Consider the following 48,936-nt stretch of genomic DNA (forward strand, 5'->3'; position numbering starts at 1 on the left):
TAAATTTTGAGCAACAAATTGAAAGAGCTTTTTGCTTAAGTTAACGCTAATGCCTATAGGGAGGAAACGAATTTATTCTCTTGTCATTCAATGGGTTGAGTGTTGTGTATTGTTGATTTATAATGTCTTTCGATGGAAATAACGATTTTCAAGAAAGTTGAAGTTTTATTTAAGAAGCCTTAAGTCTTTCTGAAGATGAATGTACCCAATGAAAGCCCTTTGTTTTCTGTAATACCTATGTAATATGGCTTTACCAATAAGGACATAATGGATCCTTTGCCAATGTCTCTACCTTATTTTACCTTTGTGGTTTAAATCAAAAACATCATTAAATTTGTAAGATTAGGCTTCCTTTTACGATCCAATAAATCCATGACAGATAAAACAAAATTCATACCCAAAACGCTGCAATCTCCGCAAAAATGGAGGATGCAAAGAAGTCAATTCTTGAGAGTCCTTCTGGCCGGAGCTGTGGCTACTCAGATTCCATGGTGGATGGCCTGTAGCTCTGGTAAGAATCAAACCGCTGACTATAGCCTAAACGAAGAGCAGCAAAGTATATTAGTTTTAGTGCAAAATTTTCTTTTCCCTGCTGATGGAAATGGACCAGGAGCCGTGGATTTTAAAGCCGAAAAATATATGCAATGGGTTTTAAGTGATGAGAACATGGACCCAATAGAAAAAAAATACTTCATCAATGGATTAGCATGGGTGGAGGAGACTGCCCAAGAAGAGAAAGGGCTATCATTTTTAGAATTATCAGAAATGGAGAGAGAAGAAATTTTAGAGTTGATTAGTAAAGAAGTTTGGGGAGAGTCTTGGTATTCCATGAATCTGAACTTTATATTTGAAGCACTTTTATCCGATCCTATTTATGGTGCTAATATGGATAAGCAAAGCTGGAATTGGCTGGAGCATAATCCAGGACATCCTCGCCCCATTGAAGAAATGAAATATGGAAACTTCCTCAATTACGTCAATCAAGAAAACAAAAGCTAATGCCAAAAGAGAAGAAATACGATGTTTGTATTATAGGAAGTGGCGCTGGAGCTGGACCTGTGGCCTACGAGCTGGCTTTAGCGGGCCATCAAGTTCTGATTTTGGAGAAAGGCCCATGGATTAAAACCAAAGACTTTAGCAAAGATGAAATAGTAAGCAGCAGAAGAAGTGTCTATACACCCAAGCTCAAGGATGAGCCCCAAGTTATTGAGAAACAAAACTCAGATGGGGAATGGATAGCACGCTCCAACTATGAAACAGGCCAAGATATGTGGAATGGAAACTGTGTGGGCGGTTCCTCCAATTTCATGAGCGGATATTTCAATAGATTAAAACCCAATGACTTTCAGTTATTATCTAAATATGGCGAAATAGAAGGGGCCAATATTGTTGACTGGCCTTTGAAATATGAAGACCTAGAAGCTTATTATGCCAAAGTGGAGCAAATTATTGGTATTTCAGGAAAAGTGATTCCCCATCCAATGGCAGAACCTCGTTCTACTACTGACTTCCCTTATCCTCCTTTAGCGGAAAATGTAGCTGCCAAATGGGTAGATCAAGCTGCTTTGAAACTCGATTATAAATCACTCGTCCTTCCAAGAGCTATATTAAGTCGCCCCCAGAGCGATAGAAACCCATGCTATTATTCGGGATATTGCGGAAGCTATGGTTGTAGTAGCGATGCCAAAGGCAGTTCAAGAGCTGCTCTTTTAAATAAGGCATTAAAGTCAGGAAACTTGGATGTCATTCCCAATGCCAAGGTTTTTAATTTGGAGGAAGAGCATCAAAAAGTAGTGGTGGCACATTATTATGATATTGCAGGTCAGGCGAAAAAAGCGACTGCCAAAATATTTGTAGTGGCTGCTCAAGCCATTGAAACTTCCCGCCTTTTATTGATGAGTAAAAGCCCTAATTTCCCCAATGGATTGGCTAATAATTCAGGGCAAGTGGGGAGAAATCTAATATTTTCTGGAGGAGGTTCCGGAAGTGGAGAGTTTTATAGAGAAGATTTAGACGAGGCGAGCTGGAATCAGTTAAAGGCTTTTGGCGTATTTGTAAATAGAACAATCCATCAATGGTATGAAATAGAGGAAGAGCCTTTTGCAAAACCCGTAAAAGGAGGGAGCATTGACTTTTTAATGGAGCATAATAATGGAATCACCAGAGCCATACATCAGAAATGGGATAATGAAGGAAACCTGGTTTATGGCAGCAAGCTCAAAGAAAAGCTCAAGCATTATTTCACCGAATTGAGGAGTCTAAACTTTGAAGTTTTTGTGGATTGGTTACCCACCGACGATTGCTATGTGAAATTATCGGAAGAGGTAACCGATAAGTGGGGAGATCCGGTAGCCCACATTAGAATATATAGCCATGAAAGAGATGTGAAAGTAGGGCAAGTATTGGCAAAAAAAGCCGAGCATTTGTTAGCAGAAATGGGGGCCAGAAATATCAGTTCGAATATTAGTGGTGCTCCTCCTCCAAATTTGGTGGCTGGGGGCTGTAGATTTGGAGAAGATCCCAAAGAATCGGTGCTCAATCCCCATTGCCAAGCCCATGATGTAAGCAACTTATTTGTTACCGATGGCAGCTGGATGCCCACCGGTGGCAGTGTTACTCACACTTGGACCATCTATGCCAATTCGTTTCGTGTGGCTGATATTATTAGGGGAAAGCTTGGAGAATAGTTAAAAATCTATTCATGTAATTTGGTTTTTAGTGTTCTTTATTTTAACTAATAAATAGCTGTACCACAAAGGTGCACAAAGCCTACCTGCCGTCAGCCAGGGGTTTCGCAAAGTTCCACAAAGCAAAAAACATATTTCAGTTCTACATTCAGCTAAAAACTTAGGAGGTTTTAATTTTAGTATAGGATTTGAGTAACAGACTTCCTTAAAAGTTTATAATGGATTAACAGAGCGATCCTCATAAAATATTACCTTTGCGATCTAATGAATCACGAAGACAGCAAAAAATACACACAGCTAAAGAAAAATCTTAGCCCATCAAAAATCATGATTCCCATCGTTCTGGGATTGGGTATGGTGGCTTGGCTGATGTATAATGAAATCAATCCCGAAACCTTTAGCTTTTTTCAATGGACAGCAGCGGCTGGTTTTTGGCTATTCATTAGCTTTTTGATGATGGCCATACGTGATATTGCCTATATGTGGCGTATTCGCATACTCACTCATCAAAAAATCACCTGGAGAAATACCTTTGATGTGATTATGCTTTGGGAATTTAGCTCTGCCGTAAGCCCAAGCGTGGTAGGTGGAACAGGACCAGCCATTTACTTTCTCTATAAAGAAGGCTTGAATTTGGGAAAAAGCACGGCGGTAGTTTTAACGGCTATTTTCCTCGACGAGCTCTTTTTCATCATTATGGTGCCCCTGATGATTTTATTCTTTGGAAATATGGCTTTCCCACAGGAAGGCTTGTCGTTTCTGGGGAATTTAGTGATCTACTTTTGGATAGGATATGGGATTATTTTTATTTATACCCTCCTCCTTCTTTATGCTTTATTTATTAATCCTCATACCATAAAAAAACTGCTTTCCTGGGTTTTTCTATTGCCATTTTTAAAACGATGGAGATTAAAAGTTCGTAAACTTTCCAATCAATTAGTGATTACTTCTGAAGAATTTAAAGGCAAAAGTTTTAGCTTTTGGTTGAAGAGTTTTACCGCTACTTTTATTAGTTGGACAGCCAGATATTGGGTGGTGAATTTCCTTTTTATGGCTTTCTTTTTTAGCCATTTGGGGCTCGTTGACCATTTTCTCATCTATGCCCGTCAACTCACCATGTGGATTATTCTATTGATTAGCCCAACTCCTGGAGGCAGTGGTATTGCAGAATTTGTCTTCAAGGATTTCTTAGGCGATATCATCCCCAATTTAGAATGGGCCGTTCCTTTGGCTTTGCTTTGGAGGGTGATCAGTTATTATCCTTATTTATTAATTGGGGCTATTGTGTTGCCTCGCTGGCTCAGAAAAGTATTCTTTAAGAAGTGATTGTCATATAAGGCCGATTTTTTCGTTACGCTCTTACTGAAAACAAACATTTGCAAAAGCAAACTTTTTGTTATTCAGCAATCACAAGCCTCAAACTTGACCTTACCTGTCTAATCACCCAAAATAATTAGATGTCATATAGGAATTTGTAAAATTACCCCGAGTTTCAACTCGGGGTAATAAAACTTCTCGTTTTTTTTAAGTCGGCCAGAGGTTTATCCTTCGAAGCTTTTGCTTTCCCATATCATTCTTTAAAAGAAGGCTGAAGGCCTTCAATATGAATAGCCATGGGCATCGCCCATGGTTATGAATGTGAAATATATTATTGGTCGGCTAGAAGATCTTTTTGGTAACAATCTCTTATTGCCGACCAATAAAGGGATTAACATTAGCCTAAACAGCTCCTTTTGATTTCATTTATTTGCTTTGATCCATCCTTTTAAAAATTCAACAGGATATTGAATAGAATATATTAAATTTGAACAGTAAATCCCATCTTTAATTCAGGTATTTGGATGCGTAAATAAATTGGAATAAATTTGCAAGGCAAATGACACAGAAAATTCTTTCCATATTTTTAGTTGTGGCCTTTATGTCCTACCAATCTTATCATACATTGGTATATATCAACTATTATGTGAATTACGATTATTTTGTGAATGTGCTCTGCGAGAATAAAGACAATCCAGAGAAGCCAGCTTGTAATGGAAAATGCCACTTGAATAAGCAACTAGACCAGCAAAAACCTGCGCAAGAGGAGCATCCTTTTTCGAAAACAGTGGCTCCAATATTCTATCCTGAGATTATCGCTATTTTGTTGCAAGGAGAAAATCAAAGCTTTGAACATATCAATGGAGGAAGTCATCATTGTTTGTCCCCTCCCCAAATTGCTCAGCCTTTTTTAGATAATATCTTCCATCCCCCCAAAATGCTAGTTTAATTTTCTTGAACATACAGTTTTAATAAAATAATCTCAATAGAATGCATAGCTACCCTAAAAGTCCTTTGTGGAACTTTGAGTGATCTTTGTGTCTTTTGTGATATGGCTTATTTAGTTATTGCACAAAGAAGGCTCAAAGAAGTACCAAGATTCACAAAGAAAAGTGAACTATACCTTCCTATTATTGACTTTAAGAATGCCTCATTGGGATTATATCTCATTCAAAACAAATCAAAAATTAAATGAACAAAATCAAATACATTTTGGGTATCTCCATCATTTTGCTTGGCATGAATAACTATGCCCAACAAGTGGATACCACATTAAATATTTCTGGACTTGAAGTTTTTGGCAACAGCCTAGGCACCGATGAAGAAATCAAGATCACAGAAAACAACAGAAGCAAAGAAGATGTGGGGAAAATCATCAAACAAAGCCCCAATATCAGCCTCATCAAAAGAGGAAACTATGCTACCGACCCCGTCATTAGAGGATTCAAAGCCGACCAATTACAGCTTTTGAGCAATGGTTTTATGCAAACCAATCCTGCCTGTCCCAATAGAATGGATGCCCCCACTTCTCATATCAACTTGGAGGACTTAGAATCCATTGAAATCATAAAAGGTCCTTATAGTGTGAGGTATGGAATGAATACCGGAGGCATCCTCAATTTTAAATCCAAAGACCCAAGGGCAACAGATTCTTTTCAAGTACATGGTTATGCAGGATGGTTCTATCATACCAATGGAGAAAGTACTGATGGTCAAGCCAGAGTTCAAATTTCGGATAAAAAATATCTGCTCAAAGTTTATGGTGGACTTAAAGACTTCGGAAATTATAAAAGTGGAGACGGAACAGAAATCCTTTCCAGCTTTAAGCATTCCGATTATAGTGCGCAAGCCGCTTGGTTTATCAATCCTAAAAACCAGATTATCTTAGATTGGAAACAATCCTTTGCCAAAGATGTGCTTTTTGCTGGATTGCCCATGGATGGCGATTTTGACAATTCCAGTACGGGTGCACTGCGTTATCTCTATAAAGATGCAACAAAGAAAATCTATAGAGCCGAGTTTAAGGTTTTTGGGAATATGATAGACCATCAGATGAGTAATCACCGACGTCCTAATCTAAAAATTGTGGATGCCGTTTCTGCATTGCAATCACAAACCTATGGTGCACGTGGTGAATTATCCTATCGTATTTCGGAAAATCATCATCTTTTGTTTGGTGCCGATTATAAGTTAATTGGCAAACAAGGGGATAGAGAAAGAATAGTCTTCGAGAATCCTTGTACCGGAATGGTCATGGATCCACCAAAAACATTCACCGATGCCATTTGGCAAGACAGTAAGCAGAGCGATTTGGGTGTTTTTGTAGAATCTAATTGGCAGATTTCTGATGTATGGCAATGGAAGGCAGGAGCTAGATTCGATATGGTCTCATCCGATATTCAAGAGCCAGCACCAGATTTTGAAGCCCTCTATCCTGATTTAGGCAAAAAAGACGATGTGGCTTTTATGCTCAACAGTAGATTGAATTATAAACTCTCAGAGGGGATGTTTCTAGAATGGTCTATAGGTTTGGGACAAAGAGCCCCAGAACTGATAGAAAGATACCTCAACCATTTAACCGTGGGCATGGATGCTTATGAATATGTGGGGAATCCGAATTTGGAGATGGAGCAGAACTTCCAAAACGATTTGAAATTCAAGCTCAATAAGCAGAAATTCTCATTGGAGGCGGGAGTGTTTTATGCCTTGGTAAAGAATTATATCCAAGCCAATTTAGACACCACCTTAAGCAAAAAGTTTATGCCTTGCATGGAGCCTAAGTTTGCCAAGCGTTACGAAAATGTGGAGGATGCTAGATTATATGGATTCGAGGCAGCATTGAAATATACCTTCTGGAAAAACTTGAATGTTTATGGAACGGGGTCTTATACCATTGGTGAAAACGTGACTATGGATGAGCCTTTGGCAGAGATTCCTCCCATGGAGTTTAATTTAGGTTTAAATTATGAAAGCAAACGCTGGGGCGCCACTTTTAACTTCCGCTTTGTGATGGAGCAAGACCGAGTTTCTTTGAGTTTTAACGAGAGTAAATCCGATGCTTTTCAGGTATTCGATTTATCGGCCCGCTATCATATAGGAAGAGGTTTAAATGTGACCATGAACATAGAGAATATCTTCGATGAAAACTATGTGGAGCATTTAAGCCGAGCATACAAAAACCAAATACCAGGCACTAATATGGTGTATTATGAGCCCGGTAGGAACTTTATATTGGGGCTGAGTTTTAAATTCTAGCTTTAATTTGTATCAGGAAAAGCCCGATAACTCTTTTTTTTGTTATTGGGTTTTTTTGTGGGAAACAACCTTATTCTTATGAGTAAATATTATTCAAAGCGAAGAATATTTTATCTTATTTAAAACATTATGGGAAACAAAGCAGCTAAAAATATTTTAAATGTTTAATCCATATTTCTTTACTTTTTCTAAAGAATTATTAACAATTTGTAATCTTCTTAAATCAATAGATTCATGTTTTTTCAGTTTTAAGATAACTGTCTTAATTACGCTGACTTCTTGAAAGCTTAACTTTCCAGTCTGTTCACCAAGAGCAATAATTCTATTCCAAGTACTAGAATCGATTAGTTTTAGTCTATTATATATGGTTGAGGGCATGCTGAGATCTGCTTCTTCAAATCTGCTAAGAGCTTTGACCTTGTCAAAATCCACATTGTTTTTAACTAGGACATCTATTATGATTCCACCTCTTTTTATTTCAAAATCCGTGAAATTACCATTCGTTTTAATTTTTTTTCTAATAGTAGTTATGTAATTATGTTGTATTTCTGATAAATAATCAGTCCTCAACATAAAAATACAAAGTCCGTCCCAAAAACGTAAACCTAGAGAAGTAATTTTCTCTAGTGTATTATATCTTTCACTTTCAGCAACATCATCCACGATAGTTTCATATCTAGATTTATAATCTGCTTCTGTAATTAAGTATTTATTGACAACATTTAAATCTAAAGGATAATTTATTTTTTCCTTTAATAATGTCCAGTTTTTCTCACTCTTTGCAGCTTCACTTATTAGTGCTACATCTAATCCAGTGAAAAAGTGATAAACAAAAATAAGTAGTTTTTTTAACTCTACCTGAAGTTCTGTTGCAACATTTTGATTGTCCCATATTGAACCTAGATTTAATTTATTGTCAGTAATATGGTGGAAATAGGATAAGGTGTAAGCTACTGTGTGTGATTTAATATTAGTATCTCCAATTGGATCACTATTCTTTCTGCCAAATAGCTTATCTGTTGCTCGAAATAAAATGGCATTAGCTACAATATCAATCCAAAATATACGATTAGCTTTATTCTTCTTAAATTTTTTCTCTATTTCGCGAAGGAAAATAGTATAATTCTTTTGTGAGCCTTTTGATACATGAAAAGGTTTCAACTCCCATAAGTTTATATACTTTGCTACATCTGATTTTATTATAATCTGATTCTTAGGATACTTTAATTTAAAAGCATTCTGTTTACTAACGGTTGGCTCTTTATTTAAAGCTTCTTTATATTGACCTTTTACACGTTCGAAAAACCATACTGTCTGCTTATTTCTGTCATTAAGATCTATTGCGAAAGTAGTTCTGGAAAGCTCTTCAAGCCTTTGTAATAATGGGTTATTAGAAGTCAAATCTAGTTCAGAAACTTTATTCTGACTATTGGCATATCGTGATATAAATGGGACAGTTTCATCTTTTTTTATTTCATCCTTAATTACAGTAAGTTTCATTTGAACAAAAACCTCGGAGATATTAGCCTCTTTATATTTTTTTGCAGTATGAAATAGTGAAGCTGTTGTTTGGCCACCATTTACAATTTGAAAATCTTTTACCGAAGTAATAACTAATTGGCCTTTATCTGTAATTTTGGTCTTTACAGCTTGAGCTGTTGTAGCAAGACCATTATTGTATGGCAAAAACATATGCGGATTGAAGCGTATTGTATCTCTTATTCCCTGATTAACTTTCCCCGTTTGTTGTAAAAATGCTCTAACATTACTTTCAAGAAGTCTTACTCCATAATTTCTATATAATACTGAAAGGACAGTCCCTGGTACAATTGCAAGGTAACACTCATATAGGTCGTTTTTAGAAGGCATTTCTAAACAAGGTATTGTTTCGCCCAGAGTTTCCTCGAAATCTATCTCTATTGGCTCTCTATTTCCTGAAGAAAGTGATAACCTATGAAGTCTCTCAATGTCCCAAATCTTAAAATTAATCAAGACTTCCTCCATGTTTATTAATTTAAAATCTGAAGGAGGATCATACGGAATATCTCCATTTGACAACACAAAAACATTAATTCTGATTATTTTCTTTCTTTCCTTGGTCAGTAAAGAAGCTAACCCATATGCTTCAATGGATGGCTCGATATCATCTAAGAATCCTTTTAAAGCTGCGTTAATAAAACCCGAAGACCACTTTATTAGTTTCTCGAATTCAGCTTTAGTTATTTTATAAAACTCATTTGTGTCTTTATACGAAGAGATAAATATATCAATGTTCTCATAACCTTCCTCTAAGGCATAACCATTAATTTTAAACTGTATGTTTTCAAACTTGTTTTCTTTGATGTAATGACATAATCTCACTCCTTCAGTTTCTCCAGCATCAGCTAAAATATCCATTACGTATTCAGTAAACTTGTTTTCCTTAGAATCGCCGTTATCATCAGAATAGACTAATGATTGTACCTCATGAAATAGGTTTTGAATAAATAAATCTAATTCGAAATCTATATTATTATTCTGCATTATATTATTTCTTTAGTAATCTCATTAATATCTACTTCAAAATCCACACAGGCAATAGGAGAAATCTCATAAGACACTTTGGAAATTGCTTGATTAATTATTTCGGAAGTAATTCTAGGGAAATTATCAGTAACTTTATAATATAGTTCCCTTGAAATAGAATATCCGATTTTATCATATTCTGACTCTGTTTCCAGAGAAATCCCAAGAATTTCCAATTTAAGATTGAACTCTCGCTTCAAATTAACAAATAGGTTAAGTATATTTCTTATTTCTGTTATGATATTAAAAAGGGTATTTTCCCCGTTAGGATATTCGTTTAACTTATAGAATGAAATAAACAATATTTTCAGCTCGTCAATATCTAATTGAAATTCATTTGCTATTTTAATGCTGGGCGTATTTGCAATAGAAGTTTTAACTTCCACGGCGATTCCATTGAAATAAAAATCTTGATTAGCCCCATCGGGAGCTTGCCAAGCATTAATAATTTTATCTTTATTAATCCCGTCTAGCTCAAGCAGAAGCTTTAAAAAATATAATTCTCCATATAGGCCTCTTTGTTGCTGTGAACTTAATAATCCATTTGTAAATTTCCCGAATAGTTTTCTCCAATAATTGATACGATTTGAAATGATTAATAGAGCATCTTCAGAATTTTTCACATCTGCGAGACTCTGAATAATATCTTCTATAAACATAACAAACACATCAGCTAACTCTTCTTCTAAGAGAATTAGGACAAGCTCCTTTTGGTGTTCATTTATTTGCAGAACCTGCACCTCAACACCTATAAAACGCTTTAAATAATTTGGATGTACTTTTACTTGTGGGTCTATCTCTAAAGTGAATATTTTAGCTTTAGATACAGACACTGTTCCAATACAGCATTTCAAGTACTTGATATCTTCTACCCTATGTCTTATAACTTCATTTTTAAATGAAGCTGCCTGACTATTCCATATTTCTTTAATTCTACTCATCTGTGTCTATATCATCATCGGATTGTGTATCTTCAAAACTAGAACTATAAGGACGTGCTGCATATTCCACTTTTTCCTCATTTTTAATTTCAGGAAAGACTAAACCCCATCCAACTAATGGAATACCATCTTCAAGCTTTGTATCAACCGTCCAATCAAGAGGATAAATAACTAATAATGATTTTCCTACTTTAGCTCTTATTTTCTTGACCTCCGATTCTTTTGGGTTCTTGTTATTCATTTCCAAGTCTAATCTTCTATGAGTAGGATCGAAAATGTTATTTTTTGATAAGGTAAAATAAGAATCACCACCGATTTTAGTATTTGTTCTTTTGGATAAACCTGCTACAACAGAGCCATTTAAATACTTGAATTCATATGAATTTTCACTTTCAGAATTTATAATAAGAGCAATAGTCCAATCTAATAATAAACCTTTACTATTTTGTTTTTGTATATATCGATTTAGCAATTCTGTACGGATATTTGGTTGATTAGTGGAAAACCCCTCAAGAAAACTCATGACTTTTTCAGGCGCTACATTTTCCCAATTTAATCCATTCAGCTTCTTTGATAAAGTATATCTTTTCTTGGGATTTTCTAAACGAACCAGTAAACTATTCAAAACATTTAAATTATTCTTTACAATTTTCTCGTTCTTTATTAATTGATACGTCTGTGTTATTTTACCAGAAAAACCTACTAGAATCTTTTGGTGCTCTCGCATCTTTCCTGCAGCTGTAATGTTTAATATTCCTGGATGAGTTCTTATTTTTAATCTATAATCAACCGGCTGTTTATTGCTAGCTGCCATTTCATCGAAATCGGCTCGCATTTCCTCCGTAGCCAGCGTTATATGCCTATACCAATTTATGAGTTGATTTGTAGTGAATAGTCGACATAAGTCAATATAACCAGGTCTGTACCCAAACCAACGTCCCATTTGCATTAAAGAATCATATAGACGAGATGCTCTTAAATAATAACTCACAGATAAGCCTTCCAATGTAATGCCTCTTGCAAGACGATTTCCACCAACGGCTATAACAGACATCCCATTCTTATAATCATCGTACTTAATATCTTCAATATTATGGTATTCTAGTAATCTTGTATTTTTTGTACCGTGAACAGAGCGAACTTCGATTTTTGAAACAGCATCGTTTAACACTAATATTATTTCATCCCAAGAATGCTGTTTGATTTTATGGTCTGTATATGCGATATTATCTTTTACGTTATCAGTTGTTGGAATAAAGTCATTTTCAAATAGATCTTTCAATTCATTTATCAAATTCCCTTGCCCTGATCTTATCTGAAGTTTATAATCTCGCATAATTTCATTTACAAGCCATGCAACGCGGTCAATCCAAGCAACATATAGTGCCACATGAATAAGCATAGAATTATGTTTGTTTTCCTGCCCTCTTAAGCGTCTTATTGCACAGGTAAGAATAAATGATTTGAGCGCTTCTTTTAAACTTGATGGTACATCGTCTGGCAAATCTCCTTTATTCTTCGAGTTCAGTTTTAAAGGGAAATAGGGCTCTTGATCTTCTGCGGTTCTAATTATATCCAATCCTTCAAAATCTTCACCAGTATCGCTATTCTCATAACCAAAGACCTGTACTGCACCAACATAATTTGAAGGTGGTGGAATATTTACAATAAAATCACGTGGAAATAAGTCTTCACCTATCTTCATCCGAATATCTTTAACTATAGTTTCTAGAGTATCGCTCCAAGAGGAGGGAATAAAGATATTTGCATAAGGAGTGGCTGTATATCCAATAAATGTATTTTGATTAAAAAGATTTAATAAAGTACGAATTAGTCTATTTATTGTTTTAATATCCAATTCTGATCCTGAATTAACGGAAGCATTGTCTGCTTCATCATCAATTAGGAGCAAAGGCACATCAAATATTCTATTGTCGCCTTTCTCATCCGTTGTAGCAAATTGATGAAGCCATAAAATAAGATTTTCAAGAATGCTTTTGTTTTTTTTAATAACCAAAACAGTTGGGCTTTTCCCTCCAATAGGAACACTTATTCTGCTAGCAATATTCCTATTAAAATCCCCTTTTGCATCCGATGAAGTATATGAATAGATCTCGGTTTCTGCTTTAATATAACCAACACCAGTTTTTATATTTCGCTGTTTTAAGATAAAGTCAGAACTATTTCGTCCAATAAAACCTTCATCAATTCGACTTTGTGTCTGTGCTCTTAAACTATTATGAATACCAGCAATGACAATAATCAACTTATATCCAGCATCAGTAGCTTTATTTATTAATCCCGTGTAATTTGCTGTTTTTCCTGATTGAACATTCCCCACAACCATTCCTCTTCGATCCCACCTACCTTTTACTTTAGGATTAACACATTTATCTAGAATCTTATCTGTAATATCATCAAGTGAACCCATCGGAAACGATGCATCTTTTTGATTCATATATATCTTATACCTATTCCATAATTCAGGATTTATTTTTGATTTTTCATCATAAAGCCAAGGAAGAACATCTTCTGCAACTAATAAAGTTGCCTCTTTTGAGTAAATATCAAAATCAGCTTCCAATTGTGAGATCAATTCTTCTTTATCAAGACTATCAAAACCAGGCATTAGAAAAATATTTTCAACTTCAATCGCTATAGTTGCATTTACAATATCCTTCTTCTTATATTTTTGGAGTAGAACATGGGCAATATTTCTCGCACTTTCAAAATGACTCATATTATTTTAAGATTTCAATTAGTTGAGGAAATTCATTAAAAGGTTCAATATTCAAAATTTGTTTAATTGCAATATCTTTACTAATTCCAGATATTTTAAGAGATGAAAACATCATTTGAGCCAATTGAGCAGTTCCGGTATCTAGCTCCTTGGTTACATTTCTTAATTCAATGCTCTCGGGATTCTCACTGTAATTCTGAATAATCGATTCCACAGGAGTTGTATTTCCAATTAATTTAAGCAGCGATTTTAATTCTTTAGGCTCTATTTTTTGAGCGTTAAGAATTTTCGAAACGATGGGATGCTCTTCATTAATGTAATAATTTATTGCACCATCTCTATGCTTTGACGCTTTCCAAATTGATTGAAAACTGAAACTTGTTATTGAATCATCAAGCATTAATTGATTACCACGAAACCTATAAATATTAGCTGCATTAGACCTCGTGAGCTTACCTAGTCGGACTAAATCTTTCCTGATTATGATTGATGGTGTAGCTGTAGCTTTTTTTATATCTATTTTCCAATCATGATCAAGTTTATTGGGGATATCTATTAAAATCCTAGCATTCTTATAATGTTCATTTTTGGTGAATAAGCCTAGCCAATCACCATAAAGCAGGAGTCTTTCATTTCTATAAATATAGAAACCCTGCAATTTATACCAGTCTTCAGTCTTGGCTAAAATTCTTTCTTCAGCAGTAATTTTTGAAATATGGGGTAACACATAACATTTCACATGAACATTTCCATCATCCAAAAGTTCATCAGAAACTAATTGTCCACCATCCTCCTCTTTCATAAATGGATCCCAAGGTAAAACGAGTGATTCATTTATCCATAACTTGAATTTTCTTTTTTCAAGAAAACGATGAAATACAATACTTAAATGACTCTCAACTAGAGCAAGTTCTTCTAGAAAAACAATTCTAGCGGCTTCATTTTCTTTATGAGAATTACCTATTAGTCGATCAAGTTTTTCCCAAATAACACAAGTTCCACTCTTTTGACTAGATAATCTTTCGAAATATTGCTCGTTAGATATATAATCAAGTAATGACCATTTTCCAGTTTTATTAACAAAGTCTAAATCCCAAGCTCTTTTTATTGTATTAAAACCATTTTTTTTTGAGGCAACTGTCAGGTTTTTACATTGGGAAAATGAAGATGTTTTCAAACCTAGGCCAAAGCGACCAAGATCATTGGCATCTCTTTCATCATTAGGATCTTTACTTCCGGGAGTCATTGCATTAACTAATGTCTGAACATCCATACCTTCCCCATCATCACAAATGGTTAACCAAGATTCAGCTCCATTCCATTCATAGTTTATCCATATATTTTGAGACTTAGCTGAAATACTGTTGTCAATAATATCCGCAATAGCGGTTTGAAGATTATACCCAAAAGCACGAAACGTATTAATCATAGCCCCTGCTTTGGGTGGAGTTTCTTCTGAGATATATTCAGTAAAATCTAACATAATTTGATTTTAAGAAAACGTATTTTATTTGATCTTTTTAAGTATACTAATTACAATGTCCCCAATCTGTTTGGCCAAAAAAGGAGGCACTGCATTTCCAACCTGATGATATTGATGTGTTCTTGCACCACAGAAATAATAATTATCAGGAAATGATTGAATTCGTGCTGCTTCACGTACTGTTAAGCTTCTGCATTGTAATGGATCATAATGAATGAAATAGTGTCCATCTTTTGATATATGACTGGTTATAGTTGTTGCAGGAAATTCTGGGCGTTGTGTACGAAAACGGTCTGCAAATTTTCCACCTTTAGCACTTTTATGCTCTGGTAATAACCACTCTGGATAATCTCTTAATTTGGGGAAGTCACCATTCTTTTGCAAATAAATAGAAGAAAAAAGATATCTAGCCAAATCTTCCTTCAAATGCGTGCGTGATTCATGATTTAATATTCCAGTTAATCTTGGATCTTTATACCAATCCTTTAAAGGGTTTTCTTTCTCTGCATCCTTGAATTCTAGAAAATTTAACCCTTCGCTACTTGGCGATTGTTCCTTTTTATTTAATTTGATGTCTTTAAATTCTTCAGCAAGTTTTGCTCTATAAAAGGAAACGGAATCTTCCCAGTTTTCTTGATTATTAATAATTTTTTTATAAATATGCTTGCCGTTTTCTTTGGAACCAATAATTTCTCTTCCAATTCCGCTTCTTATTTTGGGTAAGCTCCCGATTACATTCTTTAGCAAAACGAGTTCGGATTTCTCGAGTGTTTTGATATTTGAAGCATCAATATCCTGTCTAATGCCTAAAAATATTACACGATGTCTTTTTTGAGGAACACCAAATTTTTCAGTTTTAATTAGGAAGGCTCTGTCGTCTTTATATTCCGGAAATCCATTTTCATCAAATGAATCAGGCTCTTTTACAAAAGAAAATACTTTGTATGTCGGAGAATCTAGGTTTTCAAATACAGATCCTGGGTTTTTAAGATCATTCTTCATCCAAGTAAAGACTTTCTCTCCATCTACTTTTGCTGATAATAATCCTTTTACATTTTCCATCACAAAGATTGCAGGGTGATGTTTGGCTATTATTCTTAGATACTCTTTATATAGAAATACTCTATGATCTTTTTTATTGACATTATCTTTTAATTGATTCCTTGACCTTCCAACAAGTGAAAATGCTTGACAAGGGGGGCCTCCGATTAAAACCCAATCTTTTTTAGGTGATAAACAGGCTGAAATTCGTCTGTCTATTTCTTCGTGTGCTTTTTTAATCTGTTGATCATTATATCCCTCTTCATGAGGTAATTCAAATTTCCAAGCTTCATTTTCAGCATTCTGCCATTCTTTTTGATTCTTTTCAATCAAAGATTCAAAGAGTTCTTCTTTTTTCTTTGAGTCGTTTTCTTTGATGTAATCATAGTATAATTCAGGAACGTCTTGTGGTTTAAATTGTCTGTAAAAGCTTCTTAGGCGTAAAGTTTTATGTGCATGGTAATCTTTCTCAATTGATAGTTTTATACTAAAGACTCTTTCATTTTTTTTATTATAAATTGATGAAAAGCCCTCGCCTAAGCCACCCGGACCTGCAAAAAGATCTATAACTGGAAATGCATATTTGTCAGGTTGATCCGTTACTTTCTTTGTCATTTAGTAGTAATTAAAAAATTAGTTAGTTGCAAATACTTGTTATGTTCTTCACCAAGGATACTTACAATAGTAGGATTGAGGAAGCCGTTAATTTATTTAGTTCAATTTTTCGATCAATGCGAAGCCCAAAGCTAAGAAAAAAACCATTAACCAATATATCAATTCGTATAATTAGGTAAATCTCATAAGCTTTGATTCAATCTACCCCCTCCAAAATCCTAATCAAATCATCATTCACTGGCTTTGCCTTGGTGTTTTAATGCTAAAAAAATTTGTTGCTTATTTATATCAAAATGTTACTTAGTTTGTGTTATGTGTTGATATACTGATTGATATGTTCTTGTTTTTTATGTTGCTTAATCAATTTTCGGTGTTGCTTAAATCAATTTTACTTGTGACTACTTCTATTTCGTATCCCAACCCTCGTATTGCTAATTCTTTTAACTCATCTTTTAATACATGGGGATTTCATTGTTCACATAAAACACATTTAGACCCATCATATCTGTCCAGATTTTTAATATAATTGAACAAATACCAAAAAACCAATCAAAAATGAACACAATCTATCCATGTGTCCATTTATTTCAATTTATTGGACAAATGCCTTTTAGGGTGATATCTTGATGTCTTAAGTTTTTCATGTAATTTTGAGTGTTAATATTCTGCCATGAAGAGATTCTTATTTATTCTGTTGATTTTGTGTTCTATTGCTGGGCTGGCTCAAGTGGACTCCTCCAATTATAAGATGAATATAGAGCAACTGAAAAGATATACAGAATTATCGCAAGATGAGCATTTTAATTTAGAGGAGCGTAAACTATTTGCCCATAAAGCCTATCAGCTTTCTAGAGATTTAAACCTGCCCATACCGGGTGTCAAAGCACAAATTAGCTATGGCTATATTTTGGCTCAATCTGGATATTATGCTAAGGCATTCGAGGTGTTTTTAGATGCCAATGCCATATCAGATTCCTTGGGCTATCATTCCACTGAAGACTGGCGAAGAAAAGCCTATTTGCTCAATGTAGAAGGCATACTCTATAAAGAACTCGGCATTTATAATAAATCTTTAAAAGCCTATTATCAGTCCTTAAGTATTAGCGATTCAGTAGATTGGAAAGTAGGGCAGTCCACTGCATTGAATAATATTAGTAATCTCTATTTTATTCAAGGAAACTTAGATCAAGCCATACAACTTCAACATAAAGCCCTTCAAATTGCTCAATTGGCCAATGACCTTGGTAAAAAATATGATGCCTATTTTAATTTGATGGTGATGTATGCGGATTTGACTCCTCTGGATTCCGCATTTCTATATGCCGAAAAATGTAAAGTAATATTACCCAAGCTGCAAAGTCAGTATCAAAACTGCTTTTTATATGAGGAATATGCTGGTTTGTTTTATAAATCGGGCGATAGGGAGCAAGCTCAATATTATTATGCTAAAGGATTAGAGATTGCGGTAGATCATCAATTTGAAGAGCTTCAGTTGAAATGTAACGAAGGACTTGGGAATATTGCTAAGGATCGGCTTTCTTTTGATTTAGCCATTTCCTATTTGACCAAGGCATTGGTTCTGAGCGATTCTATTTCTGTTCCCAAATTAAAGGTAGAGGTATTATTTGAATTGGCTGATTTGTATGAGCAAGAGAATAAGCTGAATGAGGCCTATTTTTATTTAAAAGAAGCCCATAGTATTCAGGATTCTATTAATGAGACCTGGAAATCCATACAGCAAAGTGAGGTTCATCAGATTTATTTACTAGAATGGCAAGAACAAGAAAATAGACTGCTCGAAAATAATCTAGCTTTAGCCCAGCTTAAATTAAATCAGAGGAATCTGATGTTGATAGGTTCTGTGATAAGCCTGATTGTTCTGCTGTGGTTGCTAACCATCCTCTATAGAAAAAGAGGTTTTGAAAAGAAAATGAGTCAACAAGTGAATGAGCAAAACCAAACCATACAAGAGCAGCAGGACCTTATACATCAGCAAAACGAGAAGCAATTGAAACTGGAGCTAAATGCTAAATCTCGTCAACTGGCTACCTATTCGCTATCTTCTATAAAACATGTGCAGGCCACCGAAGAAATCATTAGCCGTTTGAGTCAGCTCATATATAACCAAGCCCTAAAAGCAGGAACCAAGAAAGAATTGGAACAGGTGATTCAGCAGATGAAGCGCGACCTGATGAAAAGTGATTGGGAAGAATTTAAAACCTATTACCAACAAGTGCATCCTTCTTTTTATGAAAACCTGATTGCTTATCATCCCGACCTCAGTGCAAACGAGGAGAAATTATGTGCTTTTATCAGTTTGGGTTTGAGTACTAAAGATATTGCTTCGCTTACTTTTAGGCAGGTGAGAAGTGTGGAATCTGCTCGATTAAGACTACGCAAAAAACTAAACATTGAAAATGCAGATCATCTTTTTGATTATTTGAAGCAATTTTAGTGTATTGAATATCTGAATTTTACGTATATTGCAGTAGTAAAATATCAATATATCATTTCAGTAGCGTAACTTAGATTGGTCCATCCTAGCCTTTAAATGATAAATTGACTTTATGTTTGCATGGAAGGAAATAAATAAAAGGAAATAACAAATTCACATAAAATATATCTCATGAAAAAACTATTATTTTTATTCTTAATACTAAGTCTGGGCGCTCAAGCACAATGGACTGATAATGCAGAAGTCAATACCATTATTAATGATGATGCCAATGCACATTATGTACCTAAGGTGGCCAGCACGCCAAGTGGTGAATACTTTTTTAGTTGGTATGGTGGAGCAGGAAATTTAGATATGAATTTGGCTTTCTTGGCCCATGATGGTACTGATAATTGGGAAAATGACATGAAGGTGAGTATACATCCTCAGAATTCTTGGGTAGACGATTATACACTCCTTAGTGATATGGATGGAAATGCCATTGTGATATTTTCCGACATTAGAAATGGAAATAAAGATGTAGTGGTTTATAAGATAGATGCCGAAGGTAATAACTTATGGGGAGAAGATGGAATTGTATTTCCGGTTTCTGGTTCTGATGAATATCAGCCTACGGGAGTGGTCACTAATGATAATGCCCTTGTTGTTTTATTCTCCACTAATTATACAGCAGGAACAGATAAGATCTTTGTTCATAAAATATTAGAAGATGGTACTTTGCCTTGGGGTGAAGAAGGAAAATCTTTCTCGGGATTTGGTTCTAAATGGGCTTTCCCTTCCGCTATAGCCAATGAAGATGGCGGCTTTAGTTTTGGTTTCTTTAAAGAAACAGGGAATTTCCCAGCCTTAACTCGTCATATTGCTGCCATCAGATGCGATGCTGATGGTGAAATGGTTTGGGATTCAGAAAAAATAATTACCGAAGCTGGAGGAATTGCTGCTTGGGACGATTTGCACCTTTTTGGAACTGGTGATGGTAGCTTATATTTTGCTTGGGACGACGACCGCTATTTTAATATGACCAATGAAGTATATGCTCAATATGTGGACGCTGATGGTGTGGTAAAATGGGAAACCGATGGCCTATTATTAGGAACAGAAGCCAGTGGACATCAACTTTCAGCAGTGATTTCTGGTACCAATACCAATGGAGAATTTGTGGTGCTATGGAACCTGTTAAATGGAAACCAGAGTATGGCTGCCTTAAAATACCAAAGAGTGAGTGCAGATGGCGAATTATTAGAAGGTGATGCAGGAGCTACCATAATTGGAATGAACGATCAACTTCAAGCAGGTTCTCAAGCCGTACAAATAGAGGATGAAACTTATTATTTTTATCGTAATTTCTTTGAAGGTTCTACCTATTTAGGAAGTTTAAATATGTTGGCATTAGATGCCGAGGGTGAACAAGTTTGGGAGAGCCCAACTGAGATTAGCAATTCTCAAAATTCAAAATCTCATGCTTTCTTAAGCAAATTTCATAGCAATCAGGCTGTAGTTACATGGAGCGATGAACTGGGAAATGATACCAGAGTGATGGCTCAGAATATTTTTACCGATGGTAGTATTGGAGAATCTGAATTCGATTTTGCAACGGTAGTTTTTACCATCACAGATGAAGAAAGTAGTGAGGCCATAGAAGGAGCAGAAGTAAACTTGGACGGCTCTATCATGCTAACCGATACACAAGGAGTAGCCACCTTTAGTAATATTGTATTTGGGGAAGATATTGATGTTACTGTGAGTAAAGAAGCTTTCTATTCCTATGAAGGAACAATAGATATTGCTGAAGAAGTGGTGGAGCTTGATATTAGTTTAGAACCTATAATTGATCAGGTTTCAAATTTCAGTGCCGCTCAGTTTAGTGTATATCCAAATCCAGCTCAGGAGCAGATTTCTATTCGCTTGAATAAGGCTCAGGAATATCGCATTCAATTATTAAACCAATTGGGACAGGTGCTCAGTGACGTTTATTCAAATGGCAATACAAGTCATATTGATATTTCCTCTTACAAAAGAGGAGTGTATTTCATCAAAATAATCTCAAATGATACTTATCAAGTTAAAAGTGTTGCTTTTGAGTAATCAGCCTTTTAAATAAAGATTTTATAATAGAGGAATTGATTTTTTCAGCCATCAAGGATTTCCTTGATGGCTTTTTTTAAGTAGACTATTGCAGATTAAATCATTTAAAATCAAATTTGTTTCAACCTTAAAAGGAGCCTGGTTTTCAAAGAGCTTATCTTTCATCAATTTATAAAACAACTGAAGTTTCGCACTTTGGCTTAAATGTTCAATTTATGAAATATCCACTAATTCTAGTTGTGATATATTCTGATTACCAGAAAGAATTCTTCGTGAACCTTTGCGACTACTTTGGGAACCTCTGTGTAATAACTTTTTAGCTATAACACAAAGTTGCACAAAGAAAACACAAAGGTAACTCAAAGAAAAAAACCGAACTTGGAAACAACTGTTTATCAAGTCATTGCAAGACTCATGTTAAGTGCGAAACTTGAGTAAAACAAAAAAAAATAGCTGCAAGTTAATACTTGTGGCTATTTAAATTTGATGGAATCTTATGCTTAATATGCTCTTCCTAGATTACCTTCTACATAATTGATAAAGCTAGTATTAACTACCTTATTACCTCCAGGTGTTGGATAGTTGCCAGTAAAATACCAATCTCCAGTGTGGTTTGGTACCGCAATGTGCAGATTTTCTATGCTTTGGAATAATACCTTAACCCTTGCCTTCACTTTCTTAGGGCTAACCAATACCGCAATTTTATCAGAAATTTGCTGGGCTGTAAAGGGCTCGTATATCTCTTTTACATAATTCACTACTTCTTCTTTTGGAAGCTTTTGTTGAGCCTTACATTTATTATAAACCGTATTGATAATAGACTCCTGTTTGGTGTCTTTCAATAATTCAATGGCGGCTCTAAATGCGATAAAATCACCAAGTCGAGCCATATCAATACCATAGCAATCAGGATATCTGATTTGAGGAGCCGAAGAAACTACAATAATATCTGTTGGACCTAATCTGTCGATAATACTGATAATACTTTGCTTCAGAGTGGTTCCCCTCACAATACTATCGTCAATAATCACTAATTTATCTTTTCCTTCTCTAATGGCACCATAGGTAACATCGTAAACGTGGCCTACTAAATCGTCTCTTTGATTATCCTGAGTAATAAAGGTACGAAGCTTCATGTCTTTTACCGCCACAGTTTCAATACGTGGTGTAAACATCATAATTTCTTCTACCTTTTCTTTACTGACCTCATTGCCAAGTTCAAGAATTTTCTCCGCTTTAACTTTATTACAGAAATGATTAACTTCTTCAACCATCCCCTGATAAGCCACGGCAGCAGTATTTGGAATATAAGAGAATACGGTATTGTGTAAATCGTAATTGATTTCCTTTAGAATTTCTGGAGTAATAATAGATCCTAATTTCTTTCTTTCTTTATAGATGTTAATATCGGTACCACGACTAAAATAAATCCTTTCGAAAGAGCATGATTTCTTTTCTTTAGGAGCAAGTACTTCTACTTCTTCAACGGTATTTTGATGTTTGATGATTAAAGCGTGTCCAGGTTTTATCTCTTTGACATCCTCAGCTTTTACATTGAAAGTGGTTTGGATGACAGGGCGCTCAGAGGCGGCAACCACAATTTCATCATCCATATAATAATAGGCCGGTCGAATCCCATTTGGATCGCGCATTACAAATGAATCTCCATGCCCAAGTAAACCAGTAATCACATATCCACCATCCCAATCGCTTGATGCTCTCGATAAAATATTACTAATATCTAAGGCATCAGCAATCTTTTCGGTGGCTTCTTGTTTATTATGACCTTCGTATTTATATCGACGATAGAGCTCCTCATTTTCTTCATCAAGAAAGTGACCAATTTTCTCTAACATGGTAATGGTATCGCTAGTCTCCACAGGAAACTGACCAAAGGCTACCAAACGCTCAAATAACTCGTTTACATTGGTGAGGTTGAAATTACCAGCCAAAACCAAATTTCTCGTTTTCCAATTATTCACTCTCAATACTGGATGAATACTTTGGATATTATTGATTCCAAAAGTACCATATCGTAGATGACCCATAAAAACCTCCCCAGTAAAACGGCCATTGTTTTTAAGCCATTGAACATCGTTGAGCATTTTAGGATTTTCCTGTTCTAATTGCTGAAATGGTTCGTAGGCAGCATTAAAAATATCCTTTAAGGGGGTGGTTGAATTTGATCGCTGACGATCGATATACTTTACTCCGGGAGGCATATTTAACTTGATACTGGCTATTCCGGCTCCATCTTGGCCTCTATTATGCTGTTTTTGCATTAATAGGTGCATTTTATTGAGGGCGTAAAATGCTGTCCCATACTTAGAAAGGTAATGTTCTAATGGTTTACGGAGTCTAAGAAGGGCAATTCCGCATTCATGTTTGATTTGATCGCTCATTTTATTATTTTTGCTATGGTATCGGTGCTGCAAAAATATCATTAAAAACCAAGATTATGAAAAAAATATTACTACTATTAATAAGTCTTTTTACTATTCAAGTTATGGCGCAATATTCTACGCCAGGAAATAATGGATCCTATACACTGGGTGACCTAGTGGATATCTCGGCTGGCGCTATTACCGCAGACGGTGATGGATTTAGTTTTAACGAAAGTATTATCATCTCGGCCAGTGATACTCTAAAGGTGGAGGAGGATGTTCAGTTAAGTATTGCTATTGATAAATTATGGACTATTGAAGGTGTTTTGTTAGTGACAGCAGACGAATTTGGAATTACAAGTAGTGCGAGTATTGGAAATTTTGAAGGAATTAGGTTTGATAATTCATCAGCTTCAGTTTTAAAAAACACCATGATTCAGGGCTGCGGAGGAATAAAAGTTGTTGACTCGGATATGCTTATTCAAAATTGTTATTTTAGGGGTTTTGGTCAGGAATATTCCTCTGGAGCCATAAACCTATTCGATTCAAATCCGATAATTCGAGATTGTGATTTCCAAAATAATGCAGGAGCAGCTATTTCCTCTGGAGCAAACTCCTCTTCTAGCCCTCAGATTATTAATAATAATATTGTCAATAATGTGACTGTAAATTCAAATACTCCTCAAATTAACTTAGGAACTTCAGATGGCATTAGTCCGATTGTTATTGATAGCAATTACATAAGTGGTTCCTTTGATAATGCAGGTGGAATTGCTGTTTCAAATTTGGTAGGAGGAAGTTCAAATTCTATTATTACAAATAATTATGTTCTCAATAACAGGTATGGAATTGCCCAAATAGGTACTTTTATCACCTCCATAATTGCTGGGAACATTATGGCTGATAATAATATTCAAAACGACCCCATGCTAGGTGGTAGTGGATTAAACTTCTATGGAGACGAAACAAATACTTCTGTGGTTACCGAGAATGTGATTTATGGTAACCTTTGGGGAGTGACTATACAGTTAAATGCTTCCCCAGATTTAGGCGATGGAACAGAAAACAGTCCTGGTAAAAACAGATTGTATAATAATGGTAACGGAGGAGATGTTTTTGCTCTTTATAACAATACCCCAAACCCAATCAACGCCATTTATAATTTCTGGGGTACCACAGAGTTAGCAGAAGCCGAAGATGCTATATATCATGAAACCGATGATGCCAGTTTAGGTTTAGTTAGTTATGAACCTATGTGGACCAATCCTGTAGGAATACAAACTTTTTCAGATGATTCTAAGCAAAGCATTAGTCCAAACCCAGCTACTAACTATTTTACTATTGATATTGAAGAGAAATCTGAAATGATTGTATATAATCAATCTGGTCAATTTGTCAATACATTGATGGTGTCACCAAATCAAAGAATTGATATTTCAGAATGGGAAAAAGGAATTTATATTTTGAAATTGGCAAATGGCAGTACTAAAAAGCTAGTGGTTTTATAAGTAGAAAACTTGAACTTAATCTGGTATTTTATCACTTAGTAAATATACTATCCTTACTATTTTACGTTTAATTAATTCACAAACAGCTGTTGATGATATTTATTGATTTCAATAATATCGATTGACCTGTGTTGTATTTTTATTGAATATAAAATAGATCTATGCAAATCAACCTCAGAACATCCTATCTCTTGATTGTCTTTATTTTTATTGGCTTTCTAGGAGGAGGAATATATTTCTATCAACAATTATTTCAAGGGATTAAAGATCCAGTAAAATTGATTCCCGATGATGCGGCTTTAATTATTGAGATCCCGCAATTTGATAAATTATATCAAAATTGGGATTCGGAAAGCTCTTATGGAAAGGTACTTAAAGAATGGCCAAAGCTAGAGAGCTTTCAATATTTTCTTCCGCAGGTTTTAACTTATTTTGAAGAGGAAACTGCCCATTTTACAGATTTACAACAGCCTGTTTTGCTCTCACGACACCAGCAAGGGTGGTTGTTATTATTCCCTTCTTTCGGTTATAGCTTGCAGAATTTTGAGCGAGATATATTATCGCAACTAAATGAATCCCCCATTACTCAAGAGAAAACCCTTGAAAGTGAATATTATCTTGAACTTAACCAAGAAAAGCATCAGCTTTGTATCAGCGAAAAGAGAGGATGGTATTTTATATCAGATTCCCCAGAATTATTAGTGCAATCCATTGGCTTAGTAAATGGCTCCAATAAGTTTCGTCATTCAGAAGAATTTCAGTCTTTAGAGAAAGTAAGTGGCAAAAGGTCAGATGCTCATGTTTTCATTAATTTTGATAAGCTCAAAGACATTTATCCTCAGAATGCAAGCGAAACACCATCTATAGTTTGGCAAAATCCCAAAAATATAGCCGCATGGACGGGGCTCGATTTAAGTATAAAGACCAATGAACTACTATTAAATGGATATAGTATACCTGGAGATAGTGGAGTTTCTTTAATGAATATATTTCAAGACCAAGAGTCTGTGGGGATGACCATCAGCGATCACTTTCCTTATCAAACCAAATCCTATTATCATTTAAGCTTAAATGATTATTCAAGTTATTATCAGGCTTGGAAAAGCTATTTAAAATCCTCTGGGCAATGGGGTAAATACTCCAAGTCTATCCTAGAGGTGGAAAATGGCTTAAAGCAAAAGCCCGAAGAGCTTCATGCTAAATGGTGGGCCGGAGAAATGGCCAATATAAAAACGGAGGATGGTAAGGAATATGGATTGTTTCTGGCTCAGCAGGGGCGAGAGAGTTATAGATTATTGTCAGATATTGCTCACCTGTCGCAGCCCTCCATGATTAGTATGGATTATAAAAACCTAAAGCTAAAAGAGATCAATTACCCCGATTTCTTAATGAGTCAGTTTGGCCCTTGGTTTAGTACTACTAAGAAATCTTATTTTGCGGTGGTAGACGAACTGGTGATTTTTTCTAAGTCCATTGAAGATCTAAAAGAATATATTGATCTTTTGGAATCGGGTTCCATCCTCCAAAAGAAAGAATCCTATCATGAGTTTTCTGATAACCTTTCTAAAAATACCAATTTCACATTTTATGTAAATAGGCCACATTCTGTTTCAGAAATATTCAATATTTTCCAAAAGAAAGAAGAGCTAAGTATAAATGAGCTTTCCATATTTAAAAAAGACTTGAATGGTTATTCCCTCCAGCTCAACTGGAAAAATAGGATGGTTTATACTGGAATATTCGCTGGTTTATCTGGGGAGAAAACCGAGAAAAGTTCTCAATGGCAGGTGCTGATGGATAGTGATATTGTTAGCGGGCCTTTTATTGTAACTGACCATACAGATGCCAGTCATAAGTATATTGTGTTTGATGATTTTAGGCAAATGTATCTCATTAATGAGCAAGGCGATATTGTTTGGAAAAAGCAAATAGAGGAAAAGCCCATCAGTAATGTTTTTGAAATAGACTATTATGGTAATGGAAAAATTCAATATCTATTTAATAGCGAGAATTATATGTACTTAATTGATTTGACAGGTAACTTTGTGGCCAATTATCCCCTTAAATTAAATAGCGAAGCCAGTACGGGCTTGTCTGTAATAGATTATCAGAATAATAAAGATTATAGAATTCTTATTCCTTGCCTTAATGGGGAGGTTTATAATTATAAAAAAGACGGAAGCCTTCTAAAGGATTGGAAATCAAAAAATACACGAAAGCAGATCGTAAAGCCAATGAGTCATGTGGTGGCCAATAGTAAAGATTATTTGATAGCAGAGGCTCAAAATGGGAATATCATAATGTTTGATAGAAATGGAAAGGTTCGTTTAGAAATCAGAAAGTCTTTCACCAATGCCTTAGGTTCCGATGTTTATGCCAATAGAACCAATAGCAAAGGAATGATGATAACGACAGATTCAGATGGGAAACTCATTTATATTCCAGAAAAGGGTCAGGTGAAATCTACTGATTTTGGAGATTATTCTAAAGATCATTTCTTCATTTATAGTGATTTTAGTGGAAATGGAAATTATGATTTTATTTATCTTGATGGCCAGGAGCTGAATGTATTTGACCGATTGAAGAAATCATTTGTCAACTATATCTTTGAGCGTCCTATTCTCATTAAACCTCAGTTGTTTAGTGTGTCAGGGCGTAAGATACTAGCTGTTTTTGATAAAGAAGGGGAAACCCTATATTTATTCAACTCAGATGGACTGATGAGTAAAAAGCTCAAGGGAAATACTGGGTATGTTATTGATGTAAATAAGAGAAATAAACCAATGGTATTGATAGGTAAAGGGAAGGCCTTGATGAAATATCCAATATGATAGCAAATAAAAAGCCGAATATGATTCATATTCGGCTTTAATTTTTTTTGGTTTTAATTATCCAAAAACGCCTCTTGTTAACCCACCATCTACACTAATAGTTTGGCCAGTAACATAAGCAGATTGAGGAGAAAGCAGCCATAATGCTAGGCTTGCAAACTCTTTTGGATCTCCCATTTTACCATTCAAGGATTCTGCTTCAATTTGTTCACGAGCTTCCTCTTCTGAAATATCAGAAATTAAAGCCTTTTTTGAAATGATTCTGTCCATTGCGCTGGTGTCATGATAACCCGGGGCCAATATATTCATATTAACACCTTTGTTTCCAACCTCTTGAGAGAAGGTTTTTACATAACCAACCATGGCTAACCTAAAAGCGTTACTTAAAACTAAGTTCGCTACTGGTTGCTTTACAGAGATACTCTCCACAAACACCATTTTTCCACCGCCCCATCCAATAAATCTTTGAACTAGCTTTTTGGTAATTCTCACCTTCCAACGAACCAATGACTTATAGGCTGTATCCCAGTCATTCAATCTCGATTCCATAGCGCTTTTTGCTGGTGGCCCACCTGCATTGATCACCGCTCCTGATAGTCTCTTATTGCCTATCATATTTAAAACCTTGTCTTGTTCTAATGGAATGGTGATGTCAACAGCTAAATACTCAACTTGCTCGGGAGCCATCTTTTTTAGCTCTATTAATTTTTCCTCAGTTTTGGAATTAGCAAAAACAAATGCTCCTTCTTTAATAAGCGCTTCGGCTATTGCTCTTCCAAAGCCGCTACCTGCACCTGTGACCAAAAAATATTGGCCTTTTAATTTTAAATCCATACTTATCTCCTCTTTTAGTAACGCGATAAAATTAGTAAAAATCTTGATATGGACAAATATTGTAATTGAAGGTTAACAAATATATATGAAAATATAATACTATACCAAGGTGGGGTATAAGTATGTTTTGATTTTTGTAATTAGCCTATAATCAAAGGTGTAATGATTTAAAAAAAATAGATATTTAGTTTTCAAAAAATAAAAGATTATTTTCATAAAATTTATTTAAGATAGGAGGAATTGCATTTTAGATGTGAAGGTAAATGATCAAATAAATTCTGTAATTTCGTCCACATGAAATTTAAACACAACAAAATGATAAAGAAAACACTAATTTTTATGATGCTTGGTGCTTTTGCAATGAGTTTAAACTCTTGTGGAGATGAACCAAAGCCTATGGGGGAAAAGATTAAAACAGAGGATGTTAAAATGAAAAGTTTAGTAGAGACCTATACTGATTTCACTTTGACTTCGGATATTTCTCATCTTTCGGTTGATGAAAAGGAAATGTTGAAACTCCTTTTCCAAGCTGCAGAAGTGATGAATTCTATTTATTGGCAAGAAAGCTATGGTGACAAGGCTAGTCTGATGGCTAAATTAGAAGATCCTTATCAAAAAAAGTTTGTCGAAATCAATTATGGACCTTGGGATCGTTTGGATGATAATTCATCCTTTGTTGAAGGGATTGGAAAGAAGCCAGCAGGAGTTCGGTTTTATCCGGTTGATATGACCAAAGAAGAGTTTGAGGCTTGGGATGATGAAGATAAATCAAGCCAATATACCATGATTGTGCGTGATGAGAATAAGAAGCTCAAGTCGGTTTGGTATCACGAGTATTTTAAAGATGAGATAGATCGAGTAGTGGACTTACTTAAAGAAGCAGCTAAATTGGCCGGAGACGAGGGCTTCCGTACTTATTTAAATTTAAGAGCAGAAGCATTATTAACTGATGATTATTTAGCAAGTGATATGGCTTGGATGGACATGAGGGATAATAATGTAGATCTTGTTATCGGGCCCATAGAGAATTATGAGGATGCTCTTTTTGGTACTAAAGCTGCACATGAGGCCTTTATTCTTATCAAAGATTTAGAGTGGACTAAGAAGCTAGCACATTTTGCGCAATTTCTTCCAGAATTGCAAAAGCAAATGCCTGTGGAAGCTAAATATAAAGCAGAGATTCCTGGAAGTAATGCTGATCTTGGAGCTTATGATGCTGTATTCTATGCAGGAGATTGTAATGCGGGTTCCAAGACTATTGCCATCAATCTTCCAAATGATGAGCGTGTGCAACTAGAAAAAGGATCTCGTCGTCTGCAATTGAAGAATTCTATGCAAGCCAAATTCGATAAGATACTAATTCCAATCAGTGAAGTTTTGATTGCTGAAGGTCAACGCAAACATGTTACTTTTGATGCATTCTTTGCTAATACTATGTTTCATGAAGTGGCTCATGGTTTAGGAATCAAGAATACCATTAATGGTAAAGGTGATGTTCGCTCAGCCATTAAAGAACAATACTCTGCTCTTGAGGAGGGTAAAGCTGATATATTAGGTTTGTATATGGTAACTAAGTTACACGAGATGGGTGAGCTTGGTGAAGCTGACCTTATGGATAACTACGTAACTTTTATGGCTGGTATCTTCCGCTCTGTTCGTTTTGGAGCTGCCAGTAGTCATGGGAAATCAAATATGGTTCGTTTCAATTACTTCCTAGAGCGTGGTGCTTTCACCAAATTAGAAAATGGAACATATCATATTGATATGGCTAAAATGCAAGATGCTTCAAAAGAGTTAACCCAATTGATCCTTAAAATACAAGGGGATGGGGATTATGATGCCGCTAAAAAGCTAGTCGTAGAAAAAGGAACCATTAATGCTGATTTGCAAAAAGATTTAAATAAAATTGATGCCGCCGGTATCCCAATCGATATCGTTTTTAATCAAGGTATGGGGCAATTGAATTTTTAATTAACCAATTTCGTATTTAAAAAAATCAAAAGCTTGGTCATTTGACCAGGCTTTTTTTATGGAGGCTTTTATTTTATGAGCTTATAAACTGACAATATTTAATAGAAAACAGACAAAACGGCATAATATATTTTTCACACACGACATAATGGCTGGCTTTGGACCGGAATTTCATTTGGCATTTCATTTGAGTACTTCAAATCAAATAACAATAAAATATTTAAAACATAAAAATAAGGAGATAAAACCATGATGAATTTAGTAAAAGTAAACAGAAACCCATTATTCTCAGATTTAATGAATCAAATGTGGAATGATTTTGAAACTACACCAAAGGTAAAGCCAGCTACCAATGTGTTGGAAAACGAAACAGGGTTTAAAATTCAGATTTCAATTCCAGGATGGGAGAAAGAAGATGTGAAAGTTGAAATTGACAAATCTCTTTTGAAGGTATCAGGCAAAGTAGAAGATAAGCAAGAAGAAAGCAAAGACGAGTTCCTAAGAAAAGAATTTAAAGCTGCATCTTTTGAAAGAGCCTTCACTTTACCAAAGGAGATTGACCACGAAAACATCCATGCTGAGCATAAGAATGGAATTTTAGAAATTAGCATCCCTAAAAATCTTAAAGAATTAGAGAAAATGCAAAGATTGATTGAGATTAAGTAATTCATAAGAATAGCAGAGTTTCATAAAAAGCCACCCATTGGGTGGCTTTTTATGTTAAATATTACAGGTCTTTTAGTGTGTTGGGGTGTGAATGTTCAATAACATGATCCGTCTTTATATCAACAAAAAAAATCGAACAATGAAAAAGCTTATATTATTATGTTTAATATCGTCATTTGGAATAATGGCAAATGCACAAGTAGAAATAGGAACCGCTACGAATTTCACTGAAACAGAGGGAGATGGAACCATAGAGTTTAATGGTGCTGCCACTGTTTGGGATGATTATGTAGTGCCTTTTGCATCGACTAAAGTAAAGCAGTTCGTTGATCCGCCAGTATGGGTAAGTTTTATAGATGAGATCTATCAATACAAGTTTGAAGATAGTAAACTGGAGGAAGTGGGTATGACTATTCAGATGCCACATAGTTGGAATGGAACTGCTATCCATCCTCATATACACTGGTCACCAGAAGATGATGGCGCTGGAGATGTGATTTGGGCTATAGAATATACCTGGGTAAATTATAATTCAGAAACCCAATATGTTTTTCCTGCTGCTGAGACTCTTACAGCAACGGCAAGCGTGAATGGTGATTCTCATAAGTATTTAATAGCTAGTTTTGGACCCATAACTCCACTCACAGGATCAGAGAACCCTCAAGATAATGTAAGTAGCATTTTATTGATTAGGTTGTATAGAAACGGGACCAGTAATGATGACACATATGCTAAAGGGGCTTTTGCTTTGTCTTTTGATATTCATTACGAAAAGAACACGGTTGGAAGCAGGCAAGAATACATTAAATAAAAGGCAAATTATAAATCATATTAAAATAATAATAGTTCTATTGTTTTTACCAAGTCTTTTGCATGCTCAAATAACAATAAAGCAGAACATGGGATTAAGAGTGTTGGAGGAGGATGAAATAAGAGTTGCTGGAAATGTTAATTTGGAAGATGCTACTTCTTCTGTTTCCCTTGATGGAAATATGAGTATCTCCGGAGATTTGTCAAATTCTGCCAATGCTTCTAATTTTATTATAGAATCGGATGCTAATAATACAGGCTCCTTAATTGTCGATGGAGCAATTATTGGAGATTATACAGTGGAAAGATATGTTACGAGTAATACTTGGCATTTTTTATCAGCTACAGTTGATAATTTAACCACTAGGGCTTTTTATTTTGATGAGAATCCGCTTACCTATATTGCTTCATATAATGAGCCAGTTGGTACTTGGGATTTTATATCAGGCCTTGACGAGTCTTTACCTATGGGTATCGGTTATAAATTTTGGGTTGCTGAATCTAAGGCTCCTATTACGGCATACATGGAGGGTGAGTTGAAATCAACAAGCTTATCCGTAGATTTGGATTATGGAGGAGTTGGTGGGAACTGGAATTTAATTGGTAATCCATTTCCGTCTGCAGTTGATTGGGATGACGAAAACTGGTTAACAACCAATACAACAGGTGCTGTTTATATTTGGGATTCCACTTTTAATAATGGCGATTATAGAGTTTATAATGGGAGTACAGGAGATTTAACAAATGGTGTTATTCCTATGAGTCAAAGTTTTTTTTGTTTCGGCAACTTCTTCTGGGTCTTTTAATATTCCTGCGAGTGCAAGGACTCATGATGGATCGAATTTTTATAAGTCAACTAAGGAAAAAGGAAGTCCTTTTATTAAACTTCAATTGAATCATCAAACTAAAGGAAATACTCTCTTTATTGGTTTCCCAGATAATGGAACCGCTCATTTTGATTTTAGAGGCGATGCCCACAAGCTTTATTCTGCAGCAGATGTACCACAACTATTTGCTATAGAGGATGGGGAAAAACTCTGCATCAATGCCAATAAGCCATTGGGCAATGAAATGATAAGCATACCTTTATATATAGATCAAGTTGAGAATGGAGAATATAGTTTGAGCATGTCGAAAGGAGAAAATATACCAGGTGTTCAAATTGTTTTAAAGGATTTAAAAACAGGTTTCCAGCAAGACCTAAAGAAATATCCAACATATAATTATAGTGCTTCTGAAAGTGATGAATTACAGCGGTTTGTGATTGCATTTCATCAAAATGCTTACGGTTTTGAGGAGGAAGAAATAATTGATGATTTAGTGGGAATTTATTACGCAAATGGTGTCATTTGTATAACTTCTAAAGGTGTAGCGGAATTTGAGAGTGCTGACTTGTATGTCTTCAATCTATTAGGCCAGGAGATTCATTCTCAGGGTATAGCATCAGTAGAATTAATAAGGATTCCATTCAATTCTGATCAGGAATATATAATTGTAAAGCTTATCAAAAATGGTTTTTATATAGTTGAGAAAATCAAATTATAGTATAAGTTTAGTCTGATACCCTTTTTTCTTTGTATTGTATGACGGGCAAAAACCTCTGCTTTCATAATATGGTGTAAGCTAAGAATACCAGAGTCTTACTTTGTTTACAGTTGATGAAATATTAAAGATATAAGCCAGTCATTGTAAATTAATTTGGCAAGGCTTATAGGAATTTTAACTCAAGACCCTAATATACTTATCCTGGATTGATAGTTAAGTATGCAGGATAGTTTAATAAAGAGGCTTAGTTTTGTGTTTTATCGCATATCCCTAAAATTCAGTAATATCACGTAGTTATTATTAAGATATTTTGATTACCTTCGCACTCCTTTTCAAAAAATAGGAAAACTCAATAGGGGGAAGATTCCATTGCTTTTGATAAATAAAATGATTAAATTTGTAAGGGTAGGAGACTATTCCTAGTCTATTAATGTGTGATAAGGTATTGAGAGAAGTATCGAATGAATAGTGTAATGACAGAAATTAAAGAAAATACATCATTAAAAGTCCTTTTAAAGAAGATTTTTGGTTTTACTAGTTTTAAAGGAACCCAAGAAGAAATCATTGAAAGTGTGTTAGCTGGGAGAGATACATTTGTTATCATGCCAACAGGCGGAGGTAAGTCTATGTGTTATCAATTACCTGCTTTAATTCAAAGTGGCACAGCTATTATAGTTTCGCCGTTAATTGCTCTGATGAAGAATCAGGTAGATGTGATTAGAAATTATAGCACTGATAAAGGGATTGCTCATGTAATGAATTCTAGTTTATCGAAAAGTGAGTTGATGGAGGTGCGAGAGGATTTGTTGAGTGGAAAAACTAAGCTTTTATATGTTGCTCCAGAGTCCTTAACTAAGGAAGAGAATGTAGAATTTCTGAAAAACATTGAAATTTCTTTTTACGCAATAGATGAAGCACACTGTATATCTGAATGGGGACATGATTTCCGTCCTGAATATCGAAGACTGCGCCCCATAGTACAAGCCATTGGTCATGATGTGCCGATTATAGCACTAACTGCAACTGCAACTCCAAAGGTAGAACAAGATATATTAAAGAATTTAGCCATTGAGGATGCCAATGTTTTTAAGTCTTCTTTTGATAGAGCAAATCTATATTATGAAGTGCGTCCTAAAACAAAAGATGTCAATAAGGACATTATCAAATATATTAAAACTCAGCCTGGTAAATCAGGTATTGTATATTGCTTAAGCCGTAAAAAGGTGGAGGAAATTGCAGAAACCTTGCAAGTAAATGGAATTAAAGCCCTGCCTTATCATGCAGGTCTTGATGCACATACTCGTCGTAGGAATCAAGATATGTTCTTGATGGAAGAGGCAGATGTAATTGTGGCTACTATTGCTTTTGGAATGGGAATTGACAAGCCTGATATTAGGTTTGTGATTCATCATGATATTCCAAAATCCATAGAAGGATATTATCAGGAGACTGGACGAGCTGGACGTGATGATGGAGAAGGAAACTGTATTGTATTCTATAGTTATGACGATATAGAGAAACTCGAGAAGTTCATGAAGAACAAGCCTGTTGCTGAACAAGAAATTGCCAAACAACTATTACAGGAAACAGTTTCTTATGCAGAATCCTCTGTTTGTCGTCACCGTCAATTATTGCATTATTTTGGAGAAGAATACACCAAAGATAATTGTGGTTGTTGTGATAATTGTCTTAAACCAAAAGAGAGTTTCGAAGGAAAAGAAGATATAGCCAATGCCATACAAGCAGTATTAGATGTTAAGCAGTTGTTTAAACGTGAATATATTGTGAAACTATTGGTAGGAGATTTGAATTCTGATATCAGAGGAGCAAAACACGATAAATTAGAAGTTTTTGGAATTGGCGCTGATAAAGATGAAAAACATTGGAATGCCGTTTTAAGGCAAATTCTAATTAATAATTTTCTAACCAAGGAGATTGAGAACTATGGTCTATTGAAAGTCACTCAAAAAGGACTTGATTTCTTAGAAAAACCATATAGTATTAAACTCACCAAAGATCATGATTATATTGAAGAGGCTGATAGTAGTATAGAAGTTGGAGGTGGTGCTAAATCAGGTGCTTTAGATGTGACCCTCTTTAATATGCTAAAAGACCTAAGGAGAAGAATCTCCAAAGAAGAGAATCTACCTCCTTTCGTTATTTTCCAAGATCCTTCCTTACAAGATATGACCGTTCAGTATCCAGTGAGTCTTGAAGAATTGAAAAATATTTCAGGAGTAGGAGCGGGTAAAGCTGCTAAATATGGAGAGCCTTTTGTTCAGTTGATCGCCAAATATGTTAAAGATAATGATATCACCCGTCCCATGGATATGGTGGTGAAATCAGTGGTCAATAAATCGGGATTAAAGGTTTATATTATTCGAAGTGTTGATAGAAAACTTCCCCTAGAGGATATTGCTAAGGCAAAACAAATGCCTGTTAATGAGATGATTAGTGAGATTGAAAGAATTGTTACTTCTGGAACTAAATTAGATCTGAGTTATTATATTGATGAAGTAGTTGACGAATACCATCAAGAGGAGATTTTAGAGTATTTTCACGAAGCCGATTCCGATAGTATTGAAGATGCACTTGACGAACTGGGAGAAGAAGAATTTGAAGAAATTGAAATTAGACTGATGCGAATAAAATTCTTGTCCGACGTAGGTAACTAAAAATAATTCTAGCATGCTAAAGCTTAAACCCCTTCTATTTTATTTAATAGTTGTTTTATTAATAGTTTCTTCCTGTTCCTCATTTTCTAAAGAGGATACTGATGTGCCTGGGGATTTGATTTCTCGAGATAAGATGATTGTCATATTGGCTGATATGCAGATTACAGAAGCTTTTTTGGATGATTTGAGAAAAACAGGTATTAGAACCAATGACTCCTCATTATTGTATTTTCAAAAGGTATTTAAAAAGAATCAAGTAAGTCCAATGGAATTTGAAAATAGTTTGTTATACTATAAGAAAAATCTGGAGCAAATGGATATGATTTATACAGATGTGGTGACACGTTTAAATGAGTTAAAGGCAAAAAATGATGAGATTTTGCTTCAGATGAAAGCCGATTCGCTAAGATTGGATAGTGTTAAAATCATTGATTCTTTTATCGATAGCTTAAGCCTAAGCAGTGATTCCTTATATGTACAAGATAGTTTAGCTTTGGATTCAATAATTAAACATCATTTTGGCAATAAGTCGAATTAATTATTGTTATATATTTACCCTTTAAAAAACTATCTTTGCGGTGTAAGCCTATGAAGCACTCACTTATTATTATTGTCCTACTATTGTTCACATTCGAAGTGTATTCGCAACGAACTAAACTGGAATGTCTTACTGTTGGTGAGCAAGATGGTTCGGTGACATTAACGTTTTCGGCCGGCTCTAGTACTACCCATTTTTTTATCTATCGTTCTACTTCCATAAATGGAACATTTGAGCATATTCATACCACTAGTGATGCTACAGTAGATACTTATACAGATCTGGATGTGAATGCTGCCTCTCTATCTTATGCTTATTATGTAGAGTCCTATGTGGGTAATCAATTACAAAGCGAATCAGCAAAAGTGCGAACCATATTATTATCTGTAAATAATCTAGATAATGGATTGGTGGATATGTCATGGAACGATTCAGGTTTTGATCCCAATGAGGAATATCATATTTGGAGAAGGGGTTCGGCGACCGCTTATGATGAGCATGATGTTACTTTCGATAATGAGTATATCGACACTACCAGAATGTGTGAAGTTACCTATTATTATCAAATTCGTGTAATGACTAATGGCTGTGAGTCAATTAGTAATGTAAGAGGAGGGATTTTTAAAGACAATACTCAGCCCGATTTGATAATACCAGAAAACGCAAGTGTAGATATTGAAACTGGTGAAATTAGGTTGAGTTGGTTGTTACCAAGTATAGAAAATGCTGACATCAGAAAGTATATGATATGGATCATGAATGAGGAGGGTGAATCCAATACGCAATATCCTATTGCTGAGGTTTATGGCTATCATAATTTATCCATTCAATTGGATCAGGGATTGGTTTGTGATACAACTCTAACATTCTCTATAACAGCACAAGATAGTTGTGGGAATTCATGTGTTTGGACTTCCGATTATTTTATTAGAACTGTTAATCTACATGCCCCTGAGTATAATATTTGTAATGATGAATGCTTGATATCTTGGGATAGTTTAAGGGATTGGCAAGATGTGAGTCTACAAGGTATTCGAGTTTATGAAAAGGTAGCTGATGGGGAATTTGAGGTGGTAGCTGATGTGGATCCAACCGAAACAGAGGTGAGCCTTTTTGGTTTTGAAAGAGATATTGAATACCGGTTTTATATTGAAGCCTATAGTGAGGGAAATACGAGAACATCAACTTCATGTATTAAAAAAGTCATTGGTAGAAAACCTGTTGTTACGGATTTTACTTGGTTGCGTTCGGCAAGTGTGGTAGATGGGAAAGTGGAGCTGAAATGGCAGGTAGATAGTATTGCCTATATTCCTCAATTTGCTATTACTAGGTCGGAAAATGGTGGAGATTTTGAGGTGCTCGATACAGTAATAGGGAATTCAGATACTTTACATTATTATGCAGATATCTCAAGTCGCTATTATCAGTCTCCTCAGTCCTATATTGTTCATCCCTATGATAGTTGCTTAAATATGGGGGAGGGCAGTAATATAGCCATGACTATGAATTCATCTGTAAGTTCTTATGCCGATGGAGAAGCATTAATAGAATGGACTCCTTATTCTAAAATGGATTCTATTATTGCTTATCAAATATATAGAGTGATCGATACTCTTATTTATCCTTTCCCTGTTGGCGAAGTTTATCCTGAATCCGATCTTTCTTATGTAGATCGTTACGATCAGTCGGTACCATTAACCGCTAAAGTGGGTTATTTTGTTGAAGCAGTGGGGCATTTCTCTGATAGTATGCCAACGGCAGATACTGCCCGTTCCAATGTGAATTTCTTGGCCAAGTTAAGTAATGTCTTTATTCCATCAGGTTTCGATCCAGATGGTGGGGTCACTAATATTTTTATGCCTATTTATACCGGAATTAAAATGGAGAATTACAGCTTCAAAATTCTGAATAGATGGGGAATGATGCTCTATGAATCCAATCAACCGGTATTGGGATGGAATGGCAAGTTTCAAGGCGAATTTGTGCCACCAGGCCCTTATGCTTATGTCCTGACCTATGAAACATTATATGGTAAAAAGATGCGCAAGAGCGGAGTTTTTTTTGTTCTTTAATAAAAGCTATTCCTGAAAATAATTCATTCTTCGTGTTTTTTAGTATATTTCTCTGTAAAACAGTGTTTTAAGGCTGGTGGGATTTAGGTTTATCTTAGGCAAAATACTGATTTACATTAGAAATATCTTTTTTCTATCAAAAGCAAAATTCAATTTCCTATTTTTGCATATTCAGTTGATCTTGTAATCGTGTTAATGATTTCAAGATGAACTCATTCATGTAATTTAATAAATTTAGATATGATAAGAGATAAGCAGATTTTCGATTTGATCGAGCAAGAAAAAAAACGTCAAACTCACGGTATTGAGTTAATTGCTTCAGAAAACTTTGTAAGTGATGAAGTCATGCAAGCCATGGGGTCTGTTTTAACAAATAAATATGCAGAAGGATATCCTGGTAAGCGTTATTATGGTGGTTGTGAGGTAGTGGATCAAACAGAGCAAATAGCTATTGACCGTGCTAAAGAATTATTTGCAGCAGAATATGTAAATGTTCAACCACACTCCGGTGCTCAGGCAAATATGGCTGTTATGCTAGCTTGTTTAGATCCAGGAGATACATTTATGGGTTTAGACCTTTCTCACGGTGGTCACCTTTCTCATGGTAGTCATGTAAATTCATCAGGAATTTTATATAATGCTGTTTCTTACGAAGTAGAAGAAGCTACTGGTGTTATTGATTATGACAAGATGGAAGCCAAAGCCTTAGAAACTAAGCCAAAGCTTATTATTGCTGGTGCTTCTGCTTATAGTCGCGATTGGGATTATGAAAGAATGAGAGACATTGCCGATAAAATTGATGCTATCTTAATGGCTGACATTTCACATCCTTCTGGATTAATTGCCAAAGGTTTATTAAACGATCCTATTCCTTATTGTCATATTGTAACTACTACTACTCATAAGACGCTGCGTGGCCCTAGAGGTGGTATGATTATGATGGGAGAAGATTTTGAGAATCCTTGGGGTTTAAAAACACCAAAAGGCGTGACTAAGATGATGTCTACCGTATTGAATTCAGCTGTATTTCCAGGTATTCAAGGTGGTCCTTTAGAGCATGTGATTGCTGCTAAAGCTGTTGCTTATGGCGAAGCCTTAACCGATAATTATATGAACTATATGCTTCAGGTTCAGAAAAATGCACAAGCTATGGCAGCTGCATTTATTGCTAAAGGATATCATGTAGTTTCAGGTGGAACAGATAATCACTTGATGTTGATTGACCTCAGAAGTAAATTCCCTGAAATTACTGGTAAAGTGGTAGAAAATACCTTGGTAAAAGCTGATATTACTGTAAACAAGAATATGGTTCCTTTCGATAGCCGTTCTCCATTCCAGACTTCTGGTTTAAGAGTGGGTACTCCAGCGGTGACTTCTCGTGGATTAACAGAAGAGCATATGCCTATTATTGTGGATTTAATTGATGAAGTGATTTCAGATATCGAAAACCCAGCAGTATTAGAAAAAGTAAGAAAAGAAGTGAATGCCTTAATGATGGATCGTCCATTATTTGTTTGGTAGTCACTTGATAATATAATTGAGGTCCAAGTTGAGGCATTGCTTTAGCTTGGACTTTTTTTTGTATTTTCACTTTTATAAAATTAAAAATAATGAGAGTATTAATTCAAAGAGTTTCCGAAGCTTCCGTAAAAATAGATGGACATATAAAATCAGAAATTGCTCAGGGTTTATTGATTTTGCTGGGCATAGAAAATGAGGATGGTCAAGAAGATATCAATTGGTTGGTGGAGAAGATTCTAAAGCTTAGGATATTTGATGACGAAAATGGAGTCATGAATTTGTCCTTGATGGATGTTAATGGAGACCTAATGCTTATTAGCCAGTTTACGCTACATGCCAGCACTCGAAAAGGAGCTCGACCCAGTTATATAAAAGCTGCACGTCCTGAAAAAGCGATTCCATTATATGAAGCATTTATTAAAGCCATGGAAGAAAAGAAAGGTGGAAAAATAGCCACTGGTGAGTTTGGAGCAGATATGAAAGTGGGGCTAATTAACGATGGTCCAGTGACAATATGGATAGATTCGAAAAATAAAGAATAGCTATTTATATGTTAAAACTTGACTAATTACCTAGAAATTACCTATTTTCGTCTGATTAAAAGATTAATAAATCCAAAATTAATATACTTATGAAAAAATTATCATCATTATTTGTTGTTGCTTTACTGGTATTAGCAGGAGCATTTACATCCTGCGAAAAAGTCGCAGAAGAACTTCAGAATTCAGTTGAAGTAACCGTTTATACTGATTTGGAAGCCCCAATGGTTGCGGTACCAGATGTAACTAAATCTACAGAAGAAGGAAGTGCTTCTTTTAATGAAACAGCAATCATAGACATTTCTAATAATGCAGATCTTGCAGATTATCTAGAGTCTATTCAAAGTATTGAGGTGACTAATATTAAAGTATTAGTTACAAGTACTACACCAGCTGGTCTTGCATTAGAAAGTGGTACTTTCTCTATTACTGATAATGTAAATGGAGACAGCTTTGCTTTTGCTAGTCCTGCCAATATGCCTATTGCAGTTGGTGCTCAGTTTGAAATTGGTAGCGATGCTCCAGGTTGGGATACTGTAAATAGTATTATTGCTTCTATGCATGCTTCTACTGTTAGTGCGGTGGGTACTATCAATAACGATACTTTTGAAGTCGGCTTTGTTGTTATGGTTTCTATTAAAGTAGTGGCTAAGCCTTAATGATAAAACTTAATAAGAAATTTACAGCCTGGTTCTTAATCGAATCAGGCTTTTTTATGTTAATGAATTTGCCTTATTATAACATGGGCGGCATAAAGGCTCGTAACTCTCGGTTTCACCTAATACCACTAAATCGTCACCTTGAATGGTTCTATGGGAATACTGAGCCAGGTTGCCACATTTTATACAAATCGCATGTACTTTTGTTACATATTCGGCGGTGGCCATGAGGTGGGGGATGGGACCGAAGGGCTTGGCTTGAAAATCCATATCTAGCCCAGCCACGATAACTCTTATACCTTTGTTGGCTAGTTGATTACATACAGAGCCTAATTGATTATCAAAAAATTGAGCTTCATCAATACCTACCACATCCACGTCGTGGGCATAAAGTAGAATTTGTTCTGCGCTATCTATAGGTGTGCTCTTAATGCTGTTCTCATTATGTGATACCACATCCTCCTCATCGTATCTTACATCAATTCCTGGTTTAAAAATTTCTACCTTGAGTTTGGCGATTTTTGCTCTATTGAGTCTTCTGATCAGCTCTTCAGTCTTACCCGAAAACATGGAGCCCACTATCACTTCTACCCAACCCAGTTTATCGCCATTAAATTTTTTCTGCTCTAGAAACATGATGTATATTTTTTCAAATGTCAGATATACAGAATGGTATGTCATTCTTTATCAACATTTGTATTTTAATAATTTTGTGCCGTACAATAAATAGGGCCATAAATTCATTATATCTTTAAGCCGATTATTATAAAAATCAAAAACCTAAAAACTGAAAACAAATTTAATCATCTTCAAGATTAATCCAATCCATTTTTGAAATAAAAAGATAGCATATGAGATTCAATTTAATGAAAGAAGAATTAGCGGCTATGTTAGCCAGTCTGACTGAGCAGTTTGAACTAATGGATTCCCATAAAGAAAATATTCCTCAAATCGAAATGGACATTTTTATTAGAAATATCCAGAAACTTTATGAAGATACCATTTATCTAAAGAAACTGAATGAATCCCCAGTTCTTAAAACAGAGAAGGAGCAAGAAGTTCAGGAATACAAGCTTCAAGTAGAAGAGTCTAAAGCTGTTCTTGTGAAAGAGCCTGTAAAAGAAGAAGCCATGGAGGAGCCTAAATACGAAGAGGTGCTTAAAGAAGAAATAAGCATGTCCGAAGAGGTGATTGAAGAAGTACAAGAGGAGATAGTAGAGATAGATTTCAAAGTGGAAGTAGAGGAAAAAATACCGGAAGAGCAGGTAGAAGAAGTAAAGTCCTCTTTAGACGATATGATTGAGCAGCCTAATCTAGAAAATAATTTGTTTAGCCAAGTAAAAACCAGTCCCGAGATATCTGATTTAAATAAAAAATTAGCTGACGCACGTAATACCCATTCGATAGTAGAAAAACTACAGAATAATAGAATAGAAAACCTGAAGTCTGTCATCGGAATCAATGATAAATTCTATTTTATTAACGAGTTGTTTGGTGGTAATGCTCAGAAGTATGAAGATATAATATATACCCTCAATAATTTTAAAAAGCTGGAGGATGCCATGCAATATTTCAGTACGCTAAAATATCGTTTTAATTGGGATGAAGAATCGGAGCCTTTTGCAAAATTGGTGAATATGTTAGAGCGGAAATTTAATTTGATAGATGCATAATTCTACTATGATATTAAAAAGCTTCATGATGATACTGTTCACATGGAGCTTTTTTGGTTTACAAGCTCAGGATCGAAAATCTGTGGAGAAGCATTTGAAAAAGCTCACTTCTACCTCTTTTGCTGGAAGAGCTTATGTGAATAATGGAGATGCTAAGGCGGCTAAATATATTGCCAAGCAATTTAAGAAGTATAAACTGGAAACCATTACCGGCAGCTATTATCAAGAATATGAATTTGCCATCAATACCTTTCCTAATCCTATTTCTCTTTCCTTAAATCAACAAGAACTCAAGGCTGGACTTGATTATGTAGTTGGGGCCTCTTCCGTTTCAACAAGTGGTGATTTTTCAACTATGTATTTACCTCTTTCAGAAGAGGAAAAGAAAAGTGATTTGAGTCAAACTTTTTTAGTGGGTGATCAGGCTTATAAAGAATTCTTGAAAGCGAATATATATCATGCAAAAGGATTTTTGTATTTAGAAGAGAAGCAGCCTATCTGGAGTGTTTATCATGGAAGAGATACTTCTTTATATATGGTATTAAAAGTAAATAGAGAAAAGATAAGAGATAGTATTACTAGTCTTCATCTTGAGGTAGAAAGTGTTTTTAATCCCTCCCACAAAACTCAAAATGTTTGGGGCTTTGTGGAAGGAGAAAGATATAAGGATAGCATTATTATTGTTGGTGCTCATTACGATCACCTTGGTATGATGGGGCAGGCCATTTATAGAGGGGCAAATGATAATGCTAGCGGAACAGTAATGGTGATGGAATTGGCTAAGTATTTTGCAAAACCTGAAAATAAGCCTGATTGTTCCATTGTTTTTGCCTTATTCAGCGGAGAAGAAGCTGGTCTCCTGGGAAGTAGATATATGGCCAATCATTTTCCTTTCGATTTGAGGATGGTGAAAATGATGATTAACCTAGATATGGTGGCTACTGGTAGCGATGGAATAACAGTGGTGAATGCGAATACGGTTCCACGAGTTTTTAATCGGCTGGTACAAGTTAATCAGAAAAAGCAGTATTTAAAGGAGGTGAAGGCTAGAGGAGAGCGTTGTAATAGTGACCATTGCCCATTCTATGAGAAAGGGGTATCAGCTGTTTTTATTTATACGATAGGTTCAGAGGCCACAGCCTATCATAGCCCTGATGATGATTTTCAAAGCCTACCGCTTACTGAGTTTGACGATTTATTCCTTCTATTAAGAGATGTTATTCAAGAATAGAAAATCATGATAAATGTATTGTGGGCTATTGGTTTATCCCTATTTTTGCAAATGATATCATAATTATCGTTTATAAAACACTTGATAATACTTGCAATCTATGAAAAAACTAGTCTATTTACTTCTTCTTGTATTCGTACTTCCATCTTGTGTAAAAGATGATGATAAAGCCCCCGATACTTCGGGTTTGCCAAAGCGAATTAAGACAGCCATATTTTATGATCATAATGTGGAAAGCCAAAGGTTTGATTATTACTATAATATAGACAAACTTGTAAAAGCAGAGCTTTATGCCAAAACAGGGGCTTCTGGCGACTGGGAAATGGTTAATGAATTGAATTATGAATATAACCTTCCGAAAGTTACATTAACAGTGAATTATAACTGGATGGGAACATGGACTGAAACCGCCAAAATAGAATATATCATCGAGGATGGGAAAATTCAGGAAATGAATCATTATACTAACTTCTATGATGTTTGGCGACATGATGTTTCAACATCATATTCTTATGCTAATGATAAGCTTATTTCTTATGTACAAGAACATTTAAGATCGGATACAGTGAGTTATGCAAAAAAATATGAGTATGACTATATTGATGGTTTTCCTGTTCAAGCTAAGCAGTATTACTTCCTTAATGGGGATTGGGAAATGAATAATTTCTATAATTATGATTACAAAGTTGGGGGTAGTGGAGGTTACAAAATCAGTGGTTTTGATGCCGATAGTATAGCTCACTCCGAAACGTTGGTCACCACAGTTGGGGGGCTAGTCACCAAAAGAGAAACTCTTTTGAGTTCATCTGCGGGTGAGCCATTGGTAATGGATAAAACAGAGGCTTTTAGATATTTCCAAGAAGTGTATTTATTGTACAGTGATTTGCAAACTGACATACAGTTTCAGCATGTCGATTATTATTACGAAAATGCGGAAGGAAATGCCGCTTGGTTTAATAGTCCTCAGGAAGAAATAGAGGGGGTTCCTAGACCCAAAGGACATGATCTTGTATATATGAGCTTTAATCTTATTCAAAAAAGATGGTAGGGTTCCTAAATTTAGGAACACGTTAAAGAATTGCGAATATGATTTTTTATTTGTAAATCTTGTAGTTTTGCAGCTATAAAAAGATAATCATGGAGTGGAAAATATATACTAAACAAGGTGATAAAGGGCAGACTTCTTTAATTGGTGGAACTCGAGTGCCTAAATACGATGATAGAGTAGAAGCTTATGGAACCATCGATGAACTAAAAAGCTATATTGGAATCATTAGGGATTTGAGTGAAGATAAAAAGATTAAAGATTTATTATTGGTGATTCAAGAGCGACTTTTTACTGCAGAAAGCAGGGTAGCGGTGGATTCTGAGGAGGTCTTGAAAAAAATGCCAGAGCTATTAGAAGACGACATTAAGCTATTGGAAAGTAAGATAGATGAGATGAATGAGAGCTTACCCTCTCTAACGTCCTTTATTCTTCCAAGCGGTCAGATTTTGGCTTCTCATGCTCATGTGGCTCGAACCATTTGTCGACGAGCAGAACGTATTACCTTAAAAGCATTCCCCGATGGAAATGTGGATCCTTTAGTTTTGAAATACTTAAATAGAATGTCCGATTTCTTATTTGTACTGGCTCGTAAATTTGCCAACGAGTTGGGCGATGGAGATGTAAAGTGGGAGCCGAAGGTATAGGAAACTGGGTGCTGGGTGCTGGGTGTACTGGTTACTGGGTTTCGTTTTTAAGGCTAAATTTGTATTGATTTTTAATAATATATAGAAATGAAAAAACATATTCCAAACATCATCACTTCTTTTAATCTCTTAAGTGGTATTATGGCCATCTATTTTAGTTTCTTTGGTCAATTACAGTTGGCTGCGGCATTAATGGCTTTGGGCGCTTTTTTCGATTTCTTTGATGGTTTGGCTGCCAGAGCATTAAATGTGAAGTCCGAAATGGGAAAGCAAATGGATAGCTTAGCTGATATGGTTAGCTTTGGTTTGGTTCCCGGTTTTATTATGTTCCAATTGATGCAAAAAAGCGAATACTTACCCAATATGATGATAGGTGGGCTTGCTATATTGCCTTTTCTGGCTTTTATTATTCCTGTATTGTCTGCCTTCCGATTGGCTAAATTTAATATCGATACCAGGCAAACCGATAGTTTTATTGGATTGCCTACTCCCGCATTGGCTTTGTTTGTAGGTAGTTTGCCATTTCTTATCGATGGTGTTTTTAGTATGCAACTCCTTTGGCTCAATAATTACTACATCTTACTTGCGCTCTCTTTTGCATTGTCTATGTTACTGGTCTCTGAACTTCCATTGTTTAGTTTAAAATTTAAGAATTTAAAATGGAAGGATAATGCCATTCGCTTTGTTTTCTTGGGGCTGAGTATTTTATTTCTTGCCCTCCTCCAAATTGGCGCTTTTCCAGTCGTTATTATTTTGTATGTATTATTGTCATTATTCAGCAAAAAGTAATGTCATTAAATATTTCTTGGGGAGAAAGGTTCCTATCTCTAAGAAAATCACTTATGCTTATGAATAAAGCTTATAAATAATTTCACTTTTCATTGCTAATTGATTAACAGGGCTAAGGCTGGCTTACATTTGCGCCCTTAATAAATCAAATCACATGAAGAAAACTTTGTTTAATGCTATTGCTGTGTCCATTTTTTTGTTGGGTTCGGCCTCAAGCGCTTTTGCGCTAGATTTTAAAAGTTCTGGAATAACTGAAGTTCTAGAAGTCCAACAGTATAATAGAGCCATTCATATTATGGCTATGCTTCTTATTGGTTTCGGCTTTTTGATGGTCTTTGTCAAAAACTATGGAAAGTCAGCCTTAACAGCAACCTTCCTTTTGGTTAGCGTTTCTTTGCCCATGTATTTGGCTATAAGTAGTTTGAGCTTTTTTGCTGAGAAAAGTGAAATTGAGCATTTTATCTTAGCGGAATTTGGAGCGGCCAGTTTGTTAATTGCTGCCGGAGCGCTACTTGGTAGATTAAAAATGTACCAGTATATGATTCTGGGTTTATTGTTTATTCCATTTTACATTTTAAACGAAGTCATAGTTTTAGATGATCATTTCCATTTCGTGGGTACTATTGCTGATACTGGTGGATCGATTATCATTCATGCCTTTGGTGCTATCTTCGGAATCTCTGCTGCTGTTTCCTTATCTACAAAACATCAAAGAGAAATTCCTATTGAAGCTGACGCTACTTCTGATCGTTATTCTCTATTAGGTTCTATGGTACTTTGGGTATTTTGGCCAAGTTTCTGTGCGGCTTTAGTTCCTGCTGCTGCTATTCCAGCTACAGTCGTAAATGTATTTATTGCGCTCTGTGGTTCTACTGTGGCTACTTATATTGCTTCGGTTTCTATTAGAGGTAAAATTAATGCTGCTGATATTGCCAATGCAGCTTTAGCAGGAGGTGTGGCTATTGGAGCTACTTGTGATCATGCTACTCATTTCGAAGCTATGGTTATTGGTTTAATTGCCGGTGTTATTTCCACAGTTGGATTTGCACTATTACAAGAGAAGCAAGAAAAGTTTCATAAAATTATAGATACCTGCGGTGTTTCTAACCTTCACGGAATCCCTGGTATTTTTGGTGGATTAGCAGCTATTGTTATTGTAGATGGTTTAGATGCCAGTTCACAATTAAAAGCAATTGGTGTTACTGTCATCATTGCTATAGTTGCAGGATTGATTTCGGGAAAAATCATCTCCTTATTTGGTAGGCCAAGCGAAATCTATAATGACGAAAACGAGTTTGAAGATTAATTTTTTTGAGGTGTTCAATTATTTACTCTGCTTAATGAGCCTAATTCAATATGCTATAAATTTATTTTTTCACTAAACTGTAGAACTAATTGCTCTGGAGTATACTTTTTTCGCTCCCCTTGGGCCGGAACGATGCTGTTCGCTACGATGAATGTAGCGATAATGATAGTATCGTCATTAACCGAAGCGTCAGCTGTTGGGGTAAACGAAAAAAAGATAGAATATTATGATGTTAGGTACTTACCTCCTTGCTTTTATTAAGTAATTGTTTCATTAGCTCAATTAATATTTGTTACTAATCAATAAGAATTACTATAGTTTAATTTTCCCTGATTTCCCCAACCCCAAGGGGAGTCAGGGAAAAGATTCAGCAAAATGATTAGATTGAAAAATTTGATATTCTATTCTAATTTGATTTTTGAAACTAAAATCTGATTTTTTTGGCTCCCCATGGGGCATTAGCGTTAACTTAAGCTGTCTATTTTTTTAAGTTACAGATATACATATG

34 protein-coding genes are annotated in these 48,936 nt (G+C 35.3%); 26 read left to right on the forward strand and 8 right to left on the reverse strand.

Features of this window, described 5'->3' with window-relative positions; all coding sequences use genetic code 11:
* Positions 1 to 429: 429 nt before the first annotated feature.
* The 5 genes from HNS38_RS11340 (at position 430) to HNS38_RS11360 (ending at position 7,259) form a co-directional block, all read left to right on the forward strand.
* On the forward strand, positions 430 to 999 hold the full coding sequence (locus HNS38_RS11340) for a gluconate 2-dehydrogenase subunit 3 family protein (protein WP_172346491.1): 570 nt from the start codon (positions 430 to 432) through the stop codon (positions 997 to 999).
* Entirely contained in the window at positions 999 to 2,687 is a 1,689-nt protein-coding gene (locus HNS38_RS11345) for a GMC family oxidoreductase (RefSeq protein ID WP_172346492.1), read from the forward strand. Before HNS38_RS11340 ends, HNS38_RS11345 begins: the two co-directional genes overlap by 1 nt.
* Before the next feature lie 327 nt (positions 2,688 to 3,014).
* A complete protein-coding gene (locus tag HNS38_RS11350; protein ID WP_172346493.1) occupies positions 3,015 to 4,013 on the forward strand; it encodes a lysylphosphatidylglycerol synthase transmembrane domain-containing protein in 999 nt (332 codons plus the stop codon).
* Between the two features lie 550 nt (positions 4,014 to 4,563).
* Entirely contained in the window at positions 4,564 to 4,953 is a 390-nt protein-coding gene (locus tag HNS38_RS11355; protein ID WP_172346494.1) for a hypothetical protein, read from the forward strand.
* 242 nt (positions 4,954 to 5,195) lie between these two features.
* Positions 5,196 to 7,259 (forward strand): TonB-dependent receptor, encoded by a 2,064-nt coding sequence (locus tag HNS38_RS11360; protein WP_172346495.1) that lies wholly within the window; start codon positions 5,196 to 5,198, stop codon positions 7,257 to 7,259.
* A gap of 156 nt (positions 7,260 to 7,415) precedes the next feature.
* Here the strand turns inward: HNS38_RS11360 and HNS38_RS11365 are convergent, their stop codons facing one another.
* The 5 genes from HNS38_RS11365 to HNS38_RS11385 are packed head-to-tail and all read right to left on the reverse strand — an operon-like array spanning position 7,416 to position 16,644.
* Positions 7,416 to 9,782 (reverse strand): AIPR family protein, encoded by a 2,367-nt coding sequence (locus HNS38_RS11365; RefSeq protein WP_172346496.1) that lies wholly within the window; start codon positions 9,780 to 9,782, stop codon positions 7,416 to 7,418.
* A complete protein-coding gene (locus HNS38_RS11370; RefSeq protein ID WP_172346497.1) occupies positions 9,782 to 10,765 on the reverse strand; it encodes a PD-(D/E)XK motif protein in 984 nt (327 codons plus the stop codon). The genes HNS38_RS11365 and HNS38_RS11370 overlap by 1 nt, the downstream gene beginning before the upstream one ends.
* Positions 10,758 to 13,505, reverse strand: a complete 2,748-nt coding sequence (locus HNS38_RS11375; RefSeq protein ID WP_172346498.1) for a Z1 domain-containing protein — start codon at positions 13,503 to 13,505, stop codon at positions 10,758 to 10,760. Before HNS38_RS11375 ends, HNS38_RS11370 begins: the two co-directional genes overlap by 8 nt.
* A 1-nt stretch (position 13,506) precedes the next feature.
* A complete protein-coding gene (locus tag HNS38_RS11380) occupies positions 13,507 to 14,988 on the reverse strand; it encodes an ATP-binding protein (RefSeq protein WP_172346499.1) in 1,482 nt (493 codons plus the stop codon).
* Positions 14,989 to 15,012: 24 nt separating this feature from the next.
* Entirely contained in the window at positions 15,013 to 16,644 is a 1,632-nt protein-coding gene (locus tag HNS38_RS11385; protein WP_172346500.1) for a DNA cytosine methyltransferase, read from the reverse strand.
* A 670-nt stretch (positions 16,645 to 17,314) separates the two neighbouring features.
* On the opposite strand from HNS38_RS11385, the gene HNS38_RS11390 reads away from it, so the two are divergent.
* Together HNS38_RS11390 and HNS38_RS11395 are read left to right on the forward strand one after the other, a co-directional pair.
* Positions 17,315 to 19,099, forward strand: a complete 1,785-nt coding sequence (locus HNS38_RS11390) for a tetratricopeptide repeat protein (protein ID WP_172346501.1) — start codon at positions 17,315 to 17,317, stop codon at positions 19,097 to 19,099.
* Between the two features lie 171 nt (positions 19,100 to 19,270).
* Positions 19,271 to 21,184, forward strand: a complete 1,914-nt coding sequence (locus tag HNS38_RS11395) for a T9SS type A sorting domain-containing protein (protein ID WP_172346502.1) — start codon at positions 19,271 to 19,273, stop codon at positions 21,182 to 21,184.
* A gap of 500 nt (positions 21,185 to 21,684) precedes the next feature.
* Here the strand turns inward: HNS38_RS11395 and HNS38_RS11400 are convergent, their stop codons facing one another.
* Complete coding sequence (locus tag HNS38_RS11400) at positions 21,685 to 23,586, reverse strand: amidophosphoribosyltransferase (protein WP_172278692.1); 1,902 nt, start codon at positions 23,584 to 23,586, stop codon at positions 21,685 to 21,687.
* A gap of 56 nt (positions 23,587 to 23,642) precedes the next feature.
* On the opposite strand from HNS38_RS11400, the gene HNS38_RS11405 reads away from it, so the two are divergent.
* Positions 23,643 to 25,076 carry a T9SS type A sorting domain-containing protein gene (locus tag HNS38_RS11405; protein WP_172278690.1) on the forward strand — a complete coding sequence of 478 codons (1,434 nt, stop codon included), beginning with the start codon at positions 23,643 to 23,645 and terminating at the stop codon, positions 25,074 to 25,076.
* 161 nt (positions 25,077 to 25,237) lie between these two features.
* Positions 25,238 to 27,907, forward strand: coding sequence for a hypothetical protein (locus HNS38_RS11410; protein WP_172278688.1), 2,670 nt, complete (start codon positions 25,238 to 25,240; stop codon positions 27,905 to 27,907).
* 57 nt (positions 27,908 to 27,964) lie between these two features.
* Here HNS38_RS11410 and HNS38_RS11415 read toward each other — a convergent pair whose 3' ends face one another.
* A complete protein-coding gene (locus HNS38_RS11415) occupies positions 27,965 to 28,741 on the reverse strand; it encodes an SDR family oxidoreductase (protein ID WP_172278686.1) in 777 nt (258 codons plus the stop codon).
* 315 nt (positions 28,742 to 29,056) lie between these two features.
* On the opposite strand from HNS38_RS11415, the gene HNS38_RS11420 reads away from it, so the two are divergent.
* The 11 genes from HNS38_RS11420 (at position 29,057) to HNS38_RS11470 (ending at position 41,737) form a co-directional block, all read left to right on the forward strand.
* Positions 29,057 to 30,712 carry a Zn-dependent hydrolase gene (locus HNS38_RS11420; RefSeq protein ID WP_172346503.1) on the forward strand — a complete coding sequence of 552 codons (1,656 nt, stop codon included), beginning with the start codon at positions 29,057 to 29,059 and terminating at the stop codon, positions 30,710 to 30,712.
* 249 nt (positions 30,713 to 30,961) lie between these two features.
* The gene (locus tag HNS38_RS11425; RefSeq protein WP_172278682.1) at positions 30,962 to 31,378 is read left to right on the forward strand and encodes an Hsp20/alpha crystallin family protein; all 417 of its coding nucleotides are present in this window, start codon (positions 30,962 to 30,964) and stop codon (positions 31,376 to 31,378) included.
* A gap of 139 nt (positions 31,379 to 31,517) precedes the next feature.
* Entirely contained in the window at positions 31,518 to 32,189 is a 672-nt protein-coding gene (locus tag HNS38_RS11430) for a hypothetical protein (RefSeq protein WP_172346504.1), read from the forward strand.
* An 88-nt stretch (positions 32,190 to 32,277) separates the two neighbouring features.
* Entirely contained in the window at positions 32,278 to 32,994 is a 717-nt protein-coding gene (locus HNS38_RS11435; RefSeq protein ID WP_172346505.1) for a hypothetical protein, read from the forward strand.
* A gap of 85 nt (positions 32,995 to 33,079) precedes the next feature.
* Positions 33,080 to 33,733, forward strand: a complete 654-nt coding sequence (locus tag HNS38_RS11440) for a hypothetical protein (RefSeq protein WP_172346506.1) — start codon at positions 33,080 to 33,082, stop codon at positions 33,731 to 33,733.
* Between the two features lie 482 nt (positions 33,734 to 34,215).
* On the forward strand, positions 34,216 to 36,408 hold the full coding sequence (recQ, locus tag HNS38_RS11445; RefSeq protein WP_371742920.1) for a DNA helicase RecQ: 2,193 nt from the start codon (positions 34,216 to 34,218) through the stop codon (positions 36,406 to 36,408).
* 13 nt (positions 36,409 to 36,421) lie between these two features.
* Positions 36,422 to 36,946: a DUF4296 domain-containing protein gene (locus HNS38_RS11450; protein ID WP_172278674.1), complete on the forward strand. Its 525-nt coding sequence runs from the start codon at positions 36,422 to 36,424 to the stop codon at positions 36,944 to 36,946.
* 50 nt (positions 36,947 to 36,996) lie between these two features.
* Positions 36,997 to 39,018, forward strand: coding sequence for a gliding motility-associated C-terminal domain-containing protein (locus HNS38_RS11455; RefSeq protein ID WP_172278672.1), 2,022 nt, complete (start codon positions 36,997 to 36,999; stop codon positions 39,016 to 39,018).
* A 240-nt stretch (positions 39,019 to 39,258) separates the two neighbouring features.
* On the forward strand, positions 39,259 to 40,539 hold the full coding sequence (gene glyA / locus HNS38_RS11460; RefSeq protein ID WP_172278670.1) for a serine hydroxymethyltransferase: 1,281 nt from the start codon (positions 39,259 to 39,261) through the stop codon (positions 40,537 to 40,539).
* Positions 40,540 to 40,628: 89 nt separating this feature from the next.
* Positions 40,629 to 41,081 carry a D-aminoacyl-tRNA deacylase gene (dtd, locus tag HNS38_RS11465; protein WP_172278668.1) on the forward strand — a complete coding sequence of 151 codons (453 nt, stop codon included), beginning with the start codon at positions 40,629 to 40,631 and terminating at the stop codon, positions 41,079 to 41,081.
* 89 nt (positions 41,082 to 41,170) lie between these two features.
* On the forward strand, positions 41,171 to 41,737 hold the full coding sequence (locus HNS38_RS11470; RefSeq protein ID WP_172278666.1) for a hypothetical protein: 567 nt from the start codon (positions 41,171 to 41,173) through the stop codon (positions 41,735 to 41,737).
* A gap of 54 nt (positions 41,738 to 41,791) precedes the next feature.
* On the opposite strand, the gene HNS38_RS11475 is transcribed toward HNS38_RS11470, so the two are convergent.
* Positions 41,792 to 42,373: a thymidine kinase gene (locus HNS38_RS11475; RefSeq protein WP_172278664.1), complete on the reverse strand. Its 582-nt coding sequence runs from the start codon at positions 42,371 to 42,373 to the stop codon at positions 41,792 to 41,794.
* A gap of 215 nt (positions 42,374 to 42,588) precedes the next feature.
* Between HNS38_RS11475 and HNS38_RS11480 the strand changes: the two genes are divergently transcribed.
* The 6 genes from HNS38_RS11480 (at position 42,589) to HNS38_RS11505 (ending at position 48,428) form a co-directional block, all read left to right on the forward strand.
* Positions 42,589 to 43,410: a hypothetical protein gene (locus HNS38_RS11480; protein WP_172278662.1), complete on the forward strand. Its 822-nt coding sequence runs from the start codon at positions 42,589 to 42,591 to the stop codon at positions 43,408 to 43,410.
* A 28-nt stretch (positions 43,411 to 43,438) separates the two neighbouring features.
* A complete protein-coding gene (locus HNS38_RS11485) occupies positions 43,439 to 44,641 on the forward strand; it encodes a M28 family metallopeptidase (RefSeq protein WP_172278660.1) in 1,203 nt (400 codons plus the stop codon).
* A gap of 100 nt (positions 44,642 to 44,741) precedes the next feature.
* Complete coding sequence (locus HNS38_RS11490; RefSeq protein ID WP_172278658.1) at positions 44,742 to 45,689, forward strand: hypothetical protein; 948 nt, start codon at positions 44,742 to 44,744, stop codon at positions 45,687 to 45,689.
* An 89-nt stretch (positions 45,690 to 45,778) separates the two neighbouring features.
* Positions 45,779 to 46,333: a cob(I)yrinic acid a,c-diamide adenosyltransferase gene (locus HNS38_RS11495; protein ID WP_172278656.1), complete on the forward strand. Its 555-nt coding sequence runs from the start codon at positions 45,779 to 45,781 to the stop codon at positions 46,331 to 46,333.
* A gap of 87 nt (positions 46,334 to 46,420) precedes the next feature.
* A complete protein-coding gene (gene pssA / locus HNS38_RS11500; protein ID WP_172278654.1) occupies positions 46,421 to 47,122 on the forward strand; it encodes a CDP-diacylglycerol--serine O-phosphatidyltransferase in 702 nt (233 codons plus the stop codon).
* A 154-nt stretch (positions 47,123 to 47,276) separates the two neighbouring features.
* Positions 47,277 to 48,428, forward strand: a complete 1,152-nt coding sequence (locus HNS38_RS11505) for an ammonium transporter (protein ID WP_172278652.1) — start codon at positions 47,277 to 47,279, stop codon at positions 48,426 to 48,428.
* Positions 48,429 to 48,936: the final 508 nt, after the last annotated feature.

The organism is Lentimicrobium sp. L6, assembly GCF_013166655.1.
In the GTDB taxonomy this organism is placed as follows: domain Bacteria; phylum Bacteroidota; class Bacteroidia; order Bacteroidales; family UBA12170; genus UBA12170.

Excerpts from the sequence above, each read along its gene's own strand:
- HNS38_RS11380 (WP_172346499.1), bottom strand. The coding sequence starts at position 14,988 with ATGTTAGATTTTACTGAATATATCTCAGAAGAAACTCCACCCAAAGCA.
- HNS38_RS11395 (WP_172346502.1), top strand. The coding sequence starts at position 19,271 with ATGAAAAAACTATTATTTTTATTCTTAATACTAAGTCTGGGCGCTCAA.
- HNS38_RS11415 (WP_172278686.1), bottom strand. The coding sequence starts at position 28,741 with ATGGATTTAAAATTAAAAGGCCAATATTTTTTGGTCACAGGTGCAGGT.
- HNS38_RS11340 (WP_172346491.1), top strand. The coding sequence starts at position 430 with ATGCAAAGAAGTCAATTCTTGAGAGTCCTTCTGGCCGGAGCTGTGGCT.
- HNS38_RS11405 (WP_172278690.1), top strand. The coding sequence starts at position 23,643 with ATGAAAAAAATATTACTACTATTAATAAGTCTTTTTACTATTCAAGTT.
- HNS38_RS11480 (WP_172278662.1), top strand. The coding sequence starts at position 42,589 with ATGAGATTCAATTTAATGAAAGAAGAATTAGCGGCTATGTTAGCCAGT.
- HNS38_RS11355 (WP_172346494.1), top strand. The coding sequence starts at position 4,564 with ATGACACAGAAAATTCTTTCCATATTTTTAGTTGTGGCCTTTATGTCC.
- HNS38_RS11485 (WP_172278660.1), top strand. The coding sequence starts at position 43,439 with ATGATACTGTTCACATGGAGCTTTTTTGGTTTACAAGCTCAGGATCGA.
- HNS38_RS11430 (WP_172346504.1), top strand. The coding sequence starts at position 31,518 with ATGAAAAAGCTTATATTATTATGTTTAATATCGTCATTTGGAATAATG.
- HNS38_RS11350 (WP_172346493.1), top strand. The coding sequence starts at position 3,015 with ATGATTCCCATCGTTCTGGGATTGGGTATGGTGGCTTGGCTGATGTAT.
- HNS38_RS11470 (WP_172278666.1), top strand. The coding sequence starts at position 41,171 with ATGAAAAAATTATCATCATTATTTGTTGTTGCTTTACTGGTATTAGCA.
- HNS38_RS11505 (WP_172278652.1), top strand. The coding sequence starts at position 47,277 with ATGAAGAAAACTTTGTTTAATGCTATTGCTGTGTCCATTTTTTTGTTG.
- HNS38_RS11400 (WP_172278692.1), bottom strand. The coding sequence starts at position 23,586 with ATGAGCGATCAAATCAAACATGAATGCGGAATTGCCCTTCTTAGACTC.
- glyA (WP_172278670.1), top strand. The coding sequence starts at position 39,259 with ATGATAAGAGATAAGCAGATTTTCGATTTGATCGAGCAAGAAAAAAAA.
- HNS38_RS11385 (WP_172346500.1), bottom strand. The coding sequence starts at position 16,644 with ATGACAAAGAAAGTAACGGATCAACCTGACAAATATGCATTTCCAGTT.
- HNS38_RS11360 (WP_172346495.1), top strand. The coding sequence starts at position 5,196 with ATGAACAAAATCAAATACATTTTGGGTATCTCCATCATTTTGCTTGGC.
- HNS38_RS11495 (WP_172278656.1), top strand. The coding sequence starts at position 45,779 with ATGGAGTGGAAAATATATACTAAACAAGGTGATAAAGGGCAGACTTCT.
- HNS38_RS11370 (WP_172346497.1), bottom strand. The coding sequence starts at position 10,765 with ATGAGTAGAATTAAAGAAATATGGAATAGTCAGGCAGCTTCATTTAAA.
- pssA (WP_172278654.1), top strand. The coding sequence starts at position 46,421 with ATGAAAAAACATATTCCAAACATCATCACTTCTTTTAATCTCTTAAGT.
- HNS38_RS11375 (WP_172346498.1), bottom strand. The coding sequence starts at position 13,505 with ATGAGTCATTTTGAAAGTGCGAGAAATATTGCCCATGTTCTACTCCAA.
- dtd (WP_172278668.1), top strand. The coding sequence starts at position 40,629 with ATGAGAGTATTAATTCAAAGAGTTTCCGAAGCTTCCGTAAAAATAGAT.
- HNS38_RS11420 (WP_172346503.1), top strand. The coding sequence starts at position 29,057 with ATGATAAAGAAAACACTAATTTTTATGATGCTTGGTGCTTTTGCAATG.
- HNS38_RS11410 (WP_172278688.1), top strand. The coding sequence starts at position 25,238 with ATGCAAATCAACCTCAGAACATCCTATCTCTTGATTGTCTTTATTTTT.
- HNS38_RS11475 (WP_172278664.1), bottom strand. The coding sequence starts at position 42,373 with ATGTTTCTAGAGCAGAAAAAATTTAATGGCGATAAACTGGGTTGGGTA.
- HNS38_RS11455 (WP_172278672.1), top strand. The coding sequence starts at position 36,997 with ATGAAGCACTCACTTATTATTATTGTCCTACTATTGTTCACATTCGAA.
- HNS38_RS11425 (WP_172278682.1), top strand. The coding sequence starts at position 30,962 with ATGATGAATTTAGTAAAAGTAAACAGAAACCCATTATTCTCAGATTTA.
- HNS38_RS11450 (WP_172278674.1), top strand. The coding sequence starts at position 36,422 with ATGCTAAAGCTTAAACCCCTTCTATTTTATTTAATAGTTGTTTTATTA.
- HNS38_RS11365 (WP_172346496.1), bottom strand. The coding sequence starts at position 9,782 with ATGCAGAATAATAATATAGATTTCGAATTAGATTTATTTATTCAAAAC.
- HNS38_RS11345 (WP_172346492.1), top strand. The coding sequence starts at position 999 with ATGCCAAAAGAGAAGAAATACGATGTTTGTATTATAGGAAGTGGCGCT.
- HNS38_RS11490 (WP_172278658.1), top strand. The coding sequence starts at position 44,742 with ATGAAAAAACTAGTCTATTTACTTCTTCTTGTATTCGTACTTCCATCT.
- HNS38_RS11435 (WP_172346505.1), top strand. The coding sequence starts at position 32,278 with ATGGGATTAAGAGTGTTGGAGGAGGATGAAATAAGAGTTGCTGGAAAT.
- HNS38_RS11390 (WP_172346501.1), top strand. The coding sequence starts at position 17,315 with ATGAAGAGATTCTTATTTATTCTGTTGATTTTGTGTTCTATTGCTGGG.